At 47.3% G+C, this 57671-nt stretch carries 50 protein-coding genes, 9 tRNA genes and 2 rRNA genes (2 of these 61 only partly in view); 55 read left to right on the forward strand and 6 right to left on the reverse strand.

Translation table 11 applies throughout. From position 1 onward, the window contains the following. The 19 genes from gpAD87_RS01550 to yajC form a co-directional block, all read left to right on the forward strand. Positions 1-2714: ribosomal RNA gene (locus gpAD87_RS01550) — 23S ribosomal RNA — on the forward strand (it extends 212 nt beyond the left edge of the window). A 144-nt stretch (positions 2715-2858) separates the two neighbouring features. Further along, a 5S ribosomal RNA gene (gene rrf / locus gpAD87_RS01555) occupies positions 2859-2975 on the forward strand. A gap of 84 nt (positions 2976-3059) precedes the next feature. Continuing rightward, positions 3060-3135, forward strand: a tRNA-Asn gene (locus gpAD87_RS01560). A gap of 4 nt (positions 3136-3139) precedes the next feature. Next, positions 3140-3211, forward strand: a tRNA-Glu gene (locus tag gpAD87_RS01565). Between the two features lie 9 nt (positions 3212-3220). After that, positions 3221-3296: transfer RNA gene (locus gpAD87_RS01570), tRNA-Val, on the forward strand. 20 nt (positions 3297-3316) lie between these two features. After that, positions 3317-3390: transfer RNA gene (locus gpAD87_RS01575), tRNA-Met, on the forward strand. 27 nt (positions 3391-3417) lie between these two features. Then, positions 3418-3495 (forward strand) — tRNA-Asp (locus gpAD87_RS01580). Between the two features lie 22 nt (positions 3496-3517). After that, positions 3518-3592 (forward strand) — tRNA-Gly (locus tag gpAD87_RS01585). Positions 3593-3598: 6 nt separating this feature from the next. Further along, a tRNA-Arg gene (locus gpAD87_RS01590) sits at positions 3599-3675 on the forward strand. A gap of 14 nt (positions 3676-3689) precedes the next feature. After that, a tRNA-Leu gene (locus gpAD87_RS01595) sits at positions 3690-3768 on the forward strand. 7 nt (positions 3769-3775) lie between these two features. Further along, positions 3776-3849, forward strand: a tRNA-Pro gene (locus tag gpAD87_RS01600). Between the two features lie 305 nt (positions 3850-4154). Beyond that, positions 4155-4781: a BofC C-terminal domain-containing protein gene (locus gpAD87_RS01605; RefSeq protein WP_197521346.1), complete on the forward strand. Its 627-nt coding sequence runs from the start codon at positions 4155-4157 to the stop codon at positions 4779-4781. Positions 4782-5075: 294 nt separating this feature from the next. Beyond that, the gene (gene ruvC, locus gpAD87_RS01610) at positions 5076-5579 is read left to right on the forward strand and encodes a crossover junction endodeoxyribonuclease RuvC (RefSeq protein WP_053779097.1); all 504 of its coding nucleotides are present in this window, start codon (positions 5076-5078) and stop codon (positions 5577-5579) included. Then, positions 5576-6190, forward strand: coding sequence for a Holliday junction branch migration protein RuvA (gene ruvA / locus gpAD87_RS01615; protein ID WP_064635836.1), 615 nt, complete (start codon positions 5576-5578; stop codon positions 6188-6190). The genes ruvC and ruvA overlap by 4 nt, the downstream gene beginning before the upstream one ends. Positions 6191-6245: 55 nt before the next feature. Beyond that, positions 6246-7256 carry a Holliday junction branch migration DNA helicase RuvB gene (gene ruvB, locus gpAD87_RS01620; RefSeq protein WP_053779099.1) on the forward strand — a complete coding sequence of 337 codons (1011 nt, stop codon included), beginning with the start codon at positions 6246-6248 and terminating at the stop codon, positions 7254-7256. A gap of 51 nt (positions 7257-7307) precedes the next feature. Then, positions 7308-9410, forward strand: coding sequence for a SpoIID/LytB domain-containing protein (locus tag gpAD87_RS01625; RefSeq protein ID WP_064635837.1), 2103 nt, complete (start codon positions 7308-7310; stop codon positions 9408-9410). A gap of 7 nt (positions 9411-9417) precedes the next feature. Beyond that, positions 9418-10446, forward strand: coding sequence for a tRNA preQ1(34) S-adenosylmethionine ribosyltransferase-isomerase QueA (gene queA / locus gpAD87_RS01630; RefSeq protein ID WP_064635838.1), 1029 nt, complete (start codon positions 9418-9420; stop codon positions 10444-10446). A gap of 45 nt (positions 10447-10491) precedes the next feature. Next, the gene (gene tgt, locus gpAD87_RS01635; RefSeq protein WP_064635839.1) at positions 10492-11628 is read left to right on the forward strand and encodes a tRNA guanosine(34) transglycosylase Tgt; all 1137 of its coding nucleotides are present in this window, start codon (positions 10492-10494) and stop codon (positions 11626-11628) included. Positions 11629-11694: 66 nt separating this feature from the next. Beyond that, positions 11695-12006 (forward strand): preprotein translocase subunit YajC, encoded by a 312-nt coding sequence (yajC, locus tag gpAD87_RS01640; protein WP_063567705.1) that lies wholly within the window; start codon positions 11695-11697, stop codon positions 12004-12006. Between the two features lie 133 nt (positions 12007-12139). On the opposite strand, the gene gpAD87_RS01645 is transcribed toward yajC, so the two are convergent. After that, complete coding sequence (locus gpAD87_RS01645) at positions 12140-12532, reverse strand: TIGR04086 family membrane protein (RefSeq protein ID WP_064635840.1); 393 nt, start codon at positions 12530-12532, stop codon at positions 12140-12142. A 222-nt stretch (positions 12533-12754) separates the two neighbouring features. On the opposite strand from gpAD87_RS01645, the gene gpAD87_RS01650 reads away from it, so the two are divergent. Then, a complete protein-coding gene (locus tag gpAD87_RS01650) occupies positions 12755-13477 on the forward strand; it encodes a DUF421 domain-containing protein (RefSeq protein ID WP_064640704.1) in 723 nt (240 codons plus the stop codon). A gap of 3 nt (positions 13478-13480) precedes the next feature. Here the strand turns inward: gpAD87_RS01650 and spoVB are convergent, their stop codons facing one another. Continuing rightward, a complete protein-coding gene (spoVB, locus tag gpAD87_RS01655; RefSeq protein ID WP_063567707.1) occupies positions 13481-15082 on the reverse strand; it encodes a stage V sporulation protein B in 1602 nt (533 codons plus the stop codon). A 223-nt stretch (positions 15083-15305) separates the two neighbouring features. On the opposite strand from spoVB, the gene gpAD87_RS01660 reads away from it, so the two are divergent. The 6 genes from gpAD87_RS01660 (at position 15306) to gpAD87_RS01685 (ending at position 21822) form a co-directional block, all read left to right on the forward strand. After that, positions 15306-15545, forward strand: coding sequence for a post-transcriptional regulator (locus gpAD87_RS01660; RefSeq protein WP_175383441.1), 240 nt, complete (start codon positions 15306-15308; stop codon positions 15543-15545). Positions 15546-15635: 90 nt separating this feature from the next. Continuing rightward, complete coding sequence (secD, locus tag gpAD87_RS01665; RefSeq protein ID WP_064635841.1) at positions 15636-16886, forward strand: protein translocase subunit SecD; 1251 nt, start codon at positions 15636-15638, stop codon at positions 16884-16886. After that, positions 16876-17784: a protein translocase subunit SecF gene (secF, locus tag gpAD87_RS01670; protein ID WP_064635842.1), complete on the forward strand. Its 909-nt coding sequence runs from the start codon at positions 16876-16878 to the stop codon at positions 17782-17784. The genes secD and secF overlap by 11 nt, the downstream gene beginning before the upstream one ends. Positions 17785-17858: 74 nt before the next feature. Further along, the gene (locus tag gpAD87_RS01675; RefSeq protein WP_064635843.1) at positions 17859-18824 is read left to right on the forward strand and encodes a cation diffusion facilitator family transporter; all 966 of its coding nucleotides are present in this window, start codon (positions 17859-17861) and stop codon (positions 18822-18824) included. Positions 18825-18863: 39 nt separating this feature from the next. Further along, positions 18864-21272, forward strand: a complete 2409-nt coding sequence (gene recJ, locus gpAD87_RS01680; RefSeq protein ID WP_064635844.1) for a single-stranded-DNA-specific exonuclease RecJ — start codon at positions 18864-18866, stop codon at positions 21270-21272. Between the two features lie 37 nt (positions 21273-21309). After that, a complete protein-coding gene (locus gpAD87_RS01685) occupies positions 21310-21822 on the forward strand; it encodes an adenine phosphoribosyltransferase (protein WP_024633046.1) in 513 nt (170 codons plus the stop codon). Between the two features lie 194 nt (positions 21823-22016). Here gpAD87_RS01685 and uraA read toward each other — a convergent pair whose 3' ends face one another. Further along, positions 22017-23333 carry a uracil permease gene (gene uraA, locus gpAD87_RS01690; RefSeq protein ID WP_064635845.1) on the reverse strand — a complete coding sequence of 439 codons (1317 nt, stop codon included), beginning with the start codon at positions 23331-23333 and terminating at the stop codon, positions 22017-22019. Between the two features lie 376 nt (positions 23334-23709). Between uraA and gpAD87_RS01695 the strand changes: the two genes are divergently transcribed. The 12 genes from gpAD87_RS01695 to gpAD87_RS01745 all read left to right on the forward strand — a co-directional run bounded on the left by gpAD87_RS01695 (position 23710) and on the right by gpAD87_RS01745 (position 40190). Further along, on the forward strand, positions 23710-25893 hold the full coding sequence (locus gpAD87_RS01695; RefSeq protein ID WP_063567711.1) for a RelA/SpoT family protein: 2184 nt from the start codon (positions 23710-23712) through the stop codon (positions 25891-25893). A 12-nt stretch (positions 25894-25905) separates the two neighbouring features. Next, on the forward strand, positions 25906-26367 hold the full coding sequence (dtd, locus tag gpAD87_RS01700) for a D-aminoacyl-tRNA deacylase (protein ID WP_063567712.1): 462 nt from the start codon (positions 25906-25908) through the stop codon (positions 26365-26367). A gap of 77 nt (positions 26368-26444) precedes the next feature. Continuing rightward, the gene (locus gpAD87_RS31695; protein WP_157258400.1) at positions 26445-26612 is read left to right on the forward strand and encodes a hypothetical protein; all 168 of its coding nucleotides are present in this window, start codon (positions 26445-26447) and stop codon (positions 26610-26612) included. Positions 26613-26897: 285 nt separating this feature from the next. Further along, complete coding sequence (locus gpAD87_RS01705; protein ID WP_064635846.1) at positions 26898-27404, forward strand: type 1 glutamine amidotransferase domain-containing protein; 507 nt, start codon at positions 26898-26900, stop codon at positions 27402-27404. Between the two features lie 114 nt (positions 27405-27518). Next, on the forward strand, positions 27519-27965 hold the full coding sequence (locus gpAD87_RS01710) for a hypothetical protein (RefSeq protein WP_064635847.1): 447 nt from the start codon (positions 27519-27521) through the stop codon (positions 27963-27965). A 616-nt stretch (positions 27966-28581) separates the two neighbouring features. Further along, the gene (locus gpAD87_RS01715) at positions 28582-29850 is read left to right on the forward strand and encodes an SEC-C metal-binding domain-containing protein (protein ID WP_064635848.1); all 1269 of its coding nucleotides are present in this window, start codon (positions 28582-28584) and stop codon (positions 29848-29850) included. A gap of 606 nt (positions 29851-30456) precedes the next feature. After that, positions 30457-31710 (forward strand): histidine--tRNA ligase, encoded by a 1254-nt coding sequence (gene hisS, locus gpAD87_RS01720; RefSeq protein WP_064635849.1) that lies wholly within the window; start codon positions 30457-30459, stop codon positions 31708-31710. A gap of 203 nt (positions 31711-31913) precedes the next feature. Next, the gene (aspS, locus tag gpAD87_RS01725) at positions 31914-33692 is read left to right on the forward strand and encodes an aspartate--tRNA ligase (protein ID WP_064635850.1); all 1779 of its coding nucleotides are present in this window, start codon (positions 31914-31916) and stop codon (positions 33690-33692) included. An 18-nt stretch (positions 33693-33710) separates the two neighbouring features. Further along, complete coding sequence (locus gpAD87_RS01730) at positions 33711-34469, forward strand: tRNA threonylcarbamoyladenosine dehydratase (protein ID WP_024633055.1); 759 nt, start codon at positions 33711-33713, stop codon at positions 34467-34469. A 195-nt stretch (positions 34470-34664) separates the two neighbouring features. Then, on the forward strand, positions 34665-35963 hold the full coding sequence (locus gpAD87_RS01735; RefSeq protein WP_064635851.1) for an NCS2 family permease: 1299 nt from the start codon (positions 34665-34667) through the stop codon (positions 35961-35963). A 71-nt stretch (positions 35964-36034) separates the two neighbouring features. Continuing rightward, positions 36035-37828: an ABC transporter ATP-binding protein gene (locus gpAD87_RS01740; RefSeq protein ID WP_064635852.1), complete on the forward strand. Its 1794-nt coding sequence runs from the start codon at positions 36035-36037 to the stop codon at positions 37826-37828. 175 nt (positions 37829-38003) lie between these two features. Further along, entirely contained in the window at positions 38004-40190 is a 2187-nt protein-coding gene (locus gpAD87_RS01745) for a HelD family protein (RefSeq protein ID WP_064635853.1), read from the forward strand. A gap of 133 nt (positions 40191-40323) precedes the next feature. Here the strand turns inward: gpAD87_RS01745 and gpAD87_RS01750 are convergent, their stop codons facing one another. After that, a complete protein-coding gene (locus gpAD87_RS01750; protein WP_064635854.1) occupies positions 40324-41226 on the reverse strand; it encodes a DMT family transporter in 903 nt (300 codons plus the stop codon). Between the two features lie 28 nt (positions 41227-41254). Beyond that, a complete protein-coding gene (locus gpAD87_RS01755) occupies positions 41255-41995 on the reverse strand; it encodes an SDR family NAD(P)-dependent oxidoreductase (protein WP_064640705.1) in 741 nt (246 codons plus the stop codon). Positions 41996-42157: 162 nt separating this feature from the next. Here gpAD87_RS01755 and gpAD87_RS01760 point away from each other — a divergent pair, with 162 nt between their 5' ends. Genes gpAD87_RS01760 through crcB (gpAD87_RS01775) form a run of 4 tightly spaced genes read left to right on the forward strand, consistent with a single transcriptional unit; the run spans position 42158 to position 45183 of the window. Continuing rightward, positions 42158-43036, forward strand: coding sequence for a LysR family transcriptional regulator (locus tag gpAD87_RS01760; RefSeq protein ID WP_064635855.1), 879 nt, complete (start codon positions 42158-42160; stop codon positions 43034-43036). Positions 43037-43089: 53 nt separating this feature from the next. Further along, a complete protein-coding gene (locus gpAD87_RS01765; RefSeq protein ID WP_064635856.1) occupies positions 43090-44397 on the forward strand; it encodes a replication-associated recombination protein A in 1308 nt (435 codons plus the stop codon). A gap of 28 nt (positions 44398-44425) precedes the next feature. Next, positions 44426-44827 carry a fluoride efflux transporter CrcB gene (gene crcB / locus gpAD87_RS01770; protein WP_064635857.1) on the forward strand — a complete coding sequence of 134 codons (402 nt, stop codon included), beginning with the start codon at positions 44426-44428 and terminating at the stop codon, positions 44825-44827. Continuing rightward, on the forward strand, positions 44824-45183 hold the full coding sequence (gene crcB / locus gpAD87_RS01775) for a fluoride efflux transporter CrcB (protein WP_082934967.1): 360 nt from the start codon (positions 44824-44826) through the stop codon (positions 45181-45183). Before crcB (gpAD87_RS01770) ends, crcB (gpAD87_RS01775) begins: the two co-directional genes overlap by 4 nt. 141 nt (positions 45184-45324) lie before the next feature. Here crcB (gpAD87_RS01775) and mnmA read toward each other — a convergent pair whose 3' ends face one another. Continuing rightward, positions 45325-46449, reverse strand: coding sequence for a tRNA 2-thiouridine(34) synthase MnmA (gene mnmA, locus gpAD87_RS01780; protein ID WP_064635858.1), 1125 nt, complete (start codon positions 46447-46449; stop codon positions 45325-45327). Between the two features lie 323 nt (positions 46450-46772). Here mnmA and cymR point away from each other — a divergent pair, with 323 nt between their 5' ends. The 13 genes from cymR to gpAD87_RS01845 all read left to right on the forward strand — a co-directional run. Continuing rightward, positions 46773-47192 carry a cysteine metabolism transcriptional regulator CymR gene (gene cymR, locus gpAD87_RS01785; protein ID WP_063566846.1) on the forward strand — a complete coding sequence of 140 codons (420 nt, stop codon included), beginning with the start codon at positions 46773-46775 and terminating at the stop codon, positions 47190-47192. Positions 47193-47316: 124 nt separating this feature from the next. Continuing rightward, entirely contained in the window at positions 47317-48468 is a 1152-nt protein-coding gene (locus tag gpAD87_RS01790) for a cysteine desulfurase family protein (RefSeq protein ID WP_064635859.1), read from the forward strand. A 164-nt stretch (positions 48469-48632) separates the two neighbouring features. Then, entirely contained in the window at positions 48633-49154 is a 522-nt protein-coding gene (locus tag gpAD87_RS01795) for a PRC-barrel domain-containing protein (RefSeq protein WP_024633069.1), read from the forward strand. Positions 49155-49164: 10 nt separating this feature from the next. Then, positions 49165-49374, forward strand: coding sequence for a hypothetical protein (locus gpAD87_RS01800; RefSeq protein WP_024633070.1), 210 nt, complete (start codon positions 49165-49167; stop codon positions 49372-49374). Positions 49375-49625: 251 nt separating this feature from the next. After that, complete coding sequence (locus gpAD87_RS01805; protein ID WP_064635860.1) at positions 49626-50693, forward strand: AI-2E family transporter; 1068 nt, start codon at positions 49626-49628, stop codon at positions 50691-50693. Positions 50694-51115: 422 nt separating this feature from the next. Further along, on the forward strand, positions 51116-53746 hold the full coding sequence (gene alaS / locus gpAD87_RS01810; protein WP_064635861.1) for an alanine--tRNA ligase: 2631 nt from the start codon (positions 51116-51118) through the stop codon (positions 53744-53746). Positions 53747-54023: 277 nt separating this feature from the next. Next, the gene (locus gpAD87_RS01815; protein WP_024633073.1) at positions 54024-54284 is read left to right on the forward strand and encodes an IreB family regulatory phosphoprotein; all 261 of its coding nucleotides are present in this window, start codon (positions 54024-54026) and stop codon (positions 54282-54284) included. Between the two features lie 125 nt (positions 54285-54409). Next, the gene (gene ruvX / locus gpAD87_RS01820) at positions 54410-54826 is read left to right on the forward strand and encodes a Holliday junction resolvase RuvX (protein WP_063566850.1); all 417 of its coding nucleotides are present in this window, start codon (positions 54410-54412) and stop codon (positions 54824-54826) included. 12 nt (positions 54827-54838) lie between these two features. Next, entirely contained in the window at positions 54839-55138 is a 300-nt protein-coding gene (locus tag gpAD87_RS01825; protein ID WP_024633075.1) for a DUF1292 domain-containing protein, read from the forward strand. Further along, positions 55139-55453, forward strand: coding sequence for a DUF1292 domain-containing protein (locus tag gpAD87_RS01830; protein WP_024633076.1), 315 nt, complete (start codon positions 55139-55141; stop codon positions 55451-55453). A 79-nt stretch (positions 55454-55532) separates the two neighbouring features. Continuing rightward, complete coding sequence (mltG, locus tag gpAD87_RS01835) at positions 55533-56573, forward strand: endolytic transglycosylase MltG (protein ID WP_231952406.1); 1041 nt, start codon at positions 55533-55535, stop codon at positions 56571-56573. A gap of 15 nt (positions 56574-56588) precedes the next feature. Further along, positions 56589-57518, forward strand: a complete 930-nt coding sequence (locus gpAD87_RS01840; protein WP_064635862.1) for a peptidase U32 family protein — start codon at positions 56589-56591, stop codon at positions 57516-57518. A gap of 17 nt (positions 57519-57535) precedes the next feature. Further along, positions 57536-57671 carry the start of a peptidase U32 family protein gene (locus gpAD87_RS01845; protein ID WP_064635863.1) on the forward strand. Its footprint extends 1193 nt past the window's final position, so 136 of the gene's 1329 nt are visible here — the first part of the coding sequence; it begins with the start codon at positions 57536-57538; the stop codon falls past the right edge of the window.

Raw genomic sequence — 57671 nt, forward strand, 5'->3', positions numbered from 1 at the left:
CTTGAGGAAGAGAAAACAATAGTGATTCCGTCAGTAGCGGCGAGCGAACGCGGAGAAGCCCAAACCAGAGAGCTTGCTCTTTGGGGTTGTGGGACATCTCACATGGAGTTACAAAGGAATCGGTTAAGCGAAGAGGTCTGGAAAGGCCCGCCAAAGAAGGTAAAAGCCCTGTACTTGAAAGTCTGTTCCCTCCGAGATGTATCCCGAGTAGTGCGGGGCACGTGAAACCCCGTATGAATCCGGCAGGACCATCTGCCAAGGCTAAATACTTCCTAGCGACCGATAGTGAAGCAGTACCGTGAGGGAAAGGTGAAAAGCACCCCGGAAGGGGAGTGAAATAGAACCTGAAACCGTGTGCTTACAAAAAGTCAGAGCCCGTTTTAGGGGTGATGGCGTGCCTTTTGTAGAATGAACCGGCGAGTTACGTTCCCGTGCAAGGTTAAGGTGAAGAGCCGGAGCCGCAGCGAAAGCGAGTCTGAATAGGGCGACATAGTACGTGGACGTAGACCCGAAACCGGGTGATCTACCCCTGTCCAGGGTGAAGGTGCGGTAACACGCACTGGAGGCCCGAACCCACGCATGTTGAAAAATGCGGGGATGAGGTGGGGGTAGCGGAGAAATTCCAATCGAACTCGGAGATAGCTGGTTCTCCCCGAAATAGCTTTAGGGCTAGCCTCGGAAAACAGAGTCGTGGAGGTAGAGCACTGATTGGGTGCGGGGCCCGCAAGGGTTACCAAGCTCAGTCAAACTCCGAATGCCATAGACTTACTTCCGGGAGTCAGACAGTGAGTGCTAAGATCCATTGTCAAAAGGGAAACAGCCCAGACCATCAGCTAAGGTCCCCAAGTGTGTGTTAAGTGGGAAAGGATGTGGAGTTGCACAGACAACCAGGATGTTGGCTTAGAAGCAGCCACCATTGAAAGAGTGCGTAATAGCTCACTGGTCGAGTGACTCTGCGCCGAAAATGTAACGGGGCTAAACACACCACCGAAGCTATGGCTTGATGCTTTGCATCAGGGGTAGGGGAGCGTTGTATAAGGGTTGAAGGTGTACCGTAAGGAGCGCTGGACATTATACAAGTGAGAATGCCGGTATGAGTAACGAAAAGATCAGTGAGAATCTGATCCGCCGAAAGCCTAAGGGTTCCTGAGGAAGGCTCGTCCGCTCAGGGTAAGTCGGGACCTAAGGCGAGGCCGAAAGGCGTAGTCGAAGGACAACAGGTCGAAATTCCTGTACCACCGTAAGCCGTTATGAGCAATGGGGGACGCAGCAGGGTAGTGACGCGGACTGATGGATGTCCGTCTAAGCAGTGAGGCTGATGTGTAGGCAAATCCGCACATCATTAAGGCTGGGCTGTGATGGGGAGCGAAAATTATAGTAGCGAAGGTCATGATCTCACACTGCCAAGAAAAGCCTCTAGCCAGGTGATGGTGCCCGTACCGCAAACCGACACAGGTAGGCGAGAAGAGAATTCTAAGGCGCGCGGAAGAACTCTCGTTAAGGAACTCGGCAAAATGACCCCGTAACTTCGGGAGAAGGGGTGCCCCGGTAGTGTGAATAGCACGAGGGGGCCGCAGTGAAAAGGCCCAAGCGACTGTTTAGCAAAAACACAGGTCTGTGCGAAGCCGTAAGGCGAAGTATACGGGCTGACGCCTGCCCGGTGCTGGAAGGTTAAGGGGAGCGGTTAGGAGCAATCCGAAGCTGTGAACCGAAGCCCCAGTAAACGGCGGCCGTAACTATAACGGTCCTAAGGTAGCGAAATTCCTTGTCAGGTAAATTCTGACCCGCACGAATGGCGTAACGACTTGGGCGCTGTCTCAACGAGAGATCCGGTGAAATTTTAATACCTGTGAAGATGCAGGTTACCCGCGACAAGACGGAAAGACCCCATGGAGCTTTACTGCAGCTTGATATTGAATTTGGGTACGATCTGTACAGGATAGGTGGGAGCCTTTGAAACGTGAGCGCCAGCTTGCGTGGAGGCACCGTTGGGATACCACCCTGATCGTATCTAGGTTCTAACCTGGTACCGTAATCCGGTGCGGGGACAGTGTCAGGTGGGCAGTTTGACTGGGGCGGTCGCCTCCTAAAGAGTAACGGAGGCGCCCAAAGGTTCCCTCAGAATGGTTGGAAATCATTCGAAGAGTGCAAAGGCATAAGGGAGCTTGACTGCGAGACCTACAAGTCGAGCAGGGACGAAAGTCGGGCTTAGTGATCCGGTGGTACCGCATGGAAGGGCCATCGCTCAACGGATAAAAGCTACCCTGGGGATAACAGGCTTATCTCCCCCAAGAGTCCACATCGACGGGGAGGTTTGGCACCTCGATGTCGGCTCATCGCATCCTGGGGCTGAAGTAGGTCCCAAGGGTTGGGCTGTTCGCCCATTAAAGCGGTACGCGAGCTGGGTTCAGAACGTCGTGAGACAGTTCGGTCCCTATCTGTCGTGGGCGTAGGAAATTTGAGAGGAGCTGTCCTTAGTACGAGAGGACCGGGATGGACGTACCGCTGGTGTACCAGTTGTTCCGCCAGGAGCACCGCTGGGTAGCTATGTACGGAAGGGATAAGCGCTGAAAGCATCTAAGCGTGAAGCCCCCCTCAAGATGAGATTTCCCAGTATGTAAGACCCCTTGAAGACGACGAGGTAGATAGGCTGGGGGTGGAAGTGCAGCAATGCATGGAGCTGACCAGTACTAATCGGTCGAGGGCTTATCCAAATATGCAAGTTATAAATCGCACATTTCGTTTCGGATCTAGTTTTCAGAGAATAATCTCTGAAATGAAAATCGGTACATCACAGAATGTGTGTATGATTTTCAGTTCTACAATGATTTCAAGAAGCTATGCTTCGACAAATCGCGTTTGGTGGCGATGGCGGAGGGGTTCCACACGTACCCATCCCGAACACGACCGTTAAGCCCTCTAGCGCCGATGGTACTTGGACCGCAGGGTCCTGGGAGAGTAGGATGCCGCCAAGCGAACTCTTTCATCTTACATAGAAAACAGATTTTGTATGTTGACGTCGTACGATGAATTGCATTTGCATTGCAGATGCTTAGTATTCCCTGATAGCTCAGTTGGTAGAGCACTCGACTGTTAATCGAGTTGTCACAGGTTCGAGCCCTGTTCGGGGAGCCATTAAGGCCCGTTGGTCAAGGGGTTAAGACACCTCCCTTTCACGGAGGTAACAGGGGTTCGAATCCCCTACGGGTCATATATAGATGGAGGCTTAGCTCAGCTGGGAGAGCATCTGCCTTACAAGCAGAGGGTCGGGGGTTCGATCCCCTCAGCCTCCACCATATTATTTTTTGAATAACGACGCGGGGTGGAGCAGCCCGGTAGCTCGTCGGGCTCATAACCCGAAGGCCGCAGGTTCAAATCCTGCCCCCGCAATTATACTTTCCTTTGAGAAAGTGATCTGGAACCGTGGTGTAGTTGGCCTAACATGCCTGCCTGTCACGCAGGAGATCGCGGGTTCGAATCCCGTCGGTTCCGCCATTTTTATTTATTAATACCGTATGCGGAAGTGGCTCAGCGGTAGAGCATCGCCTTGCCAAGGCGAGGGTCGCGGGTTCGATTCCCGTCTTCCGCTCCAATATTTGCGCCCTTAGCTCAGCTGGATAGAGCGTTTGACTACGAATCAAAAGGCCGGGAGTTCGAATCTCTCAGGGCGCGCCATTATAACTTTATACGCCGGCGTGGCGGAATGGCAGACGCGCTCGACTCAAAATCGAGTGGGAAACCGTGGAGGTTCGAGTCCTCTCGCCGGTATATATAACGGGATGTAGCTCAGCTTGGTAGAGCACCTGGTTTGGGACCAGGGGGTCGCATGTTCAAATCGTGTCATCCCGATCTCAAAAAGACGGACTATCTATTTATAGATGGTCCGTCTTTTTATTTGTGTTTAAAAGATGGTTGTGTTCTAAGCAATCATAACCTCTTAATTCATGAAAACCTTTAATAAGGAATAAATATAGCTTTCATCTTATTAGCGCTCAAGCGCAGCGTATTGCTGGTGCCTTAGGTTAATTTTGCATAAACCCCAGTTCTTTCGGTCACAATAGGTTTAAAAAGTGATAGAAGGGGTTCATGTGAACACGTTTAACTTCAAAAAACAATTTAAGAGACGCTGGCGTCGATGGAAAAGAACAGTGTGGATGACTGCAGCTTTGGTTGCCGTAGCTATACTGGCTTACAGTGGTTTGCCGATTTCTTCTGCAATTGAGCGTTTATTAACGACCAATTTCAGTGAGGCTGTATCTGTAATGGGACCTGCTGCGAGTGAACAAAGGTCAGAGCAAGAAATTCAGACTTTGATGGAACAACTCGGGTCTGATCCGGACCGTTTAACGAGTGTTGTATTGGAGACGCAATATATCTGTGGGGTAGAAACGGAACAATTAGGTAAGATGGCGATTCCTCAATTGAAGATGCTGCTCGTTCAACATCCGGATTGGGATGCTCAGGTTGAATCGGCAGAAGTGTTACGCATTAAGCAACATGTGGATGATCTTTCTCCATTATGTAAGGAGCAGGCGTATATTAGCATAGATGCTGTGGGTAATCTCAATCTTTATGAAGGACGGCCCACAGAAGAGAAAGTCATCCGTACTTTTTTTCAAATGGACGTAGGCACGTTAGAGACATCATTGCCTGAAGGTGTGTTGGAGCAATTGCAACAGGGTATTCGTATTCAGGACAAGGATGAGTACGACAGTGTAATCTCTACGTTCAGCGATTATGCGGTGGATGAGGCTAATAAAGAAATCCGTAATGGCGGATAAAAGAACAGGCTGATCTGCATCGAATGTATTTGTTTACATCCCGTAGAGGAGAAGTTTCTGGTCGAAGGATATTCGTAGGTCATACAACATACGAGGGGAAACGAAGGACATCGAAAGATGTCCTTTTTGTCGTTCCATGACCGATACACCTGAATCTAGGAGATAAAGATTGTAGGTTATTCACGAATTGAGGCGAGTATATGGAAGGACAAAGTTTTTCCTGCCGTAGGGTCTATCTTTTGTTATAATGAAATGAACGATACATATGTTCGCTTTTGTAAGGGAGAGATGGATTTGCGTTTTTTGGGAATTGACCCGGGGATTGCGATTGTCGGTTTTGGTTTTGTGGATAAAATCGGCAGTAAGGTAACACCTGTACAATATGGCTGTATTCAGACAGAAGCTCATACCCCTGAAGAGGAACGGCTGCTTCATGTATATGAGGGCATGGTACAGCTGATTGATAAATATAAACCAGACGCGGTAGCACTGGAGAAACTTTTTTTCAATCGTAACGTCACAACAGCGATGTCTGTCAGTCAAGCTAGAGGTGTCATGGTACTGGCTGCTGCCCAGAAGGGACTGCCTATTGCCGAATATACGCCGATGCAGATTAAGCAGGCGATTGTTGGATACGGAAAAGCAGAGAAGCGGCAAGTGCAGGAAATGGTCAAAATGTTTTTGCGTTTACAGGTGATTCCGAAGCCTGATGACGTAGCAGATGCTTTGGCTGTAGCAGTGTGTCATGCACACTCATATACATTAAATTCCAAGTTGAATGAGGTATTGCGAAAATGATTGATTTCCTAAGAGGACAGTTCGTACATCTGGAGAATGAATATATTGTGCTTGATGTACATGGCGTTGGTTATCGTGTATTCTGTCCGAATCCTTTTGCATTTGCGAAGCAAGAAGGCGAAATTATGGTGTATACCCATCACCATGTACGTGAAGATGCGATGTTGCTGTTTGGTTTTGCGACTCGTGAGGAACAGAAGTTATTTCGCAAGCTGATCGAGGTATCAGGTATTGGACCCAAAGTTGCTCTGGGTATACTCGCTGGCGGTACACCGGACCATGTCGTGACTGCAATTTATCAAGAGAATCTGACGTTCCTGACCAAACTGCCTGGGATTGGTAAGAAAACAGCGCAGCGTATGATACTGGACCTTAAGGACAAATTGGATGGTTTCGGTGCTGCGACGTATGCAACAGGTTTGTTTGCTCCTCCTTCGGAAGAAGCAGGAAGCGGCTCTGCCTGGGATGAGGCTCGTGAAGGGCTTAAGGCGCTGGGCTATACCGAGAGTGAACTGGATAAAGTATGGCTCAAACTGAAGAAAGATGTTACTTCGGCCGATTCTGTTGATGTGTTGATGAAACGGGCACTGCAAATGCTGTTTACGGGATAATTAATTTTGCCTCTATAATAGAGCAGTAAGCCGCATAAAAAAGGTAGGGATGAACATGGATGACCGGATTATTTCCGCGAACCTGATGATGGAGGATCAAGCTGTGGAGCTTAGCCTTCGTCCCCGGTACTTGAATGAATATATCGGGCAGAACCAGGTCAAGGAGAATTTGAAAATATATATTGAAGCCGCCAAGATGCGCAATGAGGCGCTCGATCATGTGTTGTTATATGGCCCGCCTGGGCTGGGTAAAACAACACTTGCCAATATCATTGCCAATGAATTGGGTGTTAACTTGCGCACAACATCGGGACCGGCGATTGAACGCCCAGGTGATCTGGCTGCATTGCTTACAAACCTGCAAGAAGGGGATGTCCTGTTTATTGACGAGATTCATCGCCTTCATCGAACGGTAGAAGAAGTGATGTATCCCGCCATGGAAGACTTCGCGTTGGATATCATGATCGGAAAAGGGCCAAGTGCCCGCTCCGTACGTCTTGATCTGCCATCCTTTACGCTGATTGGTGCTACAACCCGTGCAGGCTTGCTTTCTGCGCCTCTCAGAGACCGGTTTGGTGTTATCAGTCGACTGGAGTTCTACACGGTGGATGAGCTGGCCTACATCGTCTCACGGGCCTCAGAGATTCTAGGGGTGGAGATTGTTGGTAATGCCGCCGAAGAGATCGCATTGCGCTCCCGTGGGACACCGAGGATTGCCAATCGACTGCTAAAAAGAGTGCGTGACTTTGCCCAGGTACGGGGTGATGGTATCATCACACAGGCTCTGGCGGAAGAAGCGCTGCAACGTCTTCAGATTGATCCGCGTGGTCTGGACGAGATCGATCATAAAATGCTCAAATCAATGATTAACAGTTTCCGGGGAGGCCCTGTGGGTCTGGATACGATTGCCGCTACGATTGGTGAGGAGAGTCAGACCATTGAGGATGTCTACGAGCCTTATCTATTGCAGATTGGCATGCTTCAACGCACACCGAGGGGCAGAATTGTAACGGACCTGGCCTATCATCATCTGGGTTTGCCAGTTCCACCGAGAGACGCCAAATAATTGTGACTATATATCAATGAGATTCATCTTAATATACAACTTGGGACAAACATGGAGAGGAGACTGATCGTGAAAGCAATACAAACAAGGAAGTGGAGTCGGCGTTTGAAGGTGTTGGCCGCAGCTCTGTTGACGGTAGGATGCCTGCAAGTGCCGGTTTATGCCGCTGAAGGTGATGGGCAGATGATCCGGGTAGCCATGTTTGCGAACCTAGGAAGTACGTATAAATCGACAACACCACTGATTACGCTTGAGTCGAGTGGAAAATGGAATATTGGTTCGGAAAGCGGAGCAAGTATAACTCTTCCAGCAGGACAAATCCGTTTCAGTGCGGATGGATTCCGCGTCAAAGTGTTGGAAACAGGGGATTTCAAAACGGCAGCAGCAGCCGCAAAATTGTTGCAGGCCACTAGTGATAAACCCTTGTTGTTTACAACGTCTCTGAATGGTAAAGCGACCTATCAACTCTACACCGGAAACTATGCAACAGAGGCGTTGGCTGGACAAGCGGTAGCACGTGTACAAAAAGTGGCTGCAGCCCAACTAGGTGGACAAAAACCAGCGGTGACGGGCAGCAAGCGTCTGTCTGCAGGAGTCTACAGCTCACTTCCAGATGCAGAAGCGGCACAAGCATCCCTTTCATCGGCAGGAGTTAGTTCCTATACTGTGCTTCAACTGGATGGAGGGAGTCAAGGGTATGCTGTATGGGTGGGAGAAGCCTCATCAGATGCTGATCTGTCTGCATTCAAAAAAAGTGTGGAAGCCAGTGTTCCAGGAGTAAACCTGTCTCCGGTAAACAGTAATAGTGCTGCGCTTATCATCCGCCAGGATGCCGGGTTAAGCACGGATACACTTAAAACAGCTCCGCATTACACTATTGCCGGCAGTGAGGCCAAGGCGTTTGTGCAAGGAGACGGTAGTGGAATCAAAGTGGTGGAACGTTCCGGACGGACATATCGCGGTGACATGGAAATTAGCATTGTAAGCGGCGATTTGGCTTTGGTTAATGTAGTTCCACTGGAGCAATATTTATACTCTGTTGTTGGTGCAGAAGTGTATTCATCCTGGCCAGCCGAAGCGCTGAAAGTACAGGCTGTCGCTGCACGCTCTTATGCGCTTCAACAGGGAGATCGTTTTAAAATTGCCAACGTTGTGGATACCACGCTCAGTCAGGCGTACAACGGAATGGGTTCAGAGAATGATAAAGTCTCCAGCGCGGTTGATGCTACTTCTGGAGAAGTCATCAAGAGCGGTGGTAAAATCGTAGAAGCTGTGTTCTCTTCCAATGCAGGGGGACAGACTGCTCACCCATCCGAGGTATGGAATGGGGGCGCGGATGTGTTCATTAATGTGGATAGTCCTGGAGATACATCGGCTCAAGCTGGATTACAGACATGGTATCATGTGCTGTTAAGTACAGGAGTCAGCGGATATATCCGCGAGGATAATGTAAAAGATTTAACGACCAAAACGGATGCGGGTTTAGCCAAAGTGACGGTTACTGCCCAAAATACTAATGTGCGTCCCGTTCCGTTAATTCAATCCAATGTTGATCCAGTAGCGAAAATGAATCCAGGCAACGAGGCTGTTGTTCTGGCCAAAGTGCCGCAGTCCAACGATTATGCTTGGGTAAGAGGGCCATTCACGTCAGCCCAGTTGGTTAAAACCCTGCAGGGTAAAACGACTTCTACTGTTCCATCTTCGATCTCAACGCTCGAAGTGACCAAGCGTGGGCCATCAGGAAGGGCACTTGAAGTTACAGCCAACGGCCAGCCCATGACGGTAAAATATGCAGATACATACCGCTCTGCTTTAGGTGGATTACCGAGTACTTTATTTGATATTGCAGGGACCGGAAGTTATACTGTATTAGGCGCTGACGGCAAAACAGCAAGCAAAACCGGCTCACAGGGTGCTGCTGTACTATCTGCCTCGGGCACAGGAACTTCATCCGGTAATGCTCTTGTGGTTATGAGTGGTGATGGTCAAGCTCGAGCTGTAACTCAGGGCCAAAGCTTCATGATCATCGGTCAGGGTAATGGGCACGGATTAGGTTTGTCCCAATGGGGTGCCAAAGGCATGGCTGATGAAGGGTATGATTACCAGGCAATATTGAAACACTATTATCAAAATGCGACTATTGTTAAGGAATGAATCTAATATGAATGTGAACTTATATGATTTTGAATTGCCGGAGCAATTAATTGCACAGACGCCACTGCTTGACCGCACGGCGTCCCGGTTGCTTACCTTAAATAAGGAAAGCGGTGAGGTTAACCATCACACGTTTCCTGATATTATCGACTTCCTTCAGCCTGGAGATACACTGGTGTTGAATGATACACGTGTTCTTCCAGCGCGTTTGTTCGGAACCAAAGAGGACACGGGGGCAAAGGCTGAAGTACTTCTGCTCAAAAACGTGGAGGGCGATCGTTGGGAAGCTTTGGTTAAACCAGGCAAGAAGCTGAAAGCCGGTTCGGTCATCGTTTTTAGTGACGAGCTCAGGGCAGTCATTGATGAGGAAGGCGAAATGGGTGCGCGTTTGCTTACGTTCTCCTATGATGGAATCTTTCAAGAGATTCTGGATCGCTTGGGTGAAATGCCGCTGCCTCCTTATATCAGAGAGACGCTGGACGACCGCGAAAGGTATCAAACGGTATATGCGAAACATGAAGGATCAGCCGCTGCGCCGACAGCAGGATTACATTTTACAGATGAATTGCTGAATCGGATTCGGGATAAAGGCGTTAATGTAACTTTCATCACGCTTCACGTTGGACTCGGAACATTTCGGCCTATGTCAGTTGACAAAGTTGAAGAGCATGTCATGCATGAGGAATACTACTCTTTGTCTCAAGAGACAGCGGATCTAATTAATGAAACGAAAAAACGTGGCAACCGTATATTTGCTGTAGGAACGACAAGTTGTCGTACACTTGAAACGGTAGGAAGCAATTTTGAAGACGGGCAGTTGCAAGAGAGCAGCGGCTGGACCAAAATCTTTATCTATCCGGGATATACGTTCAAAGTAATCGACGGGATGCTTACGAATTTTCATCTCCCCAAATCCACATTGGTCATGTTGGTCAGTGCGCTTGCGGGTAGAGAACAAATCATGCATGCATATGAGGAAGCAATTAAAGAACAATATCGTTTCTTCAGCTTTGGCGATGCCATGTTGATTTATTAAGATATGAAGGTATTACGATTAATTTTTAGAGGATGATTAAAACCAATGGCAGCAATTACGTACGAACATATCAAAACCTGTAAACAATCCGGAGCTCGTTTGGGACGTGTACATACACCTCACGGTATTATTGAGACACCAACCTTCATGCCTGTAGGAACACAGGCGACGGTGAAGACGATGAGTCCCGAAGAACTGAAAGAGATGGATGCACAGATTATTCTGAGCAATACTTACCATCTGTTCCTGAGACCCGGACATGAAATTATTCGTCAGGCAGGCGGATTGCACAAATTTATGAACTGGGATCGCCCGATTTTGACTGACAGTGGCGGGTTCCAAGTGTTTTCTCTGAGTGAGATGCGCAAAATTACGGAGGAAGGCGTTAACTTCCGCTCCCATCTAAACGGAGATAAAAAATTCCTCTCGCCTGAAGTGGCAATGGAAATCCAGAATGCACTGGGCTCCGACATTATGATGGCATTTGATGAGTGCCCGCCTTATCCTGCTGAGTATGAATATGTGAAAAAATCACTTGAAAGAACAAGCCGCTGGGCAGAACGTTGTCTGGAAAGTCATGCTCGTCCGAATGATCAAGGGCTGTTTGCTATCGTACAGGGGGGCATGCATGAAGATCTTCGTCGCCAGAGCGCGGCAGATTTGACTTCCATGGATTTCCCGGGTTATGCTATTGGTGGACTGAGTGTTGGAGAACCGAAACATTTGATGTATGGTGTATTGGATTACACAATCCCTTTGTTGCCGTCCAATAAACCACGCTATCTAATGGGTGTTGGTTCACCCGATGCATTGATTGAGGGATCGATTCGCGGAGTGGACATGTTCGATTGTGTTCTGCCTACCCGAATTGCCCGTAACGGAACAACGATGACCAGCCAAGGACGTCTGGTAGTTCGTAATGCCAAGTTTGCAACTGATTTTGGGCCACTAGACCCTGAATGTGATTGCTATACTTGTCGTAACTATTCAAGAGCCTATTTGCGTCATTTAATCAAAGCGGATGAAACGTTTGGCTTACGTTTGACGACCATCCACAATCTTCATTTCTTGCAGAATTTGATGCGCAATGTGCGTAAAGCCATAATGGAAGATCGTTTGCTTGATTTCCGGGATGAATTTTTCGATCAATATGGTCTTCATGACAATGACAAAGGTTTCTGACCAGGTTTTTGCGGAACCGAAGTAACAAGCATTATCTGTACGTATAGTTGATAAGGGGGAGTTTGAATGTTCCAAGCATTACCAGCTACAACCGCTAATGCTGGCGGTGGAATTGTATCTTTGATTGTACCTTTGGTACTCATGGTTGCAATTTTTTACTTCTTGATGATTCGTCCACAGAACAAAAAACAGAAGCAACGTAATTCCATGTTAGGACAATTGAAAAAAGGCGATAAAATTGTTACAATCGGCGGTCTTCACGGAACGATTGCTGAAATCACGGATGATGTGGTTGTATTGCGTGTAAACGATGTTACTAAACTGACATTCGATCGTAATGCAATTAGCAGTGCAGTTGCACGTGAAACGGCTGAATAAATCATAGATGTTCAAAAAGCCTGTAAGGCTATGAGTACGTTTGCAGCGTATTTTTCACTATCAGAGAACTGGATCTCCATGGAGACCCGGTTCTCTTTTTCTTTTTCTCAAATAACCGTTACACCCCGATCTTCTATGATCTTCGTGTGTTGACTCCAAATATACCGCCTAGTGCAGAAATCAGAAATGCACTTGCAAGCTGCAGACTGTCTTTCCAATTGAACGAGGCGTCGAGTGCCAGAAACCCAATCAGCAATACAATCAGTCCGTAGACGAATCCGGTAATACCTCCGTGGTACCAGCCTCGCTCACCTGACCTCTTGCCAGATACAAAGCCACCAACCAGCAAGGACAAGCCATGAACAACGTACGTATACAGGGAAAGATCCTGTTCCCGCATTCCGGTCATCCAGAGAAAGAAGGATAGAATCAGTGCGCCTAACATCATCCACACAAAAGCATGACAGAGGCCCGAAAGAATCGGGTTAGACATTCGAAATGAAACCATTCGGCGAATCAACTGCATGAAGCGACCCCCTTGTACAAGTTTGAAATTAATACAGTGTATGGTCAAGCCCTCTGACTTATGAACTGAATTTTCCATTAAATGAACGGATTATATTTGCATGAGCATGTGAGCTTCAGGCCAAAATAGGGATTACGCTTCAGGTACCTGTATAAAATTCAGATCCGAAGGAGGAACCCTGTTGTGAATTTCTCAGATGTCGGAGCACATATCTTTCGAACCATGCTCATGTACTTTATTGTCTATGGCTCAATTCGGATAATGGGTAAACGTGAGATCGGGAAGCTGTCCATGTTTGATCTGGTCGTATCCATCATGCTTGCAGAAATTGCGGCATTTGTCATTGAAGATATCAATAAACCGTTATTCCATGGTATTGTACCGATGCTGACGGTACTAGTAGTGCAGATTGCTATGGCATTTCTCAGTCTCAAAAGCCGCAAGCTTCGGTTAATGATTGATGGCAAGCCGACCGTGTTAATCTCCAAAGGGAAATTACATCGAGATGAAATGCGAAAGCAGCGTTACAATCTGGATGATCTGCTTCTACAGCTTCGCGAACAAAATGTAGACAGCATTGGAGATGTGGAATTTGCCATATTGGAGACCACAGGCAAGCTAACTGTTTTTCCGAAAGGTCAGAGTTCTTCGAGCGGCAACAGCGGCTCATCAGGATCTGGTTCGACAGGATCTAATTCCAAACAAAAAGCGCGAAAAAACAAAATAGAAGGGTTTGAAAATATCAAATATGAAGGGCTGCCATTGCCATTGATCATGGATGGCAAAGTTCAGGATCAAAACCTTGAGCTGATCCAAAAAACCAGATTTTGGCTTAAAAATCAGATTCAGCACAAAGGTATTATGGACTTTAAAGACGTGTTTATCTGTTCCATCGATCATAACGGAAAAATTTATGTAAGTTCCAAAGATGATAAAGATAACTGACGTTTAAGAACGGCGTTTAAACCAGGAACCAATAAAGGGCGCACGGGAAAGATCATGAAAATCAATCATTTTGGTCCAGCCCATAACAATGAAATAGACGATCAGACCAACAAGGGGCGCGAGAAGCATTCTGAGCCAAAATGGAAGCAAGGATGCAGTCTGTTCATAAATGACCAGAGTAGCGGCGCCCATGATGACCATACCAGTGCCTGTTTTGACCCAATCCATCATCTTGAAACGGAACTGTAACAGGCTGCGCACACTTCTTGCATGTAAAAGAGTAACGATCGTTGAATTCACACAAATGGCAATTACCGCTCCAAAAATACCGTATTCCGGCCGGGAGGCGAGTACCAAAATCAACGTAATTTTAATGACAGCACCAATAAATGTATTGAGTAGTGCCTTTCCTGGACGATCAAGTGCCTGAAGAGCAGCTTGAAGAGGAGCTTGAATGTAGATAAACAAAGCAAAAGGAGCCATGAGCTTAAGCATGCTTCCAATCGATGCATCATTATACAGAACAAGACACATCGGTTCGGCAAGCACATACATAAAAACAGAAAATGGAGCACCTGTTACGAGTGCTAGACGCAGAGCCTGATGCATCCGTTTATGTATGAGAGCACGGTCACCTTGCGCCGAGGCCTCAGACAATGAGGGGACAAGTGACGTGGCTAACGAGGAAGTTAAGGCTCCCGGCAGTAGAAGTAGCGGTATAATCATACCTTGTAATGCACCATACTGGGCCGTGGCGAGCCCTTTGGAGATACCTGCAATAGCTAGACTCTGTGCGGTTACAATCGTCTCAGCGAGATAGGAGAGGGAACCAACTAACCGCCCGGCAGTTACAGGTACGGAAATCGCGAGTAAACGACGAAGAAGTCCAGGTTCTGAGCCGGTTGAGTTTTTTGAAATAGCAGGTTTGGGTTCGATTGGAGATTCGAGTACGGGCAGATGTTGATCCATATATTTCTTCTGTCTGGCATAGTTCCACAATAATACGAGCATACCGATGAATTCACCAACAAGTGCTCCCAGCATGGCTCCTGCTGCAGCTTGGGCAATTCCTCGGGGCAAGAGGAGCCAGGAAAACCAGATCACACAGATAATACGAATGACCGTTTCTACGATTGATGAAACAGCCGTAGGCATCATGTTTTGCTTTCCCTGGAAATACCCTCTGTAGACTGCAGATACGGCGATGATGGCAATCATAGGGCTCATGCTGACAAACGTGTGATAGACTCTCTCATCGGTTAGAACATAACGGGTAACCCATGGAGCGAATATGATGCACAAAAACATAAACACAACGCCAAGGGTCAGTGTGAAGCTCAGGCTAATTTGCAGAATCCGTTGGGGTGAATAACGGTTGGCACCTGTATCCGCTTCGGCTACGAGTTTGGCTACGGCCAATGGAATACCGCCAGTGATCAATGTGACGAGTACGATGAAAAAGGGATAGCTCAGTTGGTAGATGCCAACACCTTCTGCACCGATAACTCGTGGCAGCACAATGCGCGGGATGAACCCGAGAATCCGATTAATAATGCCTGCGGCGAGCAGGATCATGGCTCCCTGGATAAAAGTTTGTTTCTTCAAGACTACCCCTCTTTCCCGGTTGGAGTACAGGTATTCATAAACGGGACAAAGCCGTCGTTCTTCATCCTATGCCAGTCCAATATCTTCTCATGACAACTTGGACACGATTAACAAAAAGATCCATCACCAGCAAGAAGGAATATGATCGGGTAAAGTCGAATGATGTAATATTGATGCCGCATAAAGGCTTGGATGTATGAAGGGAGGCTCCCCGTTGGAAGAAATGAATGATGTGGAGTTGGAACAGTCTATAGAGATGCTCTGCCGCAGCAAGGCAGAGGAATTAAGGCTTGTCGGTTACGAATATGTCACCAGCAAAGATGTCTGGAATTGCATCAGTCATAAATATGAAAAGCAGGGCATTCCACCGCTTCACCAACTGGTGAACGACATATTGTCACTGAAAGCAACAAGCTTTATGAACTTTATGACCGTGTCTGCATACCGGGGGTCCTCTTTCTAACGAAAGGGATCTTTTTTGTTGGAAATTGACTGCTTTTTACGGCATCGCTATAATAGGAATATTGAGAACGAAAGGGGATCTAGGAACGGCATGAAAAGAATCGTCAGTTTCATTTTGGTCGTGCTTGTGACCGCAGGAGTAATGTTGGGCACAAGTCCAGGGCTGCTCAAAAATATACGCTTGGGCCTTGATTTAAAAGGAGGCTACGAGATCTTGTATGAAGCAGAGCCGCTGGAACAAGGACAACAAGTCACCAAAGCATCTTTGGTGCAAACAGCCAAAAGCCTCGAAAGCCGTGCCAATGCGCTCGGAACCAGTGAGCCGGAAGTAACTACGGAGGGAACCAACCGGATTCGATTGAAACTGGCAGGGGTTACGGATGAGGCCGAGGTTAGAGCCAAAATGAAAGAACCTGCTGTTCTGACCTTCCGGAGTAAAGCTCCGAATGATAAGGAAGGAGAATACTCCAAGATCGAGCTTCGCGGAAATGATTTTGTCGAGAATGGGGCCAAGGTTGTTTTTACAAGTTTGAATGAGCCGATGATCGACATTAAAGTGAAGGATAAAGCCAAATTTTCTGAAATTACTAAACGTTTGGTTGGACAACTTCTTGCCATCTATTTGGATGATCAGTTGCTTTCAGCACCAGAAGTTAAACAGCAGCTGAGTGACGGCTCTGCGCAAATCACGGGTAACTACTCACGTGAGGAAGCCAATCAGCTTCGCGATACCATTAATTTGGGCGCTTTGCCGTTGAAACTGACAGAGAAGTACTCTCAAAGCGTTGGTGCAACGCTTGGTAAACTATCTCTGGACCAGACGATTAAAGCGGGATTAATTGGTTCCGTAATTATCCTGGTGTTCATGATTGGTCTGTACCGTATTCCGGGGATTATTGCGAGTTTTGCCCTAATTACACATACGTGGTTGGTACTTGCAATCTTCTATATGGGAGAATTCGTGCTTACCCTTCCGGGGATCGCGGCATTTATCCTGGGTATAGGGATGGCCGTGGATGCCAACATCATTACGTACGAGCGGATTAAGGAAGAAATGCGCAGTGGTAAGTCGATATTGTCTTCTGTTAAAGCAGGAGGTAAACATTCCTTCCGTACGATTATTGACTCTAACATTACAACCATCATTGCTGCAGCAGTTATGTTCTTCATGGGTACAGGTGCGGTTAAAGGTTTCGCACTGGTATTGATTTTTGACATCGTGACCAGCATTATCACGAATATTTTCTTCTCCCGCTTCCTGTTGACCCTGCTTGTGCGGGCTAACGTGTTGAAGAAGCCTAAGTACTTCGGAGTGAAGGAGAGTGAAATTCGTGCGCTTTAATTGGAATTTTGATTATATTAAAGGCAGTAAGATTGCCTATACCTTTTCCATCATTTTGACGATTGCAGGTATCATCAGCATTTTGGCTCTGGGATTGAATTATGCGGTAGATTTCCGTTCAGGTTCGAATGTTGATATTACGGTATCTAAAGCGATCACAACAGAACAAATTAAGCCCATCGTTAGTGATCTTGGTGTTGACACAAAAGATGTTCATATTACACCTGGTGCTGATCGGGTTAACGTTCGTTTCTCGAACGTACTGGATGAAAATCAGGAAAGCAAGTTTAAGCAAGAGTTCACCAAGCTGGATTCAACCGCTTCTTATGAAGTCAACACGGTTGACCCGGAGATGGCTAAAGAGCTTGAACGTAATGCCATATACGCGGTTCTTATCGCAAGTATCGGGATTATGATCTATGTAGCCATCCGATTTGAATGGCGGTTTGGTTTGGCTGCTGTAATTGCGCTCTTCCATGATGCATTTGTAGTTATTAGTGTGTTCTCGATCTTCCGACTGGAAGTGAATCTGACCTTCATTACGGCTGTACTGACCATTGTCGGATTCTCGATCAATGATACAATCGTTATCTTCGACCGGATTCGTGAGAATATGCGTTTTGCTAAAAAGACTTCGAAAGCCGATTTGCGTGAAGTAGTCAACCGCAGTTTGGCGCAAACGATGACACGTTCCCTGAATACAACATTCACCGTGTTTGTCGCTTCGCTCTGCTTGTTTATTTTTGGTGGAGAATCCATTCGCATGTTCTCACTTGCTATGGTCATCGGAACGTTGTTCGGTGCATATTCTTCGATCTACATCGCCGCTCCATTGTGGCTGGCGCTCAAAGGTAAACAAACAGAGAAACCTAAAGCAGCTGTCAAAGCATCCAACTAAACATTGTATTGTCAAGCCGCGTCTGCTAGGCGCGGTTTTGCAACTTTAGGTAGAGTATTAAGGGGGGCATCGCCATGACCAGAGAACGTTTCCCTTCTGTTCACGCTGCCACGTGGAGCGGGATCGCCGGGAATTTGACACTTGCAGTAATCAAGGCTGGGTTCGGTTATATGGCAAACAGCAAATCGTTGCTTGCAGACGGCCTTCACTCTGCTTCAGAAGCTGCTTCTTCATTGTCCGGCCTCTTTCCCTCGAAGTCTGTACAAACAAAAAGAAAGGCTCGTAGGGAGCGGTCAAAGGAACATTCACGTATCGCGAGACCTGGAATTTCGGTATTATTATCTGTGCTCATCCTTATGGGAGGTTTGCAGATCGCCATCTCCGCTTTGAGTAGTTTGTCTGGAGATGAACCAGAATCGCTAGAGAAGTATACCCATGCACTTGTGGTAGCTTTTGCAGCATTGGCTGTGAAAGAAGCAATCTTTCAATATCAATACCGATATTTCCGTAAACGAAATCAATCGCAGGCTCTCGCTTATGCACAGCAACATCGTCGGGCACTTTACTGTTCACTTATCGTCTTGGTCGGTATAGTAGGTTCCATGACAGGAGAAACGATGGGATGGAGTATTCTTCGATATATGGATCCCACAGCTGCATTGATAGCTTCCTGTTTTGTACTTCACAAAGGCTACAGAATGATTGTGGATACCGTATATGGTTCACTTGTTCAGGAACTGGAACAGGAAGAAGCACTTGACTTCAAAGAGACGGTGCAGCGTGTATATGGCATTATTACGATTGAACATCTGGTAGCACGTGAACAGGAACATGATGTTACGATTGAACTGGTCATTAGTGTGAACCCTAGAATTTCCGTGCTCGAGGCACAAGAGATTGCGAACCGGGCGAAGACACTTCTCTTAACTCGTTTCAGTCATGTGAAAGAAGTACAGATCCAGGCTGTACCTTATGATCCTGGATATCCTTATAAATCCAATCATGAACTGCCAGATCCTGAAGCGACATTAATTCAGTAATGAAGCTTGGTTCAGTAGATCAGGAAAGGAGAGTTATCATTGCTTTATTCGCAATACCGGTGGAACACACCGAATATCGATTTGGAGGCGGCTGCGGGACTCTCGCAGGCGCTTTCCGTTTCATCACTTGTTGGACGTTTGCTGGTCAGTCGGGGGGTTCATAATGAATCAGAGGCAGAACAATTTCTGCATCCTGATCTGAATCAGATGCATGATCCTTATCTGCTTCTAGGCATGAAAGAAGCTGTGCCCCGAATCCAGCAGGCTATTGAGCGTGAAGAACATATTTTAATATATGGGGACTACGATGCGGATGGAGTATCCAGTACATCTCTGATGATCCATCTGATGCGTTATCTCGGTGCTTCTTATGATATCTATATTCCTCATCGTTCCAATGAAGGCTACGGGTTACACAATCACGCCTTGGATTGGGCTCATCAACAAGGAGTCACGCTGGTGATTACGGTAGATACCGGAATCAGTGCGGTAGAGCAGATTGCTTATGCTGCAACACTGGGAATGGAAGTCATTGTGACGGATCACCATGAACCACCTGAAGTTTTGCCTGAGGCTTATACGCTCATTAATCCCAAGCTTCCGGACTGTCCTTACCCTTTTAAAGGGTTAGCTGGTGCGGGTGTAGCGCTGAAGCTAGCTCAGGCATTGATCGGAGAAGTGCCTGGAGAATGGATGGAAATTGCCGCTATTGGTACGGTTGCCGATTTGATGCCTTTGGAAGGCGAGAACCGGGTTATCGTCAGTTATGGTGTTGAGTCCATGCGAGGTACACGTCTGCCTGGTGTAAGTGCTCTGCTTGAAATTAGTGGTGTGGATCAAACTCAGGTCACCTCAATTAATATTGCCTTTGCAATGGCTCCGCGTATTAATGCAAGCGGACGTCTGGATCATGCCGGCCGAGCCGTATCGCTGCTTACAACCGAGGATCTGGATGAGGCACACACTCTGGCAGGCCAACTGGATTTGCTGAATCGCGAAAGGCAACAGGTTGTTGAGGGTATACTTCTGGAAGCGACAGCCCAGTTGGAGCAGAAAATCCAGCTTAATTCCGGAGCAGTGCCGGACGTCATCGTTTTGGCGGGAGAAGGCTGGAATGTTGGAGTTGTAGGTATTGTTGCTTCCAAGTTACTTGAACGGTATTATCGGCCAACGCTTATCCTGGGCATTGACCCGGAGAGCGGCGCTTGTAAAGGCTCAGCACGCTCCATAGAGGGGCTGGACATCTATGAGGCATTAACTGCTTGCAAACACACGATGGACCATTATGGTGGTCATCCGGCTGCAGCAGGCATGAGCCTTCACCGTGATCAACTTAAAGAGCTGGAAGCCGGGCTGAATGAGTTTGCAGCATCCGTGCTGACGGAGGAGGACTTTGTGCCCCATCGTCTTGCAGATGACGAATGCAGAATTAGTGATGTGCCACTACAGGTCATTCAAGAGATCGACAGACTTCAGCCGTTTGGCATGAGTAATCCTTCTCCACGTTTTGTATTGCGCGATGTGACTGTAAAAGAAACACGGACGATGGGACGTGAAAAACGCCATCTGAAACTGGTTTTGGAGCAGGATGGTCAGCAATTGGAGACGGTCGCTTTTGGCAAGGGAGCATTGGCTGAGTTCCTGCCTCCAGGCTCCATCATTGATGTTATGGGCGAGTTGTCCGTTAATGAGTGGAACGGGATGAGGAAACCACAATTAATGCTGCAGGACATCCAGGTTCCACATGCGCAAGTGTTTGATTTGCGAGGTAGTACGGAGCCTCTGAACGCGATGAAGCAGTTCTTGAGTTCACTTGAAATACATCTACGTTACAAGTCAGGCTCAATTGGTGCCATCGTTCGGAAGGAAACGAATGTTTCCGAGGGAAATTCATTGTATGAACCGTGCCTTTGGGTATATGATAGAAAGGTCGGTTTGTTTCCGTGCAATGCTGCCGCGCAGCATTATGGGCAGGAACAGGTCCGGACGTTATTTGTGTTTGATACGCCGGAAACCCCGGAACAACTTGATGCAATGCTGGCTTTATTCAGCGGAGCCGAGAATATCATCCTTCTGCACGGATCAGGCAACCGCCGAGATCGCCTTCAGATGCCTTCCAGAGAACTCTTCAAGCGTATTTATATGCTGGTGTCCAAATGGAGAGCTGAACCCGTGGAGGAACAAGAGATCACTCCTGTGCTCAGTCGTCAGTGTGGCTGCTCGCCGCGCATGATTACCATGATGTTGGATGTTTTTGAGGAGTTATCGTTCATTACCCGAGAAGCTGGAAAGATTGTGTTTGTGGATAACCCGCCCAAACGTGAGCTAACCGCTTCGCGTCATTATCAGGCGCTGGAGAGCATGGCCGAGACAGAGCAGGTGATGCTGGATGCATCGACCCCTCAGCTGACACAATGGATGATATCCCGGATGAAGGGCGTATCTTAGATAGAAGTTGTGCTATTTATTTTAGGAGGAGATTATTTTGGATTTTAAAGATTATATTCGTGTCATTCCTGACTTTCCACAACCGGGAATCAGCTTCAAAGACATTACGACATTGTTGAAGGATGGAGAAATGTACCGCAAGGCGATCAATGAGCTGAAAGTAATGGTTTCGGATCTCAAAATTGACGTTATTGCCGGACCTGAAGCACGTGGATTCGTTGTGGGCGCTCCTCTGGCGTACGCTCTGGGTGTCGGTTTTGCTCCGATCCGTAAAAGCGGAAAATTGCCTGGAGAGACGATCGAAGTCGGTTATGATCTTGAATATGGCAAAGATACGCTTGCTATGCATACAGATGCGATCGAAAAAGGACAAAATGTCCTGATTGCTGATGATCTGCTGGCGACAGGCGGAACTATTGCTACCTCCATTAACCTGATTGAACAATTGGGTGGCAAGATTGTAGGTGCAGCATTCCTCATTGAGCTGTCTGATTTGAATGGACGTGCAAAATTGCCAGGAATTGATGTATTTACATTGATGAACTACTAGAATTCCGGCATTCATTGCTGTTAAATCACGTGAACTGGATCTCCCGTTTCCCGGGAAATAATATACAGCATTAACTATTTGCAAAAAAAGCCTGTCTCTCAACCCGTAAAGGTTAGAGAGCAGGCTTTTTGCGTTGTATGAGTATAAAATGAAGAATGAATAAACATTGTTCGTTCAGACCGATCGGCAAGAAATCAATCCGGAGTTTTCTCGGTTAAAGGCTGTTTCTCCGTTTGATCATTCGACCAACCCAGTACTTCAAATAATTTAAACAACAAGCTCAGCAGAATTCCGACGATGGTTGCCAGAGCCATTCCCTTGAGATGAATACCATAAAACGTGATTTCAGTACCACTAAGTCCGATGACGAGTACAAGGGTAGTTAGCAACAGGTTGGTCGGTTTGGCAAAATCCACTTTCTGTTCGACTAGTATACGCAAACCGGATGCCGCAATAACTCCGAACAGAAGCAAAGATACACCACCCATAACAGGAACGGGAATGTTAGCTATAAGTGCCGAGAACGTACCTGAGAACGAAAGCACGATTGCAATAACGGCTGCGCCGCCAATAACATATGTCGAGTAAACCCGGGTCAGAGCCATAACCCCAATATTCTCACCATAAGTAGTATTCGGTGTGGATCCTACAAAACCGGAAAGAATGGTTGAAACGCCGTTCCCAAGCAGGGAGCGATGCAGACCTGGGTCCTTGGACAAATCTTTGCCTACAATGCTGCTCGTTACAAGCAGATGTCCGATGTGCTCAACAATGACAACGAGTGCCACAGGCAAAATGGTGAAGATGACAGACCAATCAAATGTCGGTGTTGTTACTGTAGGCAGCGAGATAAAGTCAGCGTTCGCTATATTCTCGGTTTTTACCTCACCCATAAAGTATCCAAGCACGTAACCGGATACAATCCCGATTAGAATGTGAATGATCTTGGGGAACCCACGGAAGGTTACTGCACCAATAACAGTGATACCAAGAGTAACCATGGCTAAAATAATTGGTTTTGCTTGAGGTACCCAGTCTGGGTTCTCAGTAGGGTTTGAATTGATCAGCCCAGCCATTCCGGCTGCTACAGGGACAAGCTCGAGGCCGATTAGGGCAACAATGGCACCCATAACCGCTGGCGGGAAAACCACATTAATCCAGCCTGTTCCCGCATACTTGATGATAAGAGCTACAATGCAGAAAATAATTCCCGTTACGATGAACGCTCCAAGTGCCATGGAGTATCCGTTATCAGGGTGTGCTATTAATACGGAAGAAACAGGTGCGATAAAAGCAAAGCTTGACCCAAGATAGGCCGGAATCTTTCCTTTACACATGAGTATGTACAACAATGTTCCAATACCGTTCATAAGCAAGATCATACTTGGATCGACACCGAACAGGTTCGGCACGAGTACCGTACTGCCAAACATGGCGAACAAATGCTGGAGACTCAGCAGCGATCCTGAGCCAAGCGGCATTTTTTGATTAACCTGAATTTCACGTTGCAATGAATGTTCATCTCCTTTTTTCCGAAACACAAATCTTCAATATAGTACAGAGTTTCTCTTCATTTAGCAATAACATTTTTCCACTAAGCATGGCGGAACCATTTTTATTTTGAGAATTGATCCTTCTATTTCGGCAAATAATGGTAATAATACATAGTAAATGAGGATGATTTCCAACCTCTGTTGAATATCTGGCAACATCTTTGAGGAATGACACATATCGTATAAAAAAATTGGATATGTGCTCTTATTCGTCAGTAGTTGACGGGAAACGGGCGAAGCGTCATAATTATAGGAAATTACTTTTACGGGGAACCTGTGTTGATATTATGTCACGGGTTCCATTTTGTATAGAAAGGACACGGAACAGATCAGAATGGGCATAGAGCAATTACTCGAGAAGGCCGGGGCATATATCAAAGAACCCGATCTGGTGCGCATACGAGAAGCTTACGAATTTGCTGATCAGGCCCACCATGGACAGACGCGAAAATCGGGAGAACCGTATATTCTGCATCCGCTTGCGGTTGCCGATATTGTTGTAAACATGCAGATGGACACCATCTCCATAATTGCAGCGCTTCTTCATGATGTAGTAGAGGATACTACGGTTTCACTTGAAGAAATCCGCAATCATTTCGGCAATACGTGTGCCATGCTTGTTGACGGCTTGACGAAGCTGGAACGTATTCAGTTTCGCTCCAAGGAAGAACAGCAGAACGAGAACTACCGCAAAATGTTCATCGCCATGGCGCAGGACATCCGTGTCATCGTGATCAAATTGGCTGACCGTCTGCATAATATGCGGACACTCAAGTTTCAGTCGGAAGAAAGCCAGCGCCGGATTTCATATGAAACGTTGGAGATTTTCTGTCCGATTGCGAACCGTCTGGGTATCTCTGCAATCAAATGGGAAATGGAGGACATCGCCCTCCGTTATTTGAATCCGCAGCAATATTACCGAATTGCAAACCTGATGCACAAGAAGCGTGCGGAACGTGAGCAATATATTGATACGGTTATGGACGGTATTACAAGCAAGCTGGATGAGATGGGAATTCAGGCAGATCTGTCGGGACGTCCTAAGCACATCTACAGCGTGTTCAAAAAAATGACAACGAAAAACAAACAGTTTAACGAGATTTATGATCTGCTTGCGATTCGTATTATTGTGGATAACATCAAGGATTGTTATGCTACCCTCGGCATTATACACACGTTATGGAAACCAATGCCTGGACGTTTCAAGGACTATATCGCGATGCCAAAGGCGAACATGTATCAATCGCTGCATACCACGGTCGTAGGTCCGAATGGGGAACCGACTGAAGTTCAAATTCGGACATGGGATATGCACCGCACCGCTGAATTCGGTATTGCTGCCCACTGGGCCTACAAGGAAGGCGCTGCGAACGGAAACGGAAATAATTTTGAAGATAAAATTACGTTTTTCCGCGAGATTCTTGAACTTCAAAATGAAGCGCAGGATGCGTCTGAATTTGTAGAATCGCTTAAAATGGATTTCTTCTCGGATCTGGTGTTTGTATTCACGCCAAAAGGTGAAGTTATCGAACTGCCTACTGGATCTGTTCCATTGGATTTTGCATATAGAATCCATACAGAGGTGGGTAACCGGACGATTGGTGCCAAAGTAAATGGTCGTATCGTTCCACTCGATTATCATCTCAAAACAGGTGATATCATTGAAATTTTGACGTCCAAACATTCTTACGGACCGAGCCAGGACTGGCTTAAAATTGCAAAATCCTCTCACGCACGAGCGAAGATCAAGCAATGGTTCAAGAAGGAACGACGGGAAGAAAACGTTGAAAAAGGACGCGACAGTTGTGAACGTGAACTCAAGCGCATGGGACTTGATCCATCTGCTTGGATGACTGACGATAAGTTGCAGGAAGCAGCCAAGAAGTATGCCTTCAATGATATTGAGGATATGCTCGCAGCTGTTGGATTCGGTGGCATTACGGCTGCACAGATCGTGACCAAAGCAACGGAGAAACTTCGCAAGGAGCAGGAAGAATCCAGCTTGCTTGAACTGAACTCCGAAATGCGTGAGCTGAAGCCTGCACCTGAACGCAAAAATCGTCCGACGAATGGCATTCGTGTCAAAGGTATAGACAATTTGCTTGTTCGTTTTGCGCGCTGTTGTAACCCTGTACCAGGAGATGCTATTATCGGGTATGTTACACGTGGACGTGGGGTTTCGGTGCATCGAACGGACTGTCCAAATATTCCTTCCAGTACGGATGGGGAAGAAGCAGCTCGCGTCATTGAAGTCGAGTGGGAAGAGAATATTGAAGCCAACTACAGTGTGGATATTGAGATTACGGGCCATGATCGCAATGGCTTGCTCAATGAAGTGCTTCAGGCTGTTTCTGAAAGTAAAACCAATATATCTGCCGTCACCGGACGTACAGATAAAAATAAATTAGCATTGGTGCACGTCACAATTCTGATTCGTAATACGGAGCATCTGCATTCGGTTGTGGAACGGATCAAACGGGTGAAAGATGTCTATTCTGTGCATCGGATTATGCAGTAAGGAGCCTGTAAGATGAGGGTGCTTGTACAACGCTGTAAAGAGGCTCAGGTGACCGTTGGAGAAGAACTGACGGGAAGAATTGAATCCGGATTGATGTTGCTCGTGGGAATTACACATGAGGATACGGAGAAGGATGCCATATATTTGGCAGACAAAATCGCTGGACTTCGTATCTTTGAAGATGAGCAGGAAAAGATGAATCTCAGTCTGATCGATGTGGGCGGGGCTGTATTATCTGTCTCACAATTTACATTGTACGGAGATTGTCGCAAAGGAAAACGTCCAAGCTTTGCAGCTGCAGCCAGACCTGAAGCGGCAGAATTGTTGTATGAAACGTTTAATCAGCTGTTACGTGATAAAGGAATTCAGGTGGAAACCGGACGTTTCGGAGCGATGATGGATGTGACTTTCACGAATTGGGGACCGGTGACTTTAATGCTCGAAAGCCCTATTCGTCAAGAAACACATGCATAATTGGTTGGGGAACAGGCCATAATGAGGGTTAATTCGGTTCATTAACATAAGATGATCAAAGGAGTATCCCACCCACTATGCGCCAATCCGTTAAGGAAACACGTTCCCGAATAGAACCTCTGCTTCTGCCTGGAAACCTGTATGAGTCCCTGAAGCTTGCCCGCGCTGCTGCCGAGTGTACAACAACGGTTTGGGCCCTTCAGGATTCGGACAAAGGGGAGCAGAGCCGTCTTCCGCGTGACTGAGTGCTGACCATTTGGAATGAATGAAAAGTCTTGATTCGATCATCGAATCAGGGCTTTTTTTGTTATGGAACTTAACTGTAGCTGAATCAGATGGTCTGATCAAAGTCAAAATAATACAGGCTCGTCATGTTATAAACGGCTCTGGTTAGGGTAATAACAGAACGAGGCACGATGGCGTGCCAGGTTCAGTATTTATTACGGGCAATGAACAAGAAATGTACACCAACAATTTCTGCGAATACCCGATTTCAAGAAATTTCGAACACGGAAAGGAGAACATACGTTATGAGTAAAGTTGCTTTTTTATTGGCGAATGATTTTGAAGATTCGGAAATGCAGGTTCCATATGATGAGGTAAAAAAAGCCAGACACGACGTGGAAATTATCGGCTTGAAAGCAGGAGAGACGCTGAAAGGTAAAGGTGGTAAAGCCTCCTATACTTCGGACAAAGCGATCGCTGAGGTCTCGGCTTCGGATTACGACGCAGTTGTCATTCCTGGTGGATCTTCTCCTGAAAATTTGCGTACAGACGCACATATCCTGAAATTCGTAACGGAGATCAACAGTGCGAAGAAACCTATCGCGGCGATCTGCCACGGTCCGCAAATTCTGGCAAGTGCGAATCTGTTGAAAGGCCGTACGATTACAGCCTATCCTCCGCTCAAGGATGATATGGTGAACGCTGGGGCAGAATTCAAGGATCATGAAGCTGTTGTAGATGGGAATTATATTACATCCCGTACGCCTGCCGATGAACCGGCATTTGTCCGCGAGTTGTTAAAAGTCATTTAATGACTTGGGGCGGACCGTACGATAATGTGATTACTGATTAAAATGAAGATTGAAGCTCAAAGCTTCTAAGTTTTCGTTACACCAAGCATTTATTCCGATAAAGGAGGGTTTGACATGACAAAACATATTCAGGCGTATTTTCGGACCGAGGACGAGGCAGAGGGGGCAAGAACCTCACTTCAGGCGTTCCGTACAGAGCATTTGGAGGTAGGGCAACTGGATAGCGCGGTTGGCAGAGACAAACGGATTATGGTACCTCTGGTGCCTTATAACACAGCGGGTGGCGTAGGAACGAATGGAGCCATGGGAGTGGGTGCAGCACCTGGGGTTCCCGCCAGCGAAAATGTAATCCCGGTCGTCAGCAATGTGGATCGTGATACCGAGCGAGGTTCACGAGATAATGTCAATGAGGATGGCGATCTGTTGAATGCTGCGGATGTGTCCTCGGCTGACTATGACGATCTGCATTATGTTTTGTCTGCCAAAGTAAGGGATGAGGATTATGAGGAAATCGTTCATAAACTTCGTTCCAACCAAGCTTATGTGGAAGAATTGAATTAATATGTAGTATGAAGCCCTTGCAGGGTCTGACTTCCATGTCAGGGCCATCTGCAGGGGCTTTTGTAATGGAGAAAACAACAAATTATAAAGCGCTATCATTTTTGTAATATTACTGTAATATTAGTTACATAAGCCTTTAACATAGCCCGTTTATAATAACACACATGACCCCCTTTTTTTATATATCCTTTGAGCCTGCACACCGTGTGCAGGTTTTTTTTTTTGAAATGAGAATTTATATGTTTTGGGCGAAGCTTACCCCTTATTTAAATTTTTTGCTAGAATAGAGAAATGGGTTAATGTATTTTAAATCGCATTTTTTTCATAGTTGGGCTATATTGGACGGTAAATCAAGCTTCCAGCGATTGGGCTCAGGCAAATCCAATCCTATGATCGAGAGTATGAGGAATTCATCGCCAGAGTGATCGTTATATTCTAGATGAACATATACTCGCTGAAACGGCCCCGCCCTTATATAAGGGCGGCAACCGTTTCTGCTTGATGCTAGAAATTGTAAGTTATATAGAATGCCTCGTTTGAGAAATGACACCTATAATGCTAAAGCAACAGTGTTCTCATGCGAATGGCTAGTGACAGATTTAAGGGGGAATTAGTTTTGAGTAAGGTTGGAAGAAATGATTTATGCCCGTGCGGAAGCGGGAAAAAATATAAGAAATGCTGTCTGGGCAAGGAGCCTTCTGCGGTAGAATCCATACTGGGGCTGATATCAACGGAGCAGCATGTCCAGGAAGTCTCGATTCAGCCTGAGAGCAAACTAACCTTGACCAAACTGAAAAAGATGGTGGAGCGCGAACTGAAATGGGAGCATCAGGCTCACGAACAGCTGGCCCTGCAGCTTATTGAGAACATGAGGAACCATTACGAGCGGGAGCTGATATTGGAAGCTCTGGTGCTATGGAATGGCTATTCCCGTCAGACCCGCCCTACTGTGAAGAAGACAGGCTCGTTCTTTGCTGCAATCGAGTACTTGCTGTCTGAGGAATACGGCTTCAATGTTTCGAAGGCTGAGCTGTCAGATAAATATGAGGTAACGACATCAACGATCTCCCGAAAGGTTAAGGAGATGTTCGAATACATCGAAGAATACGGCATGGGTGGCGAAACGGACGAGCTGATGATTCTGAACAGCCTAGGTACATCGAAGGACAAAGCGCAGGCTCTGCTACATAAGGCGATGGAAGCTAGTTCTTCCAAACGCAGAATACAGCTGGCGAAAACGGCCCTGGAGATGTATTCAGACAGCTCTGATGCATATCGTATTCTGGCTGAGGAATCGGACAATGAGTCTGATGCACGAGCTTACCTCAAGGCCGGAATCGCTGCTGGCGAACGCGAATTGGGCGAACTGTTTTTTGAGGAGAACAAGGGGGACTTCTGGGCGCTTCATGAGACTCGTCCATATATCCGGATATGCAAAAGCTACGCCGAATCCTGCTGGTTTGGTGGAGATACCAACGAAGCGGCACAAATCCTGGAGCATATTTTGGAGCTTAATACGGAAGACAATACCGGAGCGCGTTACCTGCTCGCTGCTGTGTATTTGTACAGCAACCAATTGGAGCAGGCAGAGCAACTGATGGAGAAGTATGGGAAAGGTGACGCTGCAGCCGCCTTTGCCTATGACCAGATCATTCTTGAGTATAAGAAGAACGGAATCACCTCCCAGCTCAAAATGCTGTACCGTGTGGCCCGGGGTGTGAACAAGCATGTGCCTGATTATCTGCTGGGTTTGAAGCAGCTGCCGTATAACCTCCCTGATTTTGTCGGGATGGGCAATTCCGACGAAGCGATTGAATATGTCATTATGCACTCCCGTCTATGGGCGAATGTGCCGGATCTGCTGAAGTGGATGCTGAAACAATAGAGATATAAGAAGGTAAAAGAAGTTGGAATTCATTTGATGAGTCCAGCTTCTATTAGCCTTGATTTCTATGGACTCCACATCCCGTACGACGTGTGAATATTTTTTTCTAGTGCTATCTTTTTGTGTTAGCCCTTGACTTTAGCACTGCGGTTCATTACAATCAGAAAATAAATTAACTTTAAACGTTATATAATAACTTTAAACGATATAACTTGATGATTTGATGACGGGACCAAGTACTCCGTGCCCACATGAACAGAGAAGAATCCCTTGGCTGTAAGGATTCTCTTGATGAGCGGACGAATGACTTCCCTGAGAACAGACAGCGAACACATTAGATTTACATCTGATGGTTATTAGCTGGCCTGCGCAGGGCGTGCGTTATACGTAGAGCGGAATGATCTGTATGATCGGATTGCCTGGAGCAACCTTAGATCATTACATGATCACCTGAACGGCGAAAGTGTCAGGGATTCCGGAATGTGGGTGGTACCACGGGTGAATGTGTAAACACAATCCCTCGTCCCTTTGTTTGCTGTTTATACAGCGACAGGGCGAGGGATTTTTTTGTTATACAGAGAAAAATAGATGCTGGAGGGATGAAAGATGGCTTTTCAAAAACCGACTGGAACGCAAGACTTGCTGCCTGGTGTTGTGGAAAAGTGGCAGTTCGTAGAGGAAAAAGCGCGTGATCTGTGTCGCCGTTTTAATTACCGTGAGATTCGCACACCGATCTTCGAACAGACTTCTTTATTTGTACGTGGCGTTGGGGAAACAACCGATATTGTTGAAAAAGAAATGTACACCTTCAATGATAAAGGGGACCGCAGCATGACCCTTCGTCCGGAGGGTACAGCGGGTGTTGTCCGCGCTTATGTGGAAAATAAAATTTATGGCGAACCGGATGTGAGCAAGCTCTATTACATCGGTCCGATGTTCCGTTATGAACGTCCGCAAGCAGGTCGCCAGCGTCAGTTCCACCAGTTCGGTGTAGAAGCCATCGGTGCCCTTGATCCAGCGATCGATGCTGAAGTCATTGCGCTTGGGTATCAACTGTGTGTAGAACTGGGATTGAAAGATGTCAAAGTGGAGATCAACTCGGTGGGTAACCCAACTAGCCGTGCTGAATATCGCGAAAAGTTGCTTGGATTCCTCAGACCGATGAAGGACAGCCTGTGCAAGGACTGCCAATCCCGGATGGAACGTAATCCGCTGCGTGTGCTCGACTGCAAAGTTGATCAGGACAAATTCGTAGGGGCACCGTCCATACTGGATAGTCTGGATGAAGAATCATTGAACCACTTTGCCAAGCTGAAAGAGTATCTGGATGATTTCGGCGTAGATTACGCGGTGAACAATCGTCTGGTACGCGGATTGGATTACTACACATTGACTGCTTTTGAACTGAAAGCCCAAGGCATTGGCGCAATTGATACAGTCGGCGGTGGTGGCAGATACAACGGACTCGTTGGAGATATCGGTGGACCGGATCAGCCTGGTATTGGTTTCGGTATCGGTCTGGAGCGTATTCAACTGATTCTGGAACACCAGAACATTGATGTTAGTTCCCTTGCTCCACTGGATGTATATTTTGTTGCTCTCGGTGAAGCTGCCGATCGTGAAGTCAACCGTCAGCTGTTTAAGCTTCGTCAATCAGGTCTGTCTGGTGAACGCGACTATCTCGGTCGCAAGATGAAAGCCCAGATGAAATCTGCCGACCGATTCAAAGCCCGTTACACTGCCATTCTGGGTGATGATGAGCTGGAGCGCGGGGAAATTGCCCTGAAGTCCATGGATACAGGTGAACAACAAACGATGAAGCTGGATGATCTGGTATCTGCTATACGCGGAAGTAAATAAGCACGAGTTTGAAACTGTAAAATAGCAACAATTGATCCGGCGAAATTACGGAGGTTCACCGATGTTTCCGATTAATCGGAAGTTGGAGAGCCAGAGTTAATAACATGCCATTTGAATAAAATCGTCTTCACGCAACCGCACTGTTGAAAAGCGGGCTCTGCCCGCCCATACAGAACGGAAATTCACATAAGAGGAGTTTGGTTATGAAAAGAAGTCATCATTGCGGCGCATTAACACCCGCACACATCGGTGAGACCGTAACATTGAACGGCTGGGTACAGACCCGCCGTGACCTGGGGGGCGTACTGTTTATCGATCTGCGTGACCGCAGCGGAATTGTACAAGTTGTTTTCAACCCGGCTTACTCTGGCGAAGCATTGCAAATCGCTGACAGAGTGCGGAGCGAGTACGTTATCGCAGTAACGGGTAAAGTGGTTAAACGTGACGAAGAGACCGTAAACAAAAACCTGCCTACAGGTGAAATCGAAGTGCAAATTACCGAGATTGAAGTACTGAACGCGGCAAAAACACCTCCATTCTTCATCGAAGATGGTGTGGAAGTCGACGAGTCGCTTCGTTTGAAATATCGTTACCTGGACTTGCGTCGTCCGGAAATGTTTGAAACATTGAAATTGCGTTCCAAAGCATCCAAAGTGTTCCGTGATTATCTGGATGGAGAAGAGTTCGTTGAAGTAGAAACACCAATCCTGACCAAGAGCTCCCCGGAAGGTGCGCGTGATTATCTCGTACCAAGCCGTGTGCATGAAGGTGAATTCTTCGCCCTGCCGCAATCCCCGCAAATTTACAAACAATTGTTGATGGTCGGCGGACTTGAGCGTTACTATCAGATCGCTCGTTGTTTCCGTGATGAAGATTTGCGTGCGGACCGTCAACCGGAATTTACCCAAGTCGACATCGAGACTTCCTTCCTGCAACAGGATGACCTGCTGCCAATGATGGAAGAGCTGATGGCCAAATTGCTGCGTGAAACGAAAGGTATTGAGCTGGAACTGCCTTTCCAACGGATTACGTATGCAGATGCAATGGGTAAATACGGTTCAGACAAACCGGATCTGCGTTTCGGCATGGAATTGGTTGAAATGAACGATATCGTAGCAAACAGTGGTGTGAAAGTATTTGCTTCTGTCATCGAAAAAGGTGGAGAAGTGAAAGTTCTGAACGCCAAAGGCTGTGGTACATGGAGTCGTAAAGAAATCGATGACCTCGGACCATTCGCAGCACGTTACGGTGCAAAAGGATTGGCATGGATTCAAGTCAAAGACGGCGAGTTCAAAGGACCAATCGTGAAGTTCTTTACGCCAGAAGAGATCGAAGCAGTCAAAGAACGTACTGGCGCTGAAGAAGGCGACTTGTTGCTCTTCTCTGCAGACAACAAAAAAGTGGTTGCTGACGTTCTGGGCGCACTTCGTCTGAAAATCGGTCGTCAACTGGGCCTGATTGATGACAGCAAATTCAAATTTGCATGGGTTGTGGACTTCCCATTGCTCGGGTACGATGAAGATGCGAAACGTTATGTAGCAGAACACCATCCGTTCACACGTCCTAAAGACGAAGATGTGCATCTGTTTGACACAGATCCAGGTGCAATTCGCGCTCAAGCCTATGACCTTGTTCTGAATGGTTATGAAGTGGGCGGCGGTTCGATGCGTATCTACAAACGTGATGTTCAGGAAAAAATGTTTGCTGCCCTGGGACTCTCTCCAGAAGTAGCAAACGAGAAATTCGGATATCTGCTCGAAGCATTTGAATACGGAACGCCACCACACGGCGGAATCGCTTTTGGTCTCGACCGTCTGGTGATGCTGCTGGCAGGTCGCACGAATCTGCGTGAAACGATTGCCTTCCCGAAAACGGCAAGTGCAACGGATCTGCTCATGAATGCACCTTCTGAAGTGGATAATTCCCAATTGGAACAACTTCACATCCGCGTAGCCCGTAAACCGGTGGCGGAAAAGAAATAAAGGAGGCATCGATTCTCAATGCTCCATCAATTTTCAAGAACAGAACTGGCAATTGGACCTGAAGGTCTGAACGCCCTGAAAAATAGTACAGTAGCTGTGCTCGGCATCGGCGGCGTGGGCGGTATTGCAGTGGAAGCTCTCGCCCGCAGTGGTGTTGGCCGTATCATTCTGATTGATAAAGACGTAGTGGATATCACAAACATCAATCGTCAGATTCATGCTTTGACCACGACCGTTGGTCAGAAAAAAGCAGATCTGATGGTGGAGCGCGTGAAGCTCATCAATCCGGAGTGCGACGCGATTGCACTGAATATGTTTTACACGGAAGAAACGTATGAGGAATTGTTCAAGTATGAGCTGGATTATGTGTTGGATGCTTCTGACACGATTATTTACAAAATCCACCTTATCAAGGAATGCCTGAAACGTAAGATTCCGGTCATTTCCAGCATGGGTGCGGCAAACAAAATGGACCCGACGAAATTCCAGGTTGCGGACATTTCGAAAACGACCATGGACCCGATTGCTCGTGTTGTCCGTACGACACTTCGCAAAGACGGTATTAAAAAAGGTGTGAAAGTGGTCTTTTCAACCGAAAAGCCGCTCAAACCACGCGAAGATGTAACACAGAAAATCGTTCCTGAGAATGCGCCGGAAATTCGCAAGGCCAAACAGCCACCAGCGAGTAACGCCTTTGTTCCTCCGGTAGCTGGACTGATCATGGTCAGCGTGGCCGTCAAGGAACTGATCGAAATTGCAGAGAATAAACAGCAGTAATCTGTTGTGAATGGAAAAGCGTAGGTGCCGACAAGGTACCTGCGCTTTTTTTGCATGCGCAAAACCTTAACAAATGTCAGGGTTACGTGATGTACTTCAATCCCAAAAGCGTGTATGATATGTGGTGCTGTGCGAAATGATGGTAACTGATAACTACATTTGTTCGGCTTACATAGAGAGAGGGGAACGGAACGAATGAAACAAGGATGGATGACCAGACGACTTGGCCTGGAGCCGGGGGACCAGTGGAAGAAGGAAATTGTGGCGGGGGCCATTTCCTATTTTGCCGTGGTATATATCGTAATGGTCAATGCAACAATTCTGGCCGATGCCGGAATGCCGCTACAGGCGGCTATGGTGGGCACTTTGCTGACGTCCATCGCAGGTTGTTTGCTGATGGCATTTGGCGGTAAATCGCCGATTATCGTTGTACCTGGCATGGGCATCAATGCATTTTTTACTTACACACTCGTACATTCGATGAAATTGAGCTGGCAGGAAGCCTTGGCGGTTGTATCCGTCACCGGTGTGCTGTTTGCGGTCGTAGCTTTTACATCGTTATATAAAATGATTAGTGAGGCCATTCCGAAAAACCTGCAGCATGGAATTACGGTGGGGATTGGCTTGTTCCTGACGTTTATTGGTTTGCAAAAAAGCGGAATCGTCATCGCACATCAGACCACATTCGTGGCGATCGGACATTTTAATGATCCTGGAGTGATCACCGCCTGTGTTACTCTTGTGATCGCCTTGATTTTATTTATACGCAATGTACAAGGCGGGCTTCTGATCAGTATTTTGGCGGGAACAGGACTAGCTTATGTGCTTGGCGCCGTGAAACCAGGTGATCCGGTGTCTGCCACAGCAGCATTGCATCAATATGGCGGTTTGTTTGCCCAGCTTTCCTTTGCAAATCTGGTGGATCTATCGTTCTGGATTGCTGTATTTCTGTTGTTGCTGATCGTTGTATTTGAGAACATCGGCCTGATCACAGCCCAAACCCATCTTATTGGTCGCCCCCAAAGATTTAAGGGCAGTTTGCGGGCGCTGTCCATCTCGAATATTTTTGCCGGAATTTTTGGCAGTAGTCCTACTGTAGCTGCGGCGGAGACAACAGCGGGTATAGCAGCAGGTGGACGTACAGGCTTGACTCCACTGGTTACCGCAGTACTGTTTGGTGCAACGTTCTTCTTTATTCCACTGTTGGGTTATATTCCGGACAGTGCTATTGCACCGATTTTGATCATTATTGGCGGCTTAATGGTACAAGATGTGAAGGACATGGATTTCCGTGATTTCACGGAGGCTTTTCCGGCTTTTCTGATCATGGTCATGATTCCATTTACGTATAGCATCGTGGACGGTATGGCATTTGGATTCATTGCGTATCCGGTGGCGAAGCTGGCGGCGGGTCAGGGCAAACAGGTGCCTAAAGTCATGTACGGCATTGCCATCCTGTTTTTGGCCAATTTCGTGCTGCATGGGGTATTGTAAAAGACAGGAAACGTAATGTAAGTTCGTACGTATGATCTCTTGTGAACAAGGGGAGAACGGGGGAAACGGAAATGGAAGAGCAACAACAGGCAGGTCAAGCTGAATCGAAAATAGGAAAAAAAGGATTCAAGGATTTTGTGAAGCTGATTGCTGCCACGAATCCACCGAAACTTATTCTGATCATAGCGTTGATCTTGACACTCATTCAGACGACAGCCGGACTGATTGTCCCGCTGATGACCAAAGGCCTGATTGATGGGCTCACGATGTCTGCGCTGAACAAGTCCGTTATTTTCCTGCTGCTAGGGGCATTTGTTATTCAGGCCATCGCTTCAGGCATCAGCATCTATATGTTGAACTATGCAGGTCAACGGGTGGTTGCGACATTACGAACGAAGCTGTGGAATAAGGTGTTATCCTTGCCGATGCCATATTTCGACCGGAATCGTACGGGTGATACGATGAGTCGAATCACGAATGATACAAGTCAGATTATGACGCTAATTGCGGATTATCTCGTTTCTTTTGTATCCAATATCGTTGCGGTTGTGGGCGGGGTAGCGTTGCTTTTCTATCTGGATTGGGTTATGTCACTTATTATTCTGAGTCTGGTGCCGCTAACGCTGCTGATCCTGCTGCCTGTTGGTCGTAAAATGTACAAGATCTCCAAAAAGCAGCAGGACGAAATGGCAGGTCTTACTTCGGTGCTCAGCCAAGTCATTGGCGAGATTCGTTTGGTGAAAGCTTATGGTACGGAGAAACAGGAGGCGGATGCAGGCGATTCCCGTATTGGGAAGATGTTTGCTTTTGGACTACAGGAAGCTCGGATTTTGGCGTTAATCGGTCCACTCTTTACGTTTGTCATGACGGCTGTACTGGTTGTTATTCTGGGTGTTGGCGGCATGCGGGTGGCTTCTGGCCTGCTGTCTCCGGGTGAACTGGTCGCCTTCATTCTGTTGTTGTTCCAAGTGATTATGCCGATGGGGCAATTTACGACATTGTATTCACGTCTGCAAAAGGTTGTCGGTGCGACAGAACGCATTCAGGCTATTCTGGCACATGAAGAAGAACCGCGCCATAGCACAGCAATTGCTCCTAAGGGCAATGAGACGATTACATTTAACAACCTGCACTTCTCTTATGTAACAGGGGAAGAGGTACTGCATGGAATTAATCTGACCGTTCCGGCCCGTAAAGTGACAGCCATTGTTGGGCCAAGCGGCAGCGGGAAATCAACGCTGTTCTCCCTGTTGGAACAGTTCTATCTTCCGGGGTCGGGCAGTATATCGTATGGTGGACAAGTCATTTCTGATTATTCATTAGCCTCCTGGCGAAGTAAGATTGGATATGTATCACAGGAGAGCCCTTTGATGGCAGGCACAATTAAGGAAAACATGACATACGGACTGGGCCGTGAGGCCAGTATGGATGAAATTAGACAGGCGGCAGAAATGGCGTATTCCTCAGCTTTTATTGATAAACTGCCTCAAGGCTACGATACGGAAGTGGGAGAACGTGGAATCAAGCTCTCCGGCGGTCAACGCCAACGGATCGCTATTGCTCGTGCACTGCTGCGCAGCCCGGATATTCTGATGCTGGATGAAGCGACATCCAGTCTGGATAGCACCTCCGAACATGAAGTGCAGCAAGCCCTGTCCAATCTGATGGAAGGACGAACAACGGTTGTCATTGCACACCGATTGTCCACTGTCGTCGACTCTGATCAGATTGTTGTTCTGGAACAGGGACATGTTACGGGAACAGGAACACATGCGGAGCTAATTAGCAACCATCCGGTATACCGTGAATTGGCACAGAAACAGTTTGTGGCACAGGATGGGAAGCCGGATTCTGAGCCGGCATGATTTAAATAATGACCGTTGTTCTTTTGTTCTTTCCAGAACAGGAACAGCGGTTTCTTTCATTTTGCTTTCCAGGCTACTGTAGCTTTTTGTACATCAATATGATATAGTGGGTATCCTTTTGTGTCGTCAGTGATTGACTATGCAGAAAAACATATTCTTAGGAGGTAACTGAAACATGTCAGACAGCTTTCAAAGTGCCTATCAAGAAGAAGAGTACAGGTTAGAGCGAACGATGAAGGAAGTGGACAGTCAGCTGGAACGGCTGCAGAATATCCCGGTATACACCGGCCACGACTTCACAGAGCAAGTGCTGGAGGCCGGACGTGAAGAGCGCCGCACCGCCTTGTCCAAGAGCGCGCAGCAACCCTATTTCGGACGCTTGGATTTCGAAGAACAGGGCAGTGGTGCACGGAAACCGCTGTATATTGGCAAAATCGGCGTAGACCGCGAAGAGGTGGGAGAGCATCCGCTCGTCATCGATTGGCGTGCTCCTGTCGCAAGCCTGTTTTACTCATTTACCGGAGGGGAAGCCTCCGCAACGTATGAAGCCCCAGAGGGACTTATTGAGGGCCTGGTTTATCTGAAACGAAACGTTGTTATTCGGCAGCGTATATTGGAACGTGTAGCGGATACGTACAATCGGGACAGTGACCAGCCAGCTGTATCGGATGAATTCCTTGTGTATCGATTGGGAGAGAACAAGGACAACAAGCTCCGTGATATCGTATCCACCATTCAGGCGGAGCAGGATCAGATCATTCGTGCGGCGAGAAACACCGCATTGATCATTCAGGGTGTGGCCGGTTCGGGTAAAACAACCGTCGCACTGCATCGGCTTGCCTTTTTGCTATATCAATACAAGGAACAGGTATCAGCGGAGAAAATGGTTATTTTCGCACCCAACCACATGTTCCTGGATTACATATCAGATGTACTCCCAGAGCTCGGTGTAGGAGATATTCAGCAGCGTACATTCCCGGATTGGGCGATGAATCTACTGGGGCTGGACCTGCCTTTGGCGGACACGTCGGAGACATTGAACACCTGGTTTGAAACGCCGGATGCACGTCCTGAACTCAATGATGATGTGCCCGGGCGTTATAAAGGCTCGATCCGCTTCATGGAACTGATTGGGGAGTGGCTATCCGGGATGGAAGAGGAATCCGTACCTGATATGGACTTCAGCCCATGGGATGGTGCAGTGCTCAGCAAAGCCGAGATTGAGAACTGGTTCGGGGATGAGTACAAACATTATCCGCTGGCGAAACGCAAAGAGCGGGTTATGGCGCGTATTCACCGCTGGATTGAGATGGAACTCAAGAAACCTACCCCGGAAGCCATTCGCAAAGAGCGTAAGAAGAAAGCGGCAACTCGTGAGAAGGCCTACGCCAAAAAATGGCCGCAATATGAACCGCTTACGCTGTACAAACAGCTGTTTAAGGTTGTTAAAGGCGGTTCGGTACCTGCCTCGCTCAGCGGGCTTATTCCCAAATTGGTGATGAAGCAAACGGCTGCAGATCTGAAGCAGGATATCATCCGTGAAGAGGATTTGCCTGCATTGGTGTACATTCATACCTTGGTTCATGATATTGAAGGCTCCGAGCGATTCGATCACGTCGTCATTGATGAAGCGCAGGACTTTTCTCCTTTTCATGTGGCGCTATTGGATCAGTTCGTAAAAGGGCATTCCTTCACCATACTGGGTGATCTGTCCCAAGGTATCCATGAGTACCGTGGTGTTCACGCGTGGGAAGAGATGAGTTCCCTGTTTCCCGAGGAACAGAATGCATACTTTGCATTGACCCGGAGTTATCGCTCGACAATGGAAATTATCGATTATGCCAATACGATTCTGGAGCGGGGCGTCAAGAGCGGTATTACGGCGATTCCTGTATTCCGGAGTGGTGATCCTGTACGGACATTATCCTATGGGGTAGAAGGGCGCACAGCAAGCCTCGAACAGGCTCTGAAGCTCTTAACGGTCAAAGACTATCGCACAGTCTCTATTTTGACTCGTACCCTGCGTGAGGCAAAGGAGCTTCATCAGGAGCTCCAGGCCGCAGGTTGGGATCTGAACTTGATTGACGGCGGCAAAAAACAGTACACAGGCGGTCATTCCGTTTTACCTGTCTATTTGTCGAAAGGGTTGGAGTTTGATGCAGTTATCGTAGCGGATAGTGATGAGAAGCACTATTTGCCCAATGCGGGTGATGCGAAGCTGTTGTACGTTGGCTGTACACGGGCATTGCACGAACTGTGGTTATTCCACGACGGCCAATTGCCAGACTATGCTGCTGCAACCCATAATCCGGAAGGCGAGTCTGTTGCCATTCAGGGTTGGCCTGACAGCGAGGCAGAGTGAAACCTTGTCGTTGAAGATAGCATCAATATAGAAAGAGCATGGCGCTGTTAAAGCACCATGCTCTTTTGTACTTTTTCAGATGAGTATTATTTTCGAGAGGTACACCTAAAGTTTCGCAGTGTTCTTCTGCTGGTTAACTTGCAGATGTACGTTGGGTCGAACCCGGTTTATCCAAAGCTGAGTTATGACTGACGGGACGTCGGTTAACCAGGAAAATGCCCAGACAGATCATTACCCCACCTGCACCCACAATCCAGCGGACATGCTCTTCCAACAAGACGAAGCTCGACAGCAGTCCAAACAGCGGCGCCAGAAAAAGAAAGGAACTAGTTTTGGCCGGATCTGTGTTTTGCAGCAAATAAAACCAGAGGGTAAACTGAATGATGGAACAGAAAATCGTCAGCCATACCAGGACAATGATGGACGTCGTATTTACGATAAAATGAGTCTGCTCTGTAAACACGCTCAGTAGAAGCAATACTGCGCCTCCAGCGAGCATTTGGTAAGCGGTAAGTACAAATGTATCATGAGCAGCTCCCCAGCGCTTAATGAGCAACGTGGATACAGCAAAGGAGACAGCGCCGCCAAACCCAATCCATGTTCCAGGACTCAAGCTCAGATGGAATCCAAAGGTCAACGCCACTCCGACAAATCCGAGAACCACACCGGTCCACTGGCTAAAACGATAGGACACACCATATAGAGCAGCACTCAGGATGATGACAAGCAACGGATTCGTAAAGGTGATTATGGCGGACTCTCCCGAACTGATCCAGTTCATGCTGTAGTAGGCACAGCCCATCACTCCCGCCGACTGGAACAGACCAATTACGGCGATTTGCATCCACTGTGTCCACCCCACAGGCATGGGGCGTTTTCTGATGATCCACGCTAGTAATGCTCCTGCCAATATATAGCGAAGCCCCATTAACAAAAAGGGAGGAGCATACATCATGCCGATTTTGCCTACGGGAAACGAGGTTCCCATGATGAGAGTTGTAACAAAGATCAGCAACGTATATTTTAAAGGCTTCATCAGGATTCCTCCCTTTGGCTTATCGTGCTCATAACGTCTGACCGCTATCTACTGTAATCAGTTGCCCGGTCATGGATGGTTGCTCCAACGCGGCGCATATCATATGTGCAATGTCTTCGCTTGCCGCTATTCGCTGCAACAATAATTCACCGCCCAGACGTTGCATCTGTTCTTCCTTTCCTGCCCACCATCGGGTTGCGACTGCACCCGGAATGATGGCGTTAACCCGAATATCAGGGGATAGTGCATGTGCCAAAGACTTCGTCAAACCGTGTACTGCTGCTTTGGAAACTGCGTAAGGAAGGGAGGACCCAGATCCTGTGCTGCCAGCGATACTGCCAAGGTTAACGATTGCACCATGAGCTGCCTGCTGCATTCCTTTCGCTACAGCTCGTGCGCAGTAAAACATGCCTTTAACATTAACGTCATATAGTTCATTCCATATGTCATCCGTTACGGATTCCAGATCCTTCATTGGGATATGATGCGTAATGCTGGCGTTATTTACGAGTGCGGTCACAGGGCCAACTTTATTAGTGATAAAGGCTACCATTTGACGAACCTCGACATCGGAACCCACATTAGCCTGAACTGCAAAAGCTTGACCTCCCGCATTCAGAATATGTTGTACAGTCTCTTCGGCCTCATCCTGGGAACGGGAGTAATTGACGGCAACGGTTGCTCCACGATTAGCGAGCAGTATACTGGTAGCTCGGCCTATACCCGTACCACCTCCGGTTACCAAAGCTACAGTGTTCGTCCAGTTCATCATTATTAACACTCCTTAAGTGAACTCAGCCAGTAGTAAGTTGCTGTGTTCTGATTACCCCGATTGTAGCTCGAAGCAGCTATACTGTATAATGATTGTTAATGGATTAGATATCATTTTAAATGATGTCAGAATGGATATCGTTTTATTTGGGAGGTTACTATGGAAAGTGGGGATTTAAGGATATTTCAATGTGTCGCACAAGAGGGGAATCTGACCCGAGCTGCGGAGCGCCTCGGTTACGTGCAGTCCAATGTGACAGCAAGGATACGACATCTGGAATCCGAAGTAGGGACACTGCTGTTTATTCGTCATAATCGGGGGATGACGTTATCTCCAGCAGGTGAGATGCTTCTGACGTATGCGGATAAAATTGTAGGCCTGCTCGATGAGGCGGTTAAAGCGTTGAGCTCTACAATTGAACCTTCTGGGCCACTACGCATAGGCTCCACGCAAACTGCCGCAGCGGTACGTTTACCTGAGCTTTTTGCGAAATATTATAAACAGCATCCGGCTGTCTCCTTATCTTTGAATACAGGTAACTCTCAAGTGCTTATAGATCAGGTTATTGGGTATGAATTGGAAGGGGCGTTTATCGGTTGTTCATGTGATCACCCTGATATTGCTTCTACTCCCGTATTCGATGAAGAATTATTCGTTGTCTCCTCTGGTATGGGACCAGAAGATGAAGAACTCACCAGTAAACCGATTCTGGTCTACAGCATGGGATGTTCGTATCGTCAGATTTTGGAGGAATGGTTATCGGCTAGCGGTGTAACCCGTCCGGTCATTATGGAATTTGGAACCCTTGAAGCGATTATTAGCGGGGTTACATCCGGCATGGGAATTTCACTGTTACCCGAAATCGTCATTCGGCATCAGATCGAAAATGGATCACTGCGCAAGCACACACTCCCGGCAGGCATGAATCGGATGATGACTCATTTTATTACGCGCAAGGATGCTTTTGTCAGCAGTGCGCTTGGGGCATTTATGGGTATGCTGCCGCGGGAGTATGATATGATAGAGAATAGCGATTAATCAGAATTTAATAAGGAACAAGTAAAGGCAATCCGTTAAGGAAGTGATGAGCAATGGATTTATTTTCGTTTCAGCAAGATTCAGAACCTCAAGCAAGACTGCTCGCTGACCGCATGCGGCCAGAGCGTCTTGATGAATATATTGGGCAAGAACACATTATTGGACCGGGGAAATTGCTTCGGCGCGCTATCGAAGCGGATCAGATCTCGTCTATCTTGCTTTATGGTCCTCCGGGATGTGGCAAGACGACACTGGCACATATTATTTCCCAGCATACCCAAGGACAGTTCGTCCGTCTGAATGCAGTGGATGCTTCCGTCAAAGATGCACGTGAAGTCATCGAGCAGGCGCAAACGAACAAGCAGTTGTACGGAACAAAAACCATTTTGTTCCTCGACGAAGTACACCGCTTTAATAGTTCACGTCAGGATGCACTGCTGCCTGCAGTAGAGAAGGGCACGATCATTTTTATCGGCGCAACGACAGAGAATCCCTTTCACTATGTGAATGGGGCCTTGATGAGCCGTTCCACGCTGTTTCAGCTGGAGTCTTTGAACAAAGAGCATTCCCTGATTGCGATGCGCCGGGCACTGACGGATGTGGATAAAGGTTTGGGATTCATGGACCTGCAGGCAGACGAGGAGGCATTGGAGCATATTGCGACGATGGCAAATGGCGATATTCGGCGTGCGCTGAACGCCTTGGAGCTTGCTGCACTGACTACACCGCCAGAGAAGGACGGCTCGATTCACATTACGCTTGATGTAGCTGAAGAATCTATTCGTCGTCCGATTGTGAAGGCAGATGAATCGACACAATATGATGTATTGTCGGCATTTCATAAAAGTATCCGGGGTTCCAGTGATGCAGCACTGTTCTGGTTTTTGTATGCGGTAGAGAAGCTGGGCATGGACCCGATGACGTTTATACGTCGTCTGATTGCAGCGAGCAGTGAAGATATTGGACTTGCGAATCCGCAAGCGATGACCCAGGCCATTGGGGCGCTGGATGCTTATCGTAATAATGGCTGGCCTGAAGCCAAGCTGAACATTGCCCAAGCGATCCTGTTTGCTGTTGAAAGTCCGAAGTCCAATGCGGTGTACACTGCAATCTCGAAAGCGATGAATGCCATTGATGAGGTGAAATCGGCTGAAGTCCCTCTTCATCTGAGGGATACCCATTATTCCGGTGCAGTGAAGCTGGGACATGAAGGTTACCAATACCCTCATAATTATCCGGGCCATTATGTGAAGCAGGAATATTTACCGAAACAGCTCTCACGCCGTATTTTCTATGAAGCAACGGAACAAGGCAATGAATCGAAGATTCGTCTAAACCAGCAGCGGCGCAGAGAGCTGTAAGATCCATGACCCGGGAGATGCTTGTACGATGAAAGAAATATTCTATATTGGAATCGGTGGGATTTTGGGTACATTATGCCGATATGGGATACAGTTATGGATGCCAGCAGCCAATGAGGGCTTTCCTTGGGCAGTGATGTTGATCAATGCCATCGGGAGCCTGTTTTTGGGTTGGTTCTTCACCATAGCTGTTCCAGGTAAAATAACGCCTCAACTTCGTCTTGCAATTGGTACGGGATTTACTGGGGCATTCACCACATTCTCCACCTTTACTCTCGATATGGTCCGTTTATCTGAAGGAGGAATGTGGGGTAAGGCTGTTATATACCTCGTTGTGAGTTTACTCGCAGGGCTATTACTGTGTGCATTGGGGATTAAGGTTGGTCAGCGAATGCTGGGTAAACCAACGCAGGATGGTGTTGCACCTTGATCATCTGGATTGGTCTTGCAGGAATGCTGGGTGCGGTGCTTCGCTACAGTTTGGGTCGATGGATATCCGGTTCGCTTGGAACGGCCTTCCCATGGGGGACATGGAATATTAATATCAGTGGTTCTCTGTTACTTGGATTGCTCTATGGCTGGCATCAGTCAGCTTCAATCCCAGACGTAGTCTGGGTGATTTGGGGGACTGGATTTTGCGGAGCGTATACCACATTCTCTACATTTGGATATGAGACCCTTGGTTTGATGGGGCAGGAACGTTACTTAAGAGCAGTTATATACGTCATCAGTTCGGTACTGCTGGGGGTTGCGGCTTCTTTTGCAGGAGTGTGGCTGGCTGCATAAGTGAAAATAATTATTTTTTTTGCAGGAAAAAGAAGGAAAAAAGCCATCCGTCATGGTATACATGAAAGATGGCTTTTGTTATAGGAATACAGGGTATTGTACAAAATCCATATGGGGATGGATTCATTTCTGTTATTGAATCTATTGCAGCGCCGGTACAGGCACTTTTTGAACCTGATCGATCGTTCCGCCGCCGAGACACACATCTCCATCATAAAACACAACGGCTTGACCTGGCGTGATCGCTTTTTGCTGTTGGTCAAACTGTACATCCACGCTGCCATCTTCCTGCCATGTCAGGGTTACACCCTGATCCGGCTGACGATAGCGGAATTTGGCGGTACAACGGAATGGTACGTTAGGCATGTGTGCTGCACCTGCGATCCAGTTTACACCTGTTGCAGTCAGACCGGTTGAATACAGGCTTGCATGTGCATCGCCTTGAACGACAAGCAGTTGATTTTTCTCCAGATCCTTGTCTGCCACGAACCAGGGTTCACCATTACCGGAACCGCCGATGCCGAGACCTTGACGTTGTCCAAGCGTATAGTACATCAGACCATCATGACGGCCCTTCACTTCTCCGGTTGCAATATCAACCATGTCTCCACCTTTGGCAGGAAGATAGTTGCTCAGGAACTCTTTGAAGTTGCGCTCGCCGATGAAGCAGACACCTGTGCTATCTTTTTTCTTCGCGGTGTACAGGCCAGCCGCTTCTGCAATCTTGCGCACTTCCGGTTTTGGAAGATGACCAATCGGGAACATGGCTTTGGACAGCTGGTTCTGATTCAGTGCATTGAGGAAGTAAGTTTGGTCTTTGTTACTGTCCACACCGCGCAGCAGTTTGAACGTTCCATCTTCTTCAATGAGGCGAGCATAGTGGCCTGTAGCCACATAATCAGCGCCGAGATCCAGTGCTTTGTTCAGGAATTCGCCGAATTTGATCTCACGATTACACATGACATCAGGATTCGGAGTCCGACCCGACTTATATTCATCAAGGAAATAGGAAAATACTTTATCAAAGTACTCTTTCTCGAAGTTGACAGTGTAGTAAGGAATGCCGATCTGTTCGCAAACCCGGCGTACGTCCTCTGAATCTTCTTCAGCAGTACAGTGGCCGAACTCGTCCGTGTCATCCCAGTTTTTCATGAAAATGCCGATGACATCGTAACCCTGCTCCTTCAGCAGCAGTGCGGTGACGGAAGAATCGACACCTCCGGACATGCCAACGACGACCCGTGTATTTTCAATTGTTTTGGACATCGTTATCACCATTTCTCTATATAAATGTGTTTCGTTTCTTATTCTAGCATAACCGGACTCAAGTTACGATACACCCGGCCAACTTTGGATAGTGTCCACCACAGGCGCACATTTTGGAATTTCGTCAATCTTTCTTTTCCATAAAGCATGCAGATATGTTAACATTAGCTGAGGGTTATGATCGGAATACGGAGGATTAGAGGGACTAGGTCTGTATTTTTCATATCCCGCTGTGGCGGATCCTGGAAAGACGGTCTTGGACCACATCCTGTTATTTTATGTTTCACAACTTGTTTTTTCGAAAATTGAAAGAGGTGACTCCTTTGAAAATATCGACAAAGGGCCGTTATGGGCTCACAATCATGATGGAGCTGGCAGCCAGAACAGGCGAAGGTCCTACATCTTTGAAAAGTATTGCCGAGCGCAACCAGCTCTCGGAGCATTATCTGGAGCAATTGATCGCTCCCCTGCGTAATGCAGGCCTGGTCAAAAGTATCCGTGGCGCCTACGGCGGTTACATTCTCGCAGGCGATCCTGCTACCGTAACGGCAGGGGATGTTATTCGTGTACTGGAAGGTCCAATCTCTCCAGTGGATTTCACAGAGGAAGATGATCCGGCGAAGCGCGATTTGTGGTTGCGCATCCGTGATGGCATTGCAGAAGTATTGGATTCAACCACGCTGAAGGATCTGATTACATTCCAGGATCAGGAACAAAAAGACAGCTACATGTTCTATATCTAATATAGTTGATGATGAGCATCACAGACGACACACTAAAGCCCCCATATTGGGGGCTTTAGCCGTGCAACAAGCTTCTTTAATGGTTTGAAAATATGGAAGTCCAACATATAACGGGGTGAAATCAATGAAAAGAATATATTTGGATCACGCCGCATCGACACCTATGCACCCACAAGTCGCGGAAGCGATGATGAAAGTTATGACCGGGCAATATGGCAATGCATCAAGTATCCATGCCTTTGGGCGTGAAGCCAAGCGGACCGTCAGTGGAGCAAGGGATGTCATTGCGGCGTCTTTGGGTTGTTTCCCAGATGAACTCGTATTGACCGGAGGCGGCACGGAAAGTGACAATCTAGCGATATTTGGCGCAGTTTCAGCGAGAAATGAACGGGGACGGCACATTATTACAACGGCCATTGAACATCATGCGGTACTGCATACTTGTCAGGAGCTGGAGCGACAAGGATATGACGTGACCTATTTGCCTGTAGATGAATACGGAAGAATACGTCTGGAAGAGCTGAAAAATGCCATCCGGCCAGATACAGTGCTGATCACCATGATGTATGCCAATAATGAAGTGGGTACGATTCAGCCTATCCGCGAAATTGGTGAACTGGCTCGTCAACATGATATTTTGTTCCATACCGATGCAGTTCAGGCTCTTGGCACCCAGGAAATTTCCTGCAAGGAACTGCCTGTGGATCTGATCAGCTTCTCTGCTCATAAAATTAATGGCCCTCAAGGCGTGGGTGCACTATACGTACGGCGCGGAATTGTACTGGAAGCGAGATCTCATGGTGGCCTTCAGGAACGGCAACGACGGGCGGGTACCGAGAATATAGCGGGTATCGCTGGTTTTGCGGAGGCGTTGAAAATATCAGGAGAACAAGCGGATGCGCACCGTGAACATGATTTGGCATTGCGATCAGTACTTCTGGAACAACTGGAGCAGCATGTAGGGGCGGAGCATTTTCATGTCAACGGACATCCTGAATTTACGCTGCCTAATATCCTAAACATCAGCTTTCCGGAAGTATCCACAGAGACGATGCTCATGAATCTGGATATGGAAGGCATCGCAGTTGCGAGCGGTTCGGCATGTACTTCCGGTTCCCTCGAAGTATCCCATGTGCTGAAAGCGATGAAGCTGCCGGAGACATTTTTGCATTCCGCGATTCGTTTTAGCTGGGGGTTGGGTAATACTACGGAAGAAATCATGATAACCGCCGAAAAAATTGGAACCATTCTTGGGCGACTGCGTAATAGAGCCTAAGGGGCTCTTTGCACATGGAACAGAAGGAGGGAAGAAGTTCCATTTCATCGGTTGGATAGAAGCGGTTTTGATGATCGGCGTCTGATTGCCACTCATCAACTTTGGGCATACCTAGCAATAGCGCCGCGACTATTTAATGTTAAGAAGATGAGGGGGACCCTGCGATGAAGCTTCAGGAAATGATCGGACTTGCCGTTTTTGACGTTGAGGATGGAAAGCAGGTCGGTAAAATCCAGGATTTCATTGTGAATGACGATTGGAAAATTGAAGGCATTGAACTTGAAAACAAAGGCCTGTTTACCAGTCATGTCAAAATCGTGCAGTGGCAAGATATCGTTGCCTACGGCGAAGATGCCGTCATGATCCGTAATCAACAGGCTGTCCGCAAAACGGGAGCCGACGACATAAAACACACGTACCTCCTCGGCCAGTCTAAATTGAAGGAGATGTCCGTGCTCACCGAAGAAGGTTTGCTGCTTGGACGTGTCTCTGATGTTTATTTTGACCAGGAGTTGGGAAATACAATAATAGGGATTGAAATTACGGACGGTTTTGTGTCCGATTTGATTGAGGGCCGCAAATGGCTGCCATGTACAAGCGATATGTCTATTGGGGAAAGTGCCATTATGGTGCCGCCGCTGAGTGAACAGCGCTTGGAAAATGCCATTCATTCTGTTAATGGATAGGTGAATGAATATGAAATGTCCAAACTGTAGTTCCAAAGATATTGGGAAAATCGGTTCCCACCAGTTTTATTGCTGGGGATGCTTTATCGAATTAACAGTGAACGGTGAGAAAATGTCCGTATACCAAGTGGAAGAAGATGGCACGCTCAGCTCCCTCGATGATCTGTTCTTCGGGGAAGAGCTGCCGCAAGACTTCCCTCATCTTCATGCTTCTTCTTAATAAGAAGCATAACTTCTTCTATATGCGGTTTCATGACAAAGACTGTCATTGAATGCTGTCATGAAACGATGACAGATGTATATAGCTGCGGTTACATAGTGGTTCAAGGGAACTTGTATGAATATATGCTACCCCGGATCACAAGATGCGTCTCCTTCAATATGAAGGGGGCGCTTTTTTTGTGTGTTAATAAATATTCCCTTCCTTACATATACTGACTTTCAGAGCCAGTCCAAAAGGGAGAGATGCAAGTGGAACAATTAACCAAAAACAAGCTGTTCCGTTATGCCATCTGGCTGCTACTCGGATTGATTATTCTATATTTTATATGGCTGCTGCGGCCATTACTGCTTCATATATATGGATTTTTGAAAACAGTGCTGGCACCATTTATCGTGGCCCTCATCATATCCTATGTTCTCAATCCGATTGTAAGCATGCTGGGAGGGCGCAAAGTCCCTCGAACCATTGCCGTGCTGTTAATCTATGCTTTTTTCCTCACCTGTATCGGGGTCATCTTGATGAATGTGATTCCAGTGTTGATTGAACAGTTGGAGGAACTGAACGAGCATATGCCTGAACTGTCAATGCGTGCTCAGAGTCTGATGAACAATATGGATCACAAATTAATGCCGCCAAGTGTGCGCACGGGTATGAACAGCTGGTTTTTCCAGATGGAGGATCGGCTGACACAGGGGATTACGAAGCTGATGGATAATATCGGGACAACCATTAATGTGTTGTTCAACGTGTTTATCGTGCCATTTCTCATTTTCTATATGTTAAAAGATTTTGAGGTGTTCGAGCGTACGATTGTGGCGTACCTGCCCCGCTCACGGCGCAAGTCCATTGTGTCGGTTATGAAAGAGATTGATACGGCCTTGGGAAACTATATTCGCGGACAATTTATCGTCTGTGTGATTGTGGGCATCTTTGCCTACATCGGTTACATGGTCATTGATATGCCTTATGCACTGCTGCTCGCGAGCATTGTCGCTGTATTTAACATCGTGCCTTATTTGGGGCCGTTTCTTGGAGCTGCTCCTGCAGTGGTGATGGCGTCTACGGTATCGTTCAAAATGGTGCTCTTCGTTATCATTGTGAACACACTATGCCAGGTGCTGGAGAGCAACGTCATCTCCCCTCAAGTGGTAGGGCGGACTTTGCATTTGCATCCGTTGTCGATTATCTTCGCGCTCCTTGTGGGAGGCGAACTGGCGGGCATAGTAGGCCTCATTCTGGCGGTACCTGTCTTTGCTGTTCTGAAAGTCATTGTGCAGCACTTTTTTGCCTATTACATCAAACGAAGAACGGACTAATCGTAGCAACAGTCTGGTCCTAAAGGGTGCGTTGACACCATATAGGCATATCGATATAATGGAGGGGTATGTTTAGAACAAGAAATCGATGATGAAATGAAGTACGCCGAGGTTCCTTTCCTCAGAGAATAGACTTCTTCGGATCAGATGTAATCTGAGCCCGATGGCTGGAAGAGTCTTGAAAGTTGAAACGGCGGAAAGCTAATTTCGGAGTGCAGGACAACCCTGCCGGGAGCGACCGTTATTTCGCATCAACGAGGAGATTGTTTGTTTCATCTGCGGATGAACAGCAATAACCAGGGTGGTACCGCGATTACAATCGTCCCTGACTATCAGGGGCGTTTTTTGTGTTTATTTTTACTTGTTTAACAACCCGGAGCGAATATGCACCGGACTATTATAATTAATTGGGGGCACTCCGTATGAAAGCCAGTGAAATCCGGTCCAAATGGATAGAGTTTTTTGCAAGTAAAGGTCACAAAATCGAGCCAAGCTCATCGCTTGTACCTCATAATGATCCATCCCTTCTGTGGATCAATGCGGGTATGGCACCGTTGAAACCGTATTTTGACGGTCGGGAGAAACCGGAGAACCCACGTCTCGCCAACTCCCAAAAATGTATTCGTACAAACGATATTGAAAATGTCGGTAAAACTCGCCGTCACCATACGTTCTTCGAAATGCTCGGTAACTTCTCCATCGGAGACTATTTCAAGGAAGAGACGATTACTTGGGCATGGGAATTTCTCACAAGCAAAGAATGGATCGGTTTTGATCCGGAACGTCTCTCCGTAACGGTATACCCTGAAGACGAAGAGGCCTTCAAACTGTGGAACGAAAAAGTAGGCTTGCCTGCTGAGCGTATCATCAAACTGGATGAAAACTTCTGGGATATCGGCGAAGGCCCTTGTGGACCATGTACCGAAATTTTCTATGATCGCGGCGAAGCTTATGGCAACGATATGAATGATCCCGAGATGTATCCAGGTGGGGAAAATGAACGTTACCTGGAAGTATGGAACCTGGTATTCTCCCAGTTCAATCACAACAAGGACGGTAGCTACACACCGCTTCCGAACAAAAATATTGATACAGGTGCAGGTTTGGAGCGTTTTGCATCCATTCTGCAAAATGTGGATTCCAACTTTGACACAGATCTGTTCCAACCGATGATTCAAAGAACAGCGGCTCTTGCCGGTGTGAAATATAATGACAGCGTAGAAATTGACGTTGCACTGAAAGTCATTGCCGACCACATTCGGACCGTTGCCTTTGCTGTAGGTGATGGCGTTCTGCCAAGTAATGAAGGACGCGGATATGTCATTCGCCGTTTGCTCCGCCGTGCCGTACGTTACGGAAAAGTACTGGGACTGGACCGTCCATTCCTGTATGAACTGACAACGACTGTTGGTGAAGTGATGGGGATGTACTACCCGGAAGTCGTGGACAAACAGGAGTTTATCGCTAAAGTGATCAAAACCGAGGAAGAGCGTTTCCACGAAACACTCACAGATGGTCTGGCTATTCTGGCTGATATCAGCGGCACAGCCAAGTCAGAAGGACGTACGGTTATTAGCGGGCCTGAAGCGTTCAAACTGTATGATACGTACGGTTTCCCGTTTGACCTGACAGAAGATTATGCAGCAGAGCATGGTCTGACGGTAGATCGTGAAGGTTTTGATGCTTCCATGCAGAAGCAGCGTGAGCTTGGTCGTGCAGGACGTCAGGAAAACGAGAGCATGAAGGTTCAAGGCGGACCACTTGCTGATCTTGAGGTTAAAAGCGAGTTTGTTGGTTATAATGACCTGTTGACGGAAGCAAAAGTGGTAGCCATCGTTGCTGGTGACGCACTGGTAGACTCCGTAAGCGAAGGACAGACATGTCAAGTCATCCTTGACAAGACTCCGTTCTATGCGGAAAGTGGCGGACAAGTGAGTGACCAGGGCTTGCTGCGCGGAGCCAGTGTAACGGCGAAAGTGCAAGGTCTGTTCAAAGCTCCGCTGGGACAACACGTACATCTGGTGACTGTAGAGTCCGGTGAACTGCGTGTGGGTGATGTGATTAAAGCTGAAGTGGATGCGTCCAAACGCGGCGATATTATCAAAAACCATACCGCAACCCATTTGCTGCACAAAGCGCTCAAAGATGTGCTCGGAACGCATGTCAATCAGGCAGGATCACTTGTAGAGCCTCAGCGTCTGCGCTTTGACTTCTCGCACTTCGGCAGCATTACACCGGAAGAATTAACAGAGATCGAGCGTCAGGTGAACGAGCAGATCTGGAATCGTCTGAACGTAAACATAGAACTGAAAGCTATTGATGAAGCCAAAGAAATGGGCGCAATGGCATTGTTCGGTGAAAAATACGGCGATATCGTACGTGTGGTACAAGTCGGAGATTATAGTTTGGAACTTTGTGGCGGCTGTCACGTAAATAATACATCAGAGATCGGTATCTTCAAGCTGGTGAGCGAGAGCGGAATCGGCTCCGGCGTACGTCGGATCGAAGCTGTGACTGGCCGTGGCGCGTATCTGTATGTAGAAAGTCAGCTTGAATTGCTCAAACAATCCGCAACCCTGCTCAAAGCAAATGTGGCGGATGTGCCTAAACGCATTGAAGGACTGAATCAGCAATTGAAAGAAGCTGCCAGAGAGACTGAATCACTGCAAAGCAAACTGAGTGCCATGGAAGCAGGCGCATTAACAGATCAAGTGGTACAAGCAGGAAACACACAATTGCTTGCAGCTCGTGTCGATGCTCCGAATATGGATGCACTGCGTACAGTGGCTGATGAATTAAAAGTAAAACTGCCTGATGCAGTACTCGTACTGGGTGCTCCAGCTGATGGCAAAGTGAATTTCGTTGTAGCTGTCCCTGCTGAACAAGTAAAACAAGGGCTGCATGCAGGTAAAATCGTCAAAGAAGTTGCGGCAGTATGCGGCGGCGGAGGTGGCGGACGTCCTGATATGGCGCAAGCCGGAGGCAAGGATGCAAGTAAGCTGGATGAAGCGTTGAAACTGGCTGTTTCGCTAGTTAGCGGGCATATTGCATAAAGCGAACAAGTGGCTTTCAAACGCCAAAACTATAGTTCGAACGGTTCTGTTCGTTTATACGGTGGTTGGATCGGGATGCTTCTTCCCGTCCAACTTTTGTACCCGAGAGCGAGTGGAATCGAATGATGCAATATGCTGAAGCCAGTAAAGGACAAGCAAAAAACACAATTGGCTTATCCTTTGTTTACTTGTGGCAGTCAGAATATGTTATTATATAAGCAGAAATCAATTCGGCAGGACATGGTCCCCATGTTCATGCAGGAGCGAGGTGTCATCAATGGACTCCATGGATAAGACGGTTAAATTTAATGTGAAAGCCGACGAGCAGGAAGCATCCTCCAAAGAGATTCTTCTCACGGTATATGATGCACTGGTGGATAAGGAGTATAATCCTATTAACCAGATTGTCGGGTATCTGATTTCCGGAGACCCCGCATACATCCCTCGTCACAACAATGCACGCAGTCTGGTCCGTAAAAAAGAGCGCGATGAGCTGATTGAAGAGCTTGTTCGTTCTTATCTGGCCAATCACCGGTAATGTACACCGCTTCCGCTGTGATGCAGCTATGCAGGCAGCGGGAAATGAACCGACAGAAGACAGCCTGAAGCTTGAGAAGGCGATTATTAATCGACCTAAGCAGGCTTGAGGATGGGAGAGCATGGATGAAAATATTAGGTTTGGACTATGGGGACCGAAGAATCGGAGTTGCCGCTAGTGACGCCTTCGGTTGGACTGCCCAGGGATTGGAAGTACTTGAACGCCGCCGGGATGAAGGTGAGTTCGTTCGGATTGCTGAACTTGTGCGTGAGCATGAGATTGGCGAGATCGTAGTCGGACTTCCCAAAAACATGAACGGCACCGTAGGGCCGCGTGGTGAAATATGCATCGCTTTTGCCGACCGCCTGCGGGGCGAACTGAATTTACCTGTTCACCTTTGGGATGAACGGCTGACAACCATGGCAGCAGAACGAACGTTGCTTGAAGCGGATGTCAGTCGCAAAAAACGCAAGCAGGTTGTGGACAAAATGGCCGCAAGCTTGATTTTGCAAAATTATTTGGATGCCAATAGTAAAAGGTGAGGGGGATCAACAATGGCTGAAGATCAACTGGGTATGGAAGAAGAATCGGAGATTATTTACATTGCGGATGACGAGGGTAATGAAGAGGAATTCGAAGTCATCATGAAATTCGAAGTGGACGGTTCGGAGGCCAAGTACATGATGGTTGCTCCGGTTGAACCCGAAGATGGAGAGACGGATGTTTATGCATTCCGTTATGAAGAAGAGGGCGACGATATTAAACTTTTCGTCATCCAAGATGATGCCGAATGGGATATCGTCGAGGAGACGTTTAATACATTTCTTGCAGAAGATGAAGAGGAAGCGAACTAAATGACAGAATACAGCCGCGAAGACTTGAAATGGACAGATTCGCTGCGTCTGGCTTTTGGTGCTCACGTTGAGCTGGAAGAAGAGAACGGTAAATCGCATCCGTATGACCTGCTGGCTGAGTTTGAAGTGAAGGGCCAACAGTATGCGGTGCTCCGCAGTTCATTACGTCCTTATGACGAAGTTGAACTTCTGCGGGTTTTACCGGGAAGTGAAGGCCAGATCATGCCGGAATTAGTTACGATTGACGATGATGATGAGTGGGAGAACATCTCTGAACTGTATGATGAGTGTACACTCCCCATTGACGAAGATTGATTGATCAGCTTCAAATTGAAGAAACCGGAAGGGCGGAGAAGTCCGCTCTTTTTGGTTGTGTAAAGGAGTTGTGTCTTTTTTGAAAGGAAAAGCGATTTTAGTCTTTCTGCTTATCATCGTGGTTGTTGCCGGAGGTGCAGGTGTATATGTCTGGAGCATGATGCGTCCCGTACAAGCATCCACAGAACCGATCGTTTTCGAGATCAAGAGCGGGTCAGGAACTTCCAAAATTGCCGACCAGTTGGAGCAGGAAGGTCTGATTCGAAGTGGTTTAGCCTTTAAGGGATACCTGAAATGGAAGAAACAAGGATCGAATTTTATGGCAGGTACATATTCCTTAAATCCAGGCGTGTCATACGATGAGATTATTACTAAGTTGAGTAACGGTGAAGTTGTGCCTGAATCCATGGTCAAGTTTACTATTCCTGAGGGATATACTGTATTACAAATGGCAGACAAACTATCTGCTGAGGGAATTGTGGATCGTGAGGAATTTATCAAACTTGCGAATGATCCATCTGCTTTTGATATCGACATCATCAAGGACATTCCAGTGGATGAAGAACTGCGATATGTGCTGGAGGGATATCTGTTCCCGGAGACGTATGAGCTCAAAGAGGGAAGTTCTACTCAAGAGGTCATGCAGCGAATGCTTGAGGAATTCCAGACCAAGGTTGATTCTATCCCTGATTTGGCATTCAAACTCAAGGAGAGAAATCTGTCTTTGCATGAAGTGTTAACGATCGCATCGCTCGTCGAGAGAGAAGTCGTAGTGGATCAGGAACGCGCGCTTGTGGCAGGTGTGATCTATAATCGGATCAAGCAGGATATGAAACTGGAGATCGACGCGACAGTACAGTATTTACTGGATAAGCCGAAGGCCAGACTGCTTTTCAAGGATCTGAAGGTACAGAGTCCCTATAATACGTATCTGAACAAAGGGCTGCCACCAGGTCCAATTGCCAGTCCAAGTCTTCCGTCCATTGAGGCAGCGCTAAATCCGGAAGCTTCGGAGTATCTGTTCTATGTGACGAAAAAGGATGGCTCGTCTGGACATCTGTTTGCCAAAACGTATAAGGAACATCAGCAAAATATAGCCAAAAGTAAGGCTGCGCAATAAGCGGAGGGGATGTATATGAGTACGAAACATGAACTGCTCGTTACGGCGGCAAATGTGAAAGAGGCAGAGGTGCTGCTCCAAGCAGGAGCAGATGCTTTGTTAATTGGGGACGATCGCTTCGGCATGCGTCTTCCCGGCAGCTTCAGTGTGGAAGAAACAGCAGAGGTCGTTGCCGTTGCAGCGAAACATCAGGCTCGTGTATACGTGTCCATGAACAATCTGATGTCCAACGAGCTGCTAAAGGAATTACCTGAATATGTTCAAGCACTGGGTAAAATCGGTGTTCATGGGGTGGAGTTCAACGATCCATCTGTGCTCGCCGCTATTAAGGAGCATGCTCCGCATATCCAGCTGCACTGGAACGCTGAGATGACATCGACCAACTATGCAACAGCCAACTACTGGGGAACCAAAGGAGCGAGTCGTGTCGTGCTTGCTCGGGAGCTGAATATGGACGAGCTTACAGAGATGGTTCCATTTCTGAAGGTGGAAGCTCAGGTTCAGGTGCATGGCATGACGAACATTTATCATTCCAAACGGAGTCTGGTGCAAAGTTATATGTCCCATCAGGGGCGTCCTGTAGAGGGGCATTTGGGTAAAGAGCGTGGTTTATTTCTGATCGAGGCTGAACGCCGGGATGAGAAGTTCCCGATCTATGAAGATCTCAACGGAACTCACATCATGAGTTCGGAGGATATTTGTATTCTCGAAGATCTTCATCTGTTGATGGAGGCCGGGGTACACAGCTTCAAAATCGAAGGCATGTTAAAATCGCTTGCGTATAACGAAGCTGTTGTACGTGCATACCGTATAGCTCTGGACAGTTATGCAGCTGATGCCGATGCTTATGCATTTTGTGAAGAATGGCTGGACGAGGTTCGTCAGTTGCAGGACCCTGAACGGGAATTGTCATTTGGATTTTTCTATAAAGAACAGGTGTATTAATAGACGAGGTGAACAACATGGAAACAGTGGCGGTACAGCGGAAGTTCTCGGGTAAACGTAACCGTCTGGACAAACCGGAGTTGCTTGCTCCGGCGGGCAATCTGGAAAAACTTAAATTTGCAATCCATTATGGTGCGGATGCTGTGTATATCG

Origin of the sequence: Paenibacillus sp. AD87 (assembly GCF_001659845.1) — a bacterium.
Classification (GTDB): Bacteria; Bacillota; Bacilli; order Paenibacillales; family Paenibacillaceae; genus Paenibacillus; species Paenibacillus marchantiae.

What these genes read in the sequence shown, in the direction of transcription:
- gpAD87_RS01605 (WP_197521346.1), top strand. Translation starts at nt 4,155, where the DNA reads ATGACTGCAGCTTTGGTTGCCGTAGCTATACTGGCTTACAGTGGTTTG.
- ruvA (WP_064635836.1), top strand. Translation starts at nt 5,576, where the DNA reads ATGATTGATTTCCTAAGAGGACAGTTCGTACATCTGGAGAATGAATAT.
- ruvB (WP_053779099.1), top strand. Translation starts at nt 6,246, where the DNA reads ATGGATGACCGGATTATTTCCGCGAACCTGATGATGGAGGATCAAGCT.
- gpAD87_RS01625 (WP_064635837.1), top strand. Translation starts at nt 7,308, where the DNA reads ATGGAGAGGAGACTGATCGTGAAAGCAATACAAACAAGGAAGTGGAGT.
- queA (WP_064635838.1), top strand. Translation starts at nt 9,418, where the DNA reads ATGAATGTGAACTTATATGATTTTGAATTGCCGGAGCAATTAATTGCA.
- tgt (WP_064635839.1), top strand. Translation starts at nt 10,492, where the DNA reads ATGGCAGCAATTACGTACGAACATATCAAAACCTGTAAACAATCCGGA.
- yajC (WP_063567705.1), top strand. Translation starts at nt 11,695, where the DNA reads ATGTTCCAAGCATTACCAGCTACAACCGCTAATGCTGGCGGTGGAATT.
- gpAD87_RS01645 (WP_064635840.1), bottom strand. Translation starts at nt 12,532, where the DNA reads ATGCAGTTGATTCGCCGAATGGTTTCATTTCGAATGTCTAACCCGATT.
- gpAD87_RS01650 (WP_064640704.1), top strand. Translation starts at nt 12,755, where the DNA reads ATGCTCATGTACTTTATTGTCTATGGCTCAATTCGGATAATGGGTAAA.
- gpAD87_RS01660 (WP_175383441.1), top strand. Translation starts at nt 15,306, where the DNA reads ATGAATGATGTGGAGTTGGAACAGTCTATAGAGATGCTCTGCCGCAGC.
- secD (WP_064635841.1), top strand. Translation starts at nt 15,636, where the DNA reads ATGAAAAGAATCGTCAGTTTCATTTTGGTCGTGCTTGTGACCGCAGGA.
- gpAD87_RS01675 (WP_064635843.1), top strand. Translation starts at nt 17,859, where the DNA reads ATGACCAGAGAACGTTTCCCTTCTGTTCACGCTGCCACGTGGAGCGGG.
- gpAD87_RS01695 (WP_063567711.1), top strand. Translation starts at nt 23,710, where the DNA reads ATGGGCATAGAGCAATTACTCGAGAAGGCCGGGGCATATATCAAAGAA.
- dtd (WP_063567712.1), top strand. Translation starts at nt 25,906, where the DNA reads ATGAGGGTGCTTGTACAACGCTGTAAAGAGGCTCAGGTGACCGTTGGA.
- gpAD87_RS31695 (WP_157258400.1), top strand. Translation starts at nt 26,445, where the DNA reads ATGCGCCAATCCGTTAAGGAAACACGTTCCCGAATAGAACCTCTGCTT.
- gpAD87_RS01705 (WP_064635846.1), top strand. Translation starts at nt 26,898, where the DNA reads ATGAGTAAAGTTGCTTTTTTATTGGCGAATGATTTTGAAGATTCGGAA.
- gpAD87_RS01710 (WP_064635847.1), top strand. Translation starts at nt 27,519, where the DNA reads ATGACAAAACATATTCAGGCGTATTTTCGGACCGAGGACGAGGCAGAG.
- hisS (WP_064635849.1), top strand. Translation starts at nt 30,457, where the DNA reads ATGGCTTTTCAAAAACCGACTGGAACGCAAGACTTGCTGCCTGGTGTT.
- aspS (WP_064635850.1), top strand. Translation starts at nt 31,914, where the DNA reads ATGAAAAGAAGTCATCATTGCGGCGCATTAACACCCGCACACATCGGT.
- gpAD87_RS01730 (WP_024633055.1), top strand. Translation starts at nt 33,711, where the DNA reads ATGCTCCATCAATTTTCAAGAACAGAACTGGCAATTGGACCTGAAGGT.
- gpAD87_RS01735 (WP_064635851.1), top strand. Translation starts at nt 34,665, where the DNA reads ATGAAACAAGGATGGATGACCAGACGACTTGGCCTGGAGCCGGGGGAC.
- gpAD87_RS01740 (WP_064635852.1), top strand. Translation starts at nt 36,035, where the DNA reads ATGGAAGAGCAACAACAGGCAGGTCAAGCTGAATCGAAAATAGGAAAA.
- gpAD87_RS01745 (WP_064635853.1), top strand. Translation starts at nt 38,004, where the DNA reads ATGTCAGACAGCTTTCAAAGTGCCTATCAAGAAGAAGAGTACAGGTTA.
- gpAD87_RS01750 (WP_064635854.1), bottom strand. Translation starts at nt 41,226, where the DNA reads ATGAAGCCTTTAAAATATACGTTGCTGATCTTTGTTACAACTCTCATC.
- gpAD87_RS01755 (WP_064640705.1), bottom strand. Translation starts at nt 41,995, where the DNA reads ATGAACTGGACGAACACTGTAGCTTTGGTAACCGGAGGTGGTACGGGT.
- gpAD87_RS01760 (WP_064635855.1), top strand. Translation starts at nt 42,158, where the DNA reads ATGGAAAGTGGGGATTTAAGGATATTTCAATGTGTCGCACAAGAGGGG.
- gpAD87_RS01765 (WP_064635856.1), top strand. Translation starts at nt 43,090, where the DNA reads ATGGATTTATTTTCGTTTCAGCAAGATTCAGAACCTCAAGCAAGACTG.
- crcB (WP_064635857.1), top strand. Translation starts at nt 44,426, where the DNA reads ATGAAAGAAATATTCTATATTGGAATCGGTGGGATTTTGGGTACATTA.
- mnmA (WP_064635858.1), bottom strand. Translation starts at nt 46,449, where the DNA reads ATGTCCAAAACAATTGAAAATACACGGGTCGTCGTTGGCATGTCCGGA.
- gpAD87_RS01790 (WP_064635859.1), top strand. Translation starts at nt 47,317, where the DNA reads ATGAAAAGAATATATTTGGATCACGCCGCATCGACACCTATGCACCCA.
- gpAD87_RS01795 (WP_024633069.1), top strand. Translation starts at nt 48,633, where the DNA reads ATGAAGCTTCAGGAAATGATCGGACTTGCCGTTTTTGACGTTGAGGAT.
- gpAD87_RS01800 (WP_024633070.1), top strand. Translation starts at nt 49,165, where the DNA reads ATGAAATGTCCAAACTGTAGTTCCAAAGATATTGGGAAAATCGGTTCC.
- alaS (WP_064635861.1), top strand. Translation starts at nt 51,116, where the DNA reads ATGAAAGCCAGTGAAATCCGGTCCAAATGGATAGAGTTTTTTGCAAGT.
- gpAD87_RS01815 (WP_024633073.1), top strand. Translation starts at nt 54,024, where the DNA reads ATGGACTCCATGGATAAGACGGTTAAATTTAATGTGAAAGCCGACGAG.
- ruvX (WP_063566850.1), top strand. Translation starts at nt 54,410, where the DNA reads ATGAAAATATTAGGTTTGGACTATGGGGACCGAAGAATCGGAGTTGCC.
- gpAD87_RS01825 (WP_024633075.1), top strand. Translation starts at nt 54,839, where the DNA reads ATGGCTGAAGATCAACTGGGTATGGAAGAAGAATCGGAGATTATTTAC.
- gpAD87_RS01830 (WP_024633076.1), top strand. Translation starts at nt 55,139, where the DNA reads ATGACAGAATACAGCCGCGAAGACTTGAAATGGACAGATTCGCTGCGT.
- gpAD87_RS01840 (WP_064635862.1), top strand. Translation starts at nt 56,589, where the DNA reads ATGAGTACGAAACATGAACTGCTCGTTACGGCGGCAAATGTGAAAGAG.